Genomic DNA, 57,671 nt, shown 5'->3' with positions numbered 1-57,671 from the left:
AATATTTATTTAACAATTCTAACTGTTCAATAAATATCCTTAAAAAAGGATCTATATCGGTTAATTTATAGTAATGCTTTAATGTAAATAATGTATTTTGTTTCTTATTTTTTAATTGATTAAGTTGCTTTATTTGTGAAAGACAGAGCGCAGTGAGTTGATGGCGAGTTTCAACAACTTTAGTGTATGAAAAGCCATGATTTAATGTGGAAAATAACTTATTAAGTATTTCTATTAATGAAGATAAAATACTTTTTTCTTGATTTTCAATGTTAAGTGCTTCAATTTCTGATTTTAAAGGAATAGAACCCTTAAAAAGATCGAAAAAGCTCTGTTTGTTTAAAATATCTTCACTTTTTCGTATGATATTGAGCTCTTGTTTTGTTTTTTCAGCTTCATACTCTAATGTTGAAATATGAGTAGTTAATGTACTGACAAGATTTTCTTTTTCAATAATAAAAGGCATCACTCTATCATTAACAAACTGTGTTTTGAGTTGATTAATCTCTGATAATAGAAATAAATAATGTTTATCAATGATTTTTTTTGTTTCATCAACTTCATTTAGAAAGATATCTAATATCTCTTTTTTTTCCTCTTCTAATTTTATTTTTAAACCGATATCGAGTGAGTCTTTTTTTATTTCATTCTCAATTTCGTTAATTATTTTAAATGTATCATTAAGTAATTTCTGTCTTAGCCTGTTTTTTAAAACAAGTGAGAAATAGATAATGTTCTCTATGTTTTTATTGTTTCTTTCTAAAAATAAAGTTAATTCATTATTAAAGTCGTTATTCATGTAACATTTATTGTTACTTAAGTAAAGAATATTTCGATAAGCATGAAATAATTTTGTATGTTCAAATAGTATTTCAGGTGTTATCTGTTTTTCACTATTATTCATAACAATTTCCTTTTGTTAATTTGATGAATAAAAAGAAGAGAGCGCATTATCAAACGAAGTAAAAATTTCTTTTGAATATCCAATAACCATATACCAAGGTGAAATGATTTTTTCTAAATAAATACTAAATTTAATAAGCTCTAACGCATTGTTTATTTTATTAAAGTTACTTATTGATGCATCTATTTCTGTAATTATGGCTTGCCATACATATTCAATATGTTCAAGTGCTATATTCGTATCTTCTATAAGCTGTTCAATTTCGTCTAATTCAATATAAAGGGAGTTTAAATGAAGGGATAGGTTAGTATAAATATCTATCTCCTTATTAAGACTTTTTACTTTTTCTATTGATTCATTTCTCTTTTTACGTATTTTTTCAGCTTTAGCACCAAAAATCCCCCCTGTAATAATAACGCCAATAATACCGGCCGCAAGCCCTGTAAAAGCAAGGCCAACATAATTTCTATATTCCTCTTTTAATATCTTAATATCTTCAATCAATAAGTCTCTCTCATCAGTAAGAGAGATATTATTACTATTGTAGAATTCATTAATAAGTCTCTTTTTATTAAGTACTTCATGATATATAGAGTGATGTTGTATATTACTACTGTCTTTCCCTCCCATTATTTTACTTCTAAAAGTAGATAAACTATTTTTTATCTTAAGCGTTTTATCTCGTTCAATTTCGATATCTTCTTTCATGCTTTCTAATATATGAATAAGCTGAGTCGAAATCTTTTTATCTTGATCAGTATATTTAATTCCTGCTAATTCTTGATCAGAAAGATCATTTATAATAGTCGAAATTTTAACTAATAATGGCATTTGACTAATGAATGAAATGATATTTTCGCCAGTGAACGTTATTTCTCTACCGATAATTTCTAAATCAATAGCTTGTTGTTTTATTGCATATTCAATTTTATTCCATTCAAAGGCATGTTCTCGTATTCGAACAAAAAGAGACAGAATATTATCAGAGGAGAGTTGTTGTATGCTTATTTCATTGTAACCAATAAAATTGACAACATCTTCTAATTTGTAAGGAAGTGAAAGTGCTTTGTTAATATAAGATTTTATCTTAATCAAATCATGAGAAGTAACAATCCCAGGTAATCGACCATTTTCGATATCTATTCCTAGTATTAAACCGAGTGCAACTTTAGGAATATCGGGCGCTTCGATAATTTTATCTACATGTTCATAGGTGGTTGTATCCATATAACCTCTCTTATGTATAATGATTTTTTATCTATACAGCATTATCTTAGAATGAATTGTTTACTATTTAGGATTTACAGATTAACGCTTCTACTTTGTAACATGAAAAATACAAAACTTTGATAAATGACAAAGGTTATAATTAATCAGCCCTTTGATAATTCGTATAGAGACGTATAATCTCCCTTTTAATTAGTTGTGGGTATTTGGAGTGGAAAAGGTTAATCCTGTGTTTTCGACACTGTACGAAAAAGTTAAAAAAATAGATCTGACAGCACAAGGTAATCTTTTACATTTGAAAGTCACCTTGCCATCAGAGGTTTCGTTTTCATTGCTCTCATGGCTTGCCGCTCAGGTATATTATCCGCAATTTTATTGGCAACACCGTGATGAGCATGAAGAAGTGGCGGCGTGTGGACAATTATGTTGTTTCAATCATATTCAAGACGCTCGCCAATTTTTAGTTACCCATCAGTCGGATATAAATATTGATGATGTGCGTATTTGGGGCTTAAATGCGTGGGATACCATTATTCCTGGTCGCATAGATGAAATAAACGGGGATGATGCTTACCTTTTTTTACCTCGAATTGAAATTAGGCGCCACCAGCAACAACTTTCTATTCATTTAAATCTACTCGGTGAGACAGATAAAAAAGACTCCTTAGATTTTTTGCAAACATTAAATCAATCACAAGATATTGAACCTCTCTCTGTTTCTGTGACGCAAGTTAATCACTCTTTAACGCAAGAGCAGTGGACTCATTATCTTAATATTGCATTGGATGAAATTAGCCAAGGTTTATTTGAAAAAGTGGTGCCAGCAAGGGCGACATGCTTAACATTAGATAACCCGCTTAAAGCCATTCAATTTATGAAAGCAAGTCGTGATGTCAATCATCATTGTTATCACTATATGCTGGCGTTTTCACCTTCAGATGCCTTTATGGGCTCAACCCCCGAAAGATTATATAAGCGTGATGAGTTGATGTTGTATACCGAAGCGTTGGCTGGAACGGTAGCCAGTTCGGATAATGAGCAACAAGCAACGGAGTTTGCTGAGTGGTTGATGAATGACAAAAAAAATCAGCATGAAAATCTGGTTGTGGTTGATGATATTTGTCAACGCTTACAAGGTGGTGTTGAGGGTATTGATGTCTCGCCAGCAGATGTTATTCGCTTACGTAAAGTACAACATCTTCGTCGTTATATTCATGGCAAATTAATCTATTCAGATGATATTGATTGTTTAAAACGATTACAGCCAACCGCTGCGGTATGTGGGTTACCTCGTAGTGTGGCTCGTGCTTTTATTCGTCAACATGAGCCCTTTGAGCGCCGTTGGTATGCGGGTTCTGCGGGGTATTTATCGCTTCCTCATGCAGAATTTGCAGTAAGCTTACGTTGCGGTGAATTGCATGATGATACCTTGACTTTGTATGCTGGTGCGGGAGTTGTGGCAGGCTCTGATCCACAACAAGAGTGGACGGAAATTGAAAATAAAGCTGCAGGTTTACGAACATTGTTAGAAAAAGAAAGTTAATTTTTTACAGAAAATCTCAGTTTGAATAAATAGCATCAGTAATTATCATCATCTTTGATGAGTCGTTTTTTAAAGCCAGTTATTTAGTGCTACTCTGCAAATAACTTCTGCTAGTTGTTAACTAATTGATGCTATTCTTTAACTCTGTAGCGTTATTTATTCTTATTCTTAACGATAAAAAAGAGCGCTTTGATAATAAGGCGGATAATTCGCCTAAATAATGCACTTTTTGAGTGTTTTTTTAACGATTTATTTAACGAAAACTTCTGTTCATTGAACTAGGCTAAGGAAAAGTATTTAGGAACAGATATTATAATAGTCATTGCAGGTTTTCGTTGTTGGGATGATCAATGTCTAATAGTTCGTTTAATCGCCAATGGGCTAAAGTTATACTCGAAGCTTTGACTCGTCATGGTTTACGCCATATCTGTATTGCACCCGGATCACGTTCGACTCCTTTAACACTCGCCGCTGCAGCTAATCAAAAATTAATATGTCATACGCATTTTGATGAACGTGGGCTTGGGCATTTAGCCTTGGGGCTAGCAAAAGCAACGAAAGATCCGGTTGCTGTGATTGTGACATCGGGTACTGCTGTCGCTAATTTATATCCAGCCTTAATTGAAGCAGGATTAACGGGGGAGCGTGTTATCTTTTTAACCGCAGACCGACCACCTGAATTAATTGATTGCGGTGCAAATCAAGCTATCCGTCAGCAAGGGATTTTTGCAACGCACCCTTCACAAACGCTCTCTTTGCCTCGACCGACAACAGATATTTCTGCAAGCTGGTTAGTGTCTACACTTGATAATGCGATGAATATATTGGTTCATGGCGCATTACACGTCAATTGTCCTTTTGCTGAACCTTTATATGGTGATGATATTGAGACATCAACGCCATGGACTGAGGCTTTAGGGGTTTGGTGGCAAACTGATAAACCGTGGTTACAAGAAACGCGGTTTAACGTGGCTTCAACACATCCTCAATGGAATGAGTTACGTCAGAAAAAAGGTGTTGTGATCGCAGGACGTATTAGCCCTGAAGAAGGAGTTGAAGTCGCAAAATGGGCATCACAATTAGGCTGGCCTTTATTAGGTGATGTATTATCACAAACAGGACAACCGTTACCTTGTGTCGATTTATGGTTGAATAATCCACAAGCAAAATCAGAACTGAATAACGCTGAAATCGTAATTCAATTTGGTTCAAGTTTAACCGGTAAACGTTTATTACAATGGCAAGTGGGATGTTCTCCCAACGCTTATTGGATTGTTGACCCTATTCCAGGGCGATTAGATCCCGGCCATCATACAGGGGAAAAATTTACGTTATCACCCATGCAATGGTTAGTCGCACATCCGGCTGTTGACAATTCACCTTGGGCTAACGCATTAATGCATATCGCTACACAAACCTATCAAAAGGTAAGTAAAATAACGAATTATTTTGGTGAAGCACAGGTCGCTCATCAATTAGATAAATTACTTCCTAGTGATGGGCAGTTATTTGTTGGCAATAGTCTGATAGTCAGATTAATTGATGCATTTGCTCGATTACCGCAAGGCTATCCTGTGATGAGTAATCGAGGTGCCAGTGGCATTGATGGTTTGATTTCAACGTCTGCTGGCGTTCACCGCGCAACAAAAAAGCCAACATTAACCATTTTAGGTGATTTATCGGCACTGTATGATCTGAATAGCTTAGCGTTGCATCAACAAGTTTATGCCCCTAATGTGGTTATTGTAGTGAATAATAATGGCGGACAAATATTTTCAATGTTGCCCACGCCAGAGGCAGAGCGAGAACGCTTTTACTGTATGCCTCACTCATTAAATTTCAAACATGCAGCTGCAATGTTTGGCTTGCATTATGTATCACCAACAAGTTGGGAGGCACTGTTAACCACTGTTCAAGAATGTTGGGCAGGGGCACCAACAACCACATTAATTGAATTAATTGTTGATGATACTGATGGCGCAAAAACATTAAATCAGCTTGTAAAACAGGTAACATCTCATGACTTTAGCATGTCAGCGATATAATACCCATAATGAAGGGCCTTGGTTAGTTTGGCTACATGGACTATTAGGTGAAGGTTGTGAATGGGAACCTGTAATTCAGGCTTGCCATGAATATCCATCATTAGTAATAGATTTACCTCGCCATGGTGATTCTGCCTCTATTGGTGCGAGAAACTTTGTTGACGCCAGTGAATTATTGACAGAAACACTTAAAGCACAAGGTATTAATCACTATTGGTTAATTGGTTATTCTTTAGGCGGTAGGATTGCAATGTATCACGCCTGTTTTGGTGATACTTCAGGGCTTATGGGGCTGATTGTTGAAGGGGGTAATCCAGGTTTATATGATGCAACAGAAAGACAAAATCGGATTGCTCATGATAAACGTTGGGCCGAGCGTTTTCGTGATGAACCTATTAGTGATGTATTAACACAATGGTACCAACAACCTGTATTTGCTGATTTAAGTGATGAAAGACGACAATTATTAGTGGAAAAACGTCGCCATAATGCGGGTTTTTGTATTGCGGAAAGTTTAGAGACGCTCTCTTTAGGTCACCAGCCTTGGTTAGTCTCTGAATTACAGCAACTCACCTTGCCGTTTATTTGGCTTTGTGGCGAGAAAGATAAAAAATTTCAAGCGATAGCGCAACAATATTCGCTACCATTAACGACTATCCCGCAAGCTGGTCATAATGCTCATCAGGCTCAGCCTGTAGCTTATGCTGCGGTGATAAATCATGTTTTATCCCTCTTTGGTTAAAGGAACCTAATTATGCTTTACCCGAGCGAAGAAAAGTTATATGCACCGATTGAATGGCTGGATTGTTCTGAAGGTTTTGAAGATATTCTCTACCACAAATCAGTCGATGGTATTGCAAAAATTACGATAAACCGCCCGCAAGTGCGTAATGCTTTCCGTCCTTTGACAGTGAAAGAGATGATCCAAGCATTAGCTGATGCACGTTACGACGATACAATTGGGACTATCATTTTAACGGGGGCCGGTGAAAAAGCATTTTGTGCAGGCGGTGACCAAAAAATTCGTGGGGACTACGGCGGATACCGTGATGATAGCGGTACGCATCACCTGAACGTATTGGATTTCCAACGTCAAATCCGTACTTGCCCGAAACCTGTTGTGGCAATGGTCGCAGGTTATTCTATTGGTGGTGGTCATGTACTTCATATGATGTGTGACTTAACTATCGCGGCAGAAAACGCTATTTTTGGTCAAACTGGCCCTAAAGTAGGTTCTTTTGATGGTGGTTGGGGGGCTTCTTATATGGCCCGTATTGTTGGTCAAAAGAAAGCACGTGAAATTTGGTTCTTATGCCGCCAATATGATGCAAAAGAAGCATTAGAGATGGGTTTGGTTAATACCGTAGTTCCTTATGCCTCTCTTGAAAAAGAAACCGTTCGTTGGTGTCGTGAAATGCTGGAAAACAGCCCAATGGCATTACGTTGCTTGAAAGCAGCATTAAATGCGGATTGTGATGGTCAAGCAGGTCTGCAAGAATTAGCAGGTAATGCAACTATGCTGTTCTATATGACGGATGAAGGTCAAGAAGGTCGCAACGCCTTTAACGAAAAACGTCAACCTGATTTCTCTCGATTTAAACGTAACCCATAATGAGAAACGCCAAACTCTATTCATTCAGCCTACCTGTAGATGCAGGCGTTGTTCTGCGCTATCAAAGGCTAAAAACGCGTGATGGTTTTCTTGTCTGTTTAGAGCAAAATGGCAAACAAGGATGGGGTGAAATTTCACCTCTTCCTGAGTTTAGCCGTGAAACTTTAGAACAAGCACAAGAAGCTACACAATCTTGGTTAACAGCGTGGTGTACGGGGGAAAATCCAGAGCACAGTGAATTGCCAAGCGTGGCTTTTGGTCTAAGTTGCGCATTAGCCGAGCTTGAAGGCACATTGCCACTAGAGGCAAACTATCGCGCGGCACCTTTATGTAATGGCGATCCTGATGATTTGATTTTAAGCCTTAATGATATGGAAGGTGAAAAAGTCGCTAAAATCAAGGTGGGATTATATGAAGCGGTACGTGATGGAATAGTTGTTAACCTGCTATTAGAAGCCATTCCAGACTTAAAATTAAGATTAGATGCGAACAGAAGCTGGACACCAGTCAAAGCAGAAGGATTTGCGAAGTATGTCAACCCTACATGGCGTGATCGCATTGCATTCTTAGAAGAGCCTTGCAAAACACCAGAAGAGTCGCTGGCTTTTTCTCAAGCAACAGGCATTAATATTGCTTGGGATGAAACAGTACGAGATGACGGGTTTGAAATAAAACCACAACCAGGTGTCACTACCATTGTGATAAAACCCACACTGGTGGGAAGCCTTGAACGTTGTCGCTCTTTAGTTGAGCAAGCACATGCTTTAGGGCTTGATGCTATTATTAGTTCAAGCATTGAAAGTAGTTTTGGGCTTACTCAATTAGCAAGAATTGCACAATGGCTAACACCTAATAGTATTCCAGGACTTGATACCGTTGATTTAATTAAGCAACAGCTTATTCGTCCTTGGCCAGATGTGGATATTCCGCTTATCTCTCTTGAACAGCTAGAGACTGTATGGCAACAGTAGTTCAATTTAAACAATGGCCGTGGCATTACTGGGCGAAATGTAGCCCAAATGAGACGGCCATCATTTCAGGTAATTCGCCTATTACATGGCAACAATTAAGTTGTCATATTAATCAGTTAGCGAACCATTTTGCAAAGCAGGGTGTTAATACCCAAAGCACCGTGTTGTTACGTGGAAAAAATCATATCAATCTTGTTTTTATATTACTCGCTATTTTTCAATGTGGTGCGAAAGTTTTACCTCTAAATCCACAACTCCCTAAATCTTTATTGGATGATTTATTGCCCCATTTAAACATTGATTTTTATGCTGATTTGAGTGAATCAATACAGGATCTACAGGCTACCTTGCTTGATATTAATGGTGTTAAGTTTGATAGCAGATCACGCCAGCATAAAAATGAAATTGAGGGGGTATCATGGGTGCCTTCTCGTATGGCGACACTGATCTTGACCTCTGGCTCATCTGGTTTACCTAAAGCAGCAGTACATACGTTTGATGCACATCTTTGCAGTGCTGAAGGTGTTCTATCATTAATGCCTTTTGAAAAAAATGATAGCTGGTTGCTCTCTTTACCTCTATTTCATGTATCTGGGCAAGGTATTTTTTGGCGTTGGTTGTTACGTGGGGCAATGTTAGTGGTACGTGATATGCATCCTTTTGATAAAGCGTTACAAGGTTGCACTCATGCTTCTTTAGTCCCTACACAACTTTGGCGTTTCTTACAAAATAGCGCTCAACAAGATAATCAACAGTCTACTACCTTAAAGTCTGTTTTATTAGGAGGAGCGATGATCCCCATTGAGTTAGCACAAGAAGCAGAGCATCGTGGAATACAGTGTTGGTGTGGTTATGGTATGACAGAAATGGCCTCTACTGTTTGTGCAAAACGCGCTGATGGTAAAGCTGGTGTAGGGCTTCCACTAAAAGGAAAAGACGTTAGGTTAGTTGATGATGAGCTCCAAATATTATCTGACAGCATTGCTTTAGGTTATTGGTTTGATGGTAAATTAAAACCGTTATCACTGACAGTAGATGGTTGGTATTCAACACGAGATAAAGGCGGTTTTATCGCCGATGAATGGTGTGTTTTAGGGCGTTTAGACAATCTTTTTTTCAGTGCTGGTGAAGGTATTCAACCAGAAGATATAGAAAAAATTCTTAATACACATCCCAATGTTAGCCAGTCTTTTGTTGTCCCTATTGATGATGCTGAATTTGGGCAACGCCCTGTTGCTGTTGTCGATGCTAGTATTGAAATAATCAACCAATTACCACAGTGGTATCACTCTCGATTAGCGGGATTTCAACGACCCGTTGCTTGTTTACAACTCCCTGAAAGCCTTAAAAATGGCGGAATTAAAATTTCCCGTAAGCAAGTGCAAGTGTGGGTACAAACACAATTAGGGTAAGAAATTACCCTAACTTACTATAGTTCGCAGTTAATATTATTTATTTTGCTAATAAATCCATCTTCTTATATTTGTATTTTTTTTAAAATATTATTTTATTTTAATTTGTAAAATAAGACTTTCAGTTAATTATTAAAGAAGGTTATTATATTATGAATATAAATGATAAAAAAAAGACCGTAGGATTTGATACTGTTGTTAATATAATGAAAAACGCTATGCCTATGTTCAAAGATAATAATATAGGTGATAGTAATGTCATTACTAAACTCACATTTAGTTTCCCTAACTGGAGTCAATTAAGAGGTGATGAGTATAAAACGTTAACAACCATGAATAAGTCACAAGAAGATGCAATAAGAAAAACATTGCAGCAATATAGTGATATTACAAATATTCAATTTATAGAAAAAGATAATCAGCATGACACACACATTAAACTTGGTGTTTATAATAATATAAATGAAATTGCAGAATGTTATGACTATGCTACACGAGGCGTGGCTTTATATTTAAATGAAGATTTAAAGCTAAATAAAAAAATAACTAAACTTAAAGATTACAGTCAAGAAGGACAGGTGTGGATTAATATTTCTGAAACGAAAATTATAGATGCTATAAATAAAATACCACATACAGAGGAAGAGAAAAATAAGCTAGAATTATTTAAGAAAAATGCTGATGGTATTAAAACTTATTTTGAAGAAATGGACGATTGGTTTTTATTATATGAAAATAATAACGGTAATGCACATATAAATAATCAAGAGAAAACGTTGAGTATTGGCTCTGGAATAAGAAAGACGATTATACATGAAATAGGACATTCTCTGGGCCTGCCTCATACTTTCATTAGTAATTCAGAGTCACCTGATATTGAAGAAAATAGCCTAAAACATTCTGTTATGGCATATAGAAAACCGAAAAAAGAAGATGCCGATTTTGGCAGTTATTACCCGATGAATCCATTAATATTGGATACCTTTGTTATCCAGCAATTGTATGGGAAAAATATGACCACTCGTGTTGGTGATACAATTTATGGATTTAATTCTAATACAGAAAGAGAGCATTATAGTTTACATACGGCTGATGATGTTTTAGTTAGCTGTATTTGGGATGCTGGTGGTAATGATACTTTAGATTTTTCACAATATAATGTAAATCAAAAAATTAATTTAAATGAAGGTGCTTTTTCTGATGTTGGTGGATTACAGTGTAATATTTCTATTGCATATGATGCTATTATTGAAAATGCTAAAGGTGGACTAAAAGATGATCATATTACAGGGAATAGTGCCGATAATTGTTTATGGGGTAAAAAAGGAAACGATACATTATTAGGTCGTGAAGGCAATGATATTTTATATGGTGGTTCTGGTCATGATTTCCTTTATGGTGATGATGGTGATGATATTCTTTTCGGAGATGGTGGTAATGATACGCTTTTTAGCGGTAGTGGCAATGATTTATTATATGCAGGCTCAGGTGATGATACATTAATCGTGGATGAAGGAAATAATGTTCTCTATGGTGGTTATGGTACTGATACTTTTATTATAAATAATGGAAATAATATTATCTCTGGTAGCCAAGGAAAAGATAACTTTATTTTTAATTTATCTGAAAATATGAATAGTAATAATATTATTTTTGATTTTAATAAAGAAGAAGATACTTTATCATTTAAATCAGAAAAAGATGAGCAAAATATCCAAACAAAACAAGTACAATCCTTTACTGGTAATAAAAATGAATTAATGCTGGATTATGATAATAATAAAACAATTATAAAAGTCATGACTACAGAAAATCTACACACACCTAATTTAGTCATTAATATTACAGGGCAATTTAGTTATGATGAACTTTTTAGCTAATAATATTGTTATTATTTAATCATAAAGAAAACCTCCCCACGACTAATGTATTAATGATGGGAAGGTTTATTTTTGCCGAGTTGCTCACAAGGCTTCTTATTATACGGTTACTTAGCGTCTTTTTTTGCTAACGCTTTCATTGCTTTTTCAACGCCTGCGCCATATTCAGGATGGACTTTCTTAAATAAGGCAATCTGACGTTTTTGTGTATCTTTACTTGCTTGAATTAACTCACCAGCAATGCGAGCAAACATACGTTGATGCTCTTCATCACTCAGTAATTCATATAGCGCACGAGGTTGGCTGAAATAATCCTCATCTTCACGATGGTTCCAATGATCTGCTGCACCTTCGATAGATAATGGGGGTTCTTTGAAATTAGGCTGCTCTTGGAACATACCGCCATTATTTGGCTCATATGTAATGCCACTGCCACTATTGCCATCAACACGCATTGCACCATCGCGATGGTAATTATGGAACGGGCATTTGGGTGCATTAACTGGGATCTGATGATGGTTCACACCTAAACGATAGCGATGAGCATCACCGTAAGAGAATAGGCGACCTTGTAGCATCTTATCTGGAGAGAAGCCAATGCCAGGAACAATGTTAGCAGGGCTAAATGCAGCTTGTTCTACATCAGAAAAATAGTTCTCAGGATTACGGTTTAATTCAAAGTAACCCACATCAATTAATGGATAATCCGCATGAGGCCAAACTTTGGTTAAATCAAAAGGATTATAAGGTACAGTTGATGCTTCTTTTTCTGGCATCACTTGAATTTGTAAATTCCAACGAGGGAAATCACCGCGCTCAATTGCATCAAATAAATCACGTTGTGAACTTTCTCGATCTTGACCTACCAGCGCTTGCGCTTCATCATCCATTAGATTTTTAATGCCTTGTTGGCAACGGAAGTGAAATTTAACCCAAAAACGTTCGTTATCTTTGTTAATAAAACTATAGGTATGGCTACCAAAACCGTGAATAAAACGGTAGCTTTGTGGTAACCCACGGTCACTCATATCAATAGTTAATTGATGTAATGATTCTGGCAAATGAGAGAAGAAATCCCATTTGTATGCCATATTGCGTAAGTTAGTTTTTGGATCACGTTTTACAACGTGGTTTAAGTCAGGGAATTTAAGCGCATCACGAAGATAGAAAACAGGGGTGTTATTACCCACCATATCCCAGTTGCCTTCTTCAGTATAAAATTTTAACGCAAAGCCACGAATATCACGTTCAGCGTCTGCGGCACCTCTTTCACCAGCAACGGTTGAAAAGCGAGCAAACATCTCTGTTTTTTTACCCACTTTAGAGAAAATTTTAGCGCGAGTATATTTTGTAATATCGTGAGTGACTTTAAATGTACCAAAAGCACCCGAGCCTTTTGCGTGCATACGTCTTTCAGGAATAACTTCACGATCAAAGTGGGCCAGTTTTTCTAAAAACCAGACATCTTGAAGCAACATTGGCCCGCGAGGACCTGCTGTCATTGAGTTATTATTGTCTACAACAGGTGCGCCAGACGCTGTTGTTAGCTTTTTCTTTTCCATCACATATCTCCAGTTTATGAAATAGTAAACGTTCTAAAAATAGCATGTGTGAATAAAACGAAGCGAACAGCCTTATATTTATTATGGTTAATATTGACCGTAATTCCACTTTAGCAATATTGGACTCATTAATAAAACCAATTAGACCAATAATATTGATAGACGTAACTTATTTACATAGATTGAAAATTCTACAGATTAGATTTCAATTTTGACTCAAGTTGTTTAATTAGTTTGTTGTATAATTATAAGTTAGGACAACTATTTGCTGGAGTAATAATGATGAAAAAATATTTATTGGTCGGTGCAATAAGTGCACTGTTTGTGGCTGGAAATGCCAATGCAGTATCAATGAATATTCAAGCAGGGAAACATTATACTGATGTTCGTGCAGGATTAGGGAATCCTAATGCGGGTCTTTCTTTTAATGGCAACTGGGCTCGTAGTGATCATGATGGTCAAGTAGGTAGCTTAGGCACAAAATTTGCTCTGCCTTTAGGGCCTTTTTCCGCTAGTGTTGGGGGTAAAGCACTCTATTTATCACCCAAAGATGGTGATGATGGTGCCGCTTTAGCTGGAGGTGTCGGACTTAACTGGGATATCCTACCTTCTTTAAGTGTTTATGGTGAAGCTTATGGCTCTCCTGAAGGATTAACTTCTGGTAGTAAATCTTATTATGAAGCTGATGTGGGAGCGCAATTAACGGTATTTAAGCCATTGCATGTTAATGCAGGTTATCGTGTGATTGAAATCGAAAACTCACATAATAGAAGTAATAATAAATTAGCTGATGGTTTCTATGTTGGTGCAGGTTTAAGTTTCTAAGTGAAAAACGTACTATTACATTAAATAAAAAGCAGGTATTGAAAAACCAATACCTGTTTTTTTTATTGTTTGTATAAATATAAAAGGGGGATTAACCGACTTGAGGTAATAAACCAAAAGTGATGGCGATTTGAATACCAATCACAACTAAACCACAAGTAAATACAACTGCTAATGCACCTTTCCCACCTTTGACTTGGTATTTATCAGTGTCGTGTTGCGCTTGTCTTACTTTCCAAACTAATAAAGTAGGTAGCAGTAGCGCTAAAATAGACAGTGCAATGGCGGCATAAGCTAATGCTTGTACAAAGTTAGGGAAATAAAGAGCACAAAGTAAAGGTGGAATAAATGTTAACAAGCTTGATTGCATACGGCCTGTTGCGCGATTACTGCGTTTAAATAGATCTGCAAGATAATCAAATAAGCCTAATGCAACACCGAGGAACGAAGTTGCCAATGCTAATGCGGCAAATAGGTTTACTGCAATATTGACACGAGGTGTAGCAACGACATCTCGGATAGCCGTAAGTAAGCCATTAAGTCCAGATTGTTGCGCCATAATCCCCATAAAGGTATTTGTTGGAATTGCGCCTAATGTGGCAATTTGCCATAAAACATAGGCAATAAGAGGGATAGCACTACCTGCAATAAAGATAATCCGCAATTTCTTAATATCGCCATTCATATAACTTACGATACTTGGCACACTGCCGTGAAAACCAAAAGAAGTAAAAATAACAGGAATAGCGGAAAGAATAAGTCCTTGAGCAACGGGCATTGATGTTAAATTGACACTTTCAACATGAGGTAACATCACTATCAGCATAAAAATTAAGAAAAAGACTTTTGCTGTAAATAGCAGACGGTTAATGATATCAACTGATGTAGTACCAATACCAACGACAGCACCGCCAATCACTGTAAAGATAATAATACCTTGCGTGACAGAGAGTTCATGACCTATCCAAGAGGATAGTGTTGATGAAAGCAACTCACCTGCACCACTAATGTAAGCAGTTGTTAATGCGTACATTAATAAGAGGAGAGCAAGTCCAGTGACCACTTGACCACCGACACCAAGATAACGTTTAGCAATTGAACCAAGACCTGTATGAGGATCGTTGTATTGATAAACTTCCACTAGCAAGAGTGCGGTATAACTCATTAATAACCACAATCCCACAAGTAATAGCATAATAGTGCTAAAACCAATACCCACCGCAGCCAGTGGCATAGCCAACATACCTGCCCCAATTGTTGTTCCTGCAACAATAAAAACACTACCTATAGTGCGATTTTTCACTAAATCCTCTGCTCGCGAGCCTATTTTATTTATATAAAATGCAGAGTATAAGAATGATAAATATCTGTCAAATTTTAATTACGTATAATGTAACGATTAGTTTACAAAAAGAATTTTATAAATAAAAAACGCCAATCATAAATATGAATTGGCGCTTAATAGAAAGAGGAATAAGAGCGTTAATCGTCGAGTTCTACCATTCGTCTTATTTGATCACGATTAATTTGTTTAATCTGTCCTGTTTCTGAATCTTTATAGGTAATTAATCCAGTTGCTTCATCTTCTTGAGGTTTATCTGTCGTTAAAATGGTTTCCCCATTTACTGTTTCTATTTTTTGTGGGCTTGAACAGCCTGCAACGAGCAGAATTGATGTAGAAATAGCAATGACGGAGAAAATGGATTTTAATTTCATAATGCTTTTCCTTTTTTATTGTCTTGACCTAACTTTAGTCAAAAATAAACAAGAATGTTAGGGAAAAGCCCAAATTAAGATAATTCAAATTATTCAGAGCAAATTTCTATTTCAATGTCACAAATAGGATGACAGCTACAAGGTAAGATTTCATCGGGTTGGATAAATGCTAAAGGTTCATTGCGGTAGCAAACCTTGCCTTTCACTAAACGTAGACGACAAGAGCCACAATAGCCTTCACGGCATTGGTATTCAATTTGGACTTTCCCATGCTCTAAAGCATCAAGCAGTGAAGGATGGGTGTCAGCATGGAATTCTAGCGGTGTTGAAAGACCCTGCTGATGCAGGGTCACTTTATGAGATGCCATAACGTATCAGTGTTATTTCTCAGTATCACAGTTCAAAGTTACTCAAGTCATCAGTATCAACTTGTGAGTCAATTTGACCCACGAGGTAAGAACTGACTTCAACTTCTTGAGGTGCTACTTGAACGTTATCAGACACTAACCACGCATTGATCCATGGAATAGGGTTAGAGCGTGCTTTAAAAGGTAATTTAAGACCTACCGCTTGCATACGAATATTAGTGATATATTCAACATATTGGCAGAGAATATCTTTATTTAAACCAATCATGGAGCCTTCTGAGAACAGGTATTCAGCCCATTCTTTTTCTTGCTCTGCAGCTTCAACAAATAGGTCATAACATTCTTGTTCGCATTCTGCGGCTATTTCCGCCATTTCAGGGTCGTCTTGACCTGAACGCAGTAAATTCAGCATGTGCTGTGTGCCTGTTAAGTGTAACGCTTCGTCACGAGCAATCAATTTAATGATTTTAGCGTTACCTTCCATTAACTCCCGTTCAGCAAAGGCAAATGAACACGCAAAGCTAACATAGAAACGAATCGCTTCTAAAGCATTAACACTCATTAAGCATAGGTAAAGCTGTTTTTTGAGCTTACGTAAAGTCACTTCAACGGTTTTACCTTTTATTTGATGCGTACCTTCACCAAACATATGGTAAAGGTTAGTTAAATTGATTAACTCATCATAATAAGAGGAAATATCACGAGCACGTTTTAAAATCTCTTCATTTTCAACAATATCATCAAAAACAACCGAAGGATCGTTAACAATATTACGGATAATATGAGTATAAGAACGCGAGTGAATGGTTTCAGAGAATGACCATGTCTCAACCCATGTTTCTAACTCTGGGATCGAAATTAAAGGTAAAAATGCCACGTTAGGGCTTCTGCCTTGGATCGAATCCAATAAGGTTTGATATTTTAAATTACTAATAAAAATATGTTTTTCGTGGTCAGGTAATGCATTGTAGTCAATGCGATCACGAGAAACGTCTACTTCTTCTGGACGCCAGAAGAAAGAGAGTTGTTTTTCTATTAGCTTTTCAAAAATTGGGTATTTTTGCTGATCATAACGCGCTACGTTAACAGGTTGCCCAAAAAACATGGGCTCCTGAAGTTGATCATTTTTAACTTGTGAAAAAGTAGTATAGGACATAGCTTCCTCAATTAAATTTTACACGCGCCGCCTTCACAATCTGAATCTTCCGTCTCAACGACTTCTTCCAGATCACCCTGTACATCGTCTGCACCATCACGGGTGTTGTGATAATAAAGTGTTTTCACACCATATTTGTAAGCGAGCAGCAAATCTTTCAGCAGTTGGTTCATTGGAACTTTACCGCTAGGGAAACGAGTAGGATCGTAGTTAGTGTTCGCTGAAATCGCTTGGTCAACGAATTTTTGCATAATACCCACTAACTGCAAATAACCTTCAATACTTGGCATTTGCCACAGTAATTCATAAGCGCCTTTCAAACGCTCATACTCAGGAACCACTTGACGTAAAATACCGTCTTTAGAGGCTTTAATGCTGATATAACCACGTGGTGGCTCGATACCATTTGTTGCATTTGAAATCTGCGAGGAGGTTTCTGATGGCATGAGTGCAGACAATGTTGAGTTACGTAAACCGTGCTCTTTAATGTCTTTACGTAAACCTTCCCAGTCGTAATGTAGTGGTTCTTTTGTTAGTACATCTAATGATTTTTTATAGGTATCAATAGGTAAAATACCTTCAGCGTAAGTGGTTTCATTAAACCATGGGCATGCGCCTTGTTCTTTCGCTAATTCATTAGATGCTTTTAATAAATAGTATTGAATTGCTTCAAATGCTCGATGAGTTAAGTTATTTGCACTACCGTCAGAGTAGCGGACACCGTGTTTTGCTAAGTAATAAGCAAAGTTAATGACCCCAATACCTAAGGTACGACGCCCCATTGCACCTTGTTTAGCGGCTAAGATTGGATAATCTTGATAATCTAATAGCGCATCAAGTGAACGAACTGCTAAACGAGCAAGTTCTTCTAAATCATCGAGATCTTCAATTGCACCTAAGTTAAAGGCTGATAAGGTACAAAGTGCAATTTCACCATTAGGATCTTTAATGTCATTTAATGGTTTAGTCGGTAGTGCAATTTCTAAACACAAGTTTGATTGGCGGATAGGTGCAATGGCCGGATCAAACGGGCTGTGTGTATTACAGTGGTCAACATTTTGAATATAAATACGACCTGTTGATGCGCGTTCTTGCATCATTAATGAGAATAACTCAACCGCTTTAACTTGTTTTTGGCGGATGTTTTTATCTTTCTCATATTGTACATATAGACGTTCAAACTCATCTTGATCAGCAAAGAATGCATCGTATAATCCCGGAACATCAGAAGGACTGAATAAAGTAATATCCTGACCTTTGATTAAACGTTCATACATTAATTTGTTTAATTGTACGCCGTAATCTAAATGACGAACACGGTTATCATCAACACCACGGTTATTTTTCAATACCAGTAAGCTTTCAACTTCTAAATGCCATAATGGATAGAACAGTGTTGCAGCACCACCACGAACCCCCCCTTGCGAGCAAGATTTCACCGCAGTTTGGAAGTGTTTGTAGAAAGGGATACAACCTGTATGGAATGCTTCACCATTACGAATAGCACTGCCTAACGCACGGATACGACCCGCATTTATCCCAATTCCCGCACGTTGAGAAACGTATTTTACAATAGCACTTGATGTTGCATTGATAGAATCAAGGCTATCGTCACACTCAATTAATACACAAGAACTAAATTGACGAGTTGGTGTTCTGACGCCAGCCATAATTGGCGTTGGTAATGAGATTTTAAAAGTAGAAATCGCATTATAAAAGCGTTCGATATAGTCCATACGTGTTGCTTGTGGATAACGGGAGAACAAGCAAGCAGCGACTAAAACATATAAAAATTGTGCACTTTCGTAAATTTCGCCAGTAATACGGTTTTGAACGAAATATTTACCTTCTAGCTGTTTAACAGCGGCATAAGAGAAGTTCATATCACGTTGATGAACAATAAAATTATTCATCTGTTCAAATTCTTCTTGGGTGTAATCTTCAAGAAGATGACGGTCGTATTTACCTAAATTGACTAATTTTTTAACGTGTTCATAGAGTGTTGGTGGCTCAAATTGACCATAAGCTTTTTTACGTAAGTTAAATACGGCAAGACGGGCAGCAAGATATTGATAATCAGGGGTTTCACCTGAAATTAAGTCTGCAGCAGCTTTTACCAGTGTTTCATGTATATCAGCAGTTTTGATACCATCATAAAACTGAATCTGAGAACGTAATTCAACTTGTGATACAGAGACATTTTCTAGGCCTTCAGCGGCCCAGGCGATTACACGGTGAATTTTGTCTAAGTCAATGCGTTCTTTATGACCATCACGTTTTGTGACGAGCAGGCTGTGATTCATGAGCGATGCACCTTTCTTGCATTAGTGCTACCTAAAATTTTATACCGCAAAAAAAACGCTCCCGGTGACAATATGTGTCAAGGAGTCTTGTGGTGTGAAATTTAAGGAAACACAATATATAGGGGTTAGTTCAAATGGTGATAACAAGATAAAGGTAATTGCGAGATTGATCAAGTGTACAAATCTGATTGTTTCTGTGGATAAATAGGGGATAAATTTTTTAATAACTGCCCGTACCCTGCATAAATACAGGCAGTAAGAAACTCAAATTCAAGTGATAATGACGTAAAGTCAATTTTAAAAAATGTGATCGTTTGATGTTTTATTAAACCAAATCAAACTTCCAGTTTCACGAATTCGAGTTATGGGTCGATTGTGTGTGCACCATATAATTCACATCGACATTTGGCGCTAATCGGAATTTGTCAGTGATTGGATTATAATGTAGGCCAATCATATTTTTGCTACGCAAATCGGTTTCATCAACCCAACTGAGTAGTTCTGATGGGCGAATAAACTTATTCGCATCATGTGTGCCTTTCGGTACCATATTTAGAATATACTCCGCACCTACCACCAGCATAAACCACGCTTTTTTATTGCGGTTGATGGTTGAGAAGAAAACATGTCCACCAGGTTTCACCAGTTTTGCACAGGCTCTGACAACAGAAGATGGATCAGGAACGTGTTCTAACATCTCCATACAGGTGACAACATCGTAGGTTTGTGGGTTTTCATTTGCATGGTTTTCAACGGTATCTTGAATATAAGTTACAGGAATACCTGACTCTAGTGAGTGTAAGCGTGCAACTTGTAATGGCTCTGTGCCCATATCAAGCCCAGTAACTTCAGCGCCGACACACGCCATACTTTCAGATAAAATACCGCCACCACAGCCAACATCGAGGACTTTTTTTCCAAATAAGCCGTCAGCGCGTTCTTGGATATAGTTAAGTCTTAGTGGGTTTATACGGTGCAATGGTTTAAATTCGCCCTCAAGATCCCACCAGCGTGATGCGACGCTTTCAAACTTGTCGATTTCATGCTGATCAACGTTAGCATGTAAAGAGGTTGTTTTATCATTCATCAGAAAGTATTACTCCTATTTTCATATTGTCATGATTCTACCAACGTTAGACGGCGAAATCGAAGAGAATAGCGAAAGGAACATTAATTTAGTCGTTTCCGTTTTCCCAAAATTGACGATTTGTGGTATAGTTCTAAACCTTTGAATCCGTAGTATGAGGGACAGTGGCTCCATGAGCGACATTGCCAGAGAAATCACACCAGTTAATATCGAAGAAGAGCTGAAAAGCTCATATTTGGATTATGCGATGTCTGTTATTGTAGGACGCGCATTACCCGATGTTCGAGACGGACTGAAGCCAGTACACCGCCGAGTTCTTTTCGCGATGAATGTACTAGGAAACGATTGGAATAAACCTTATAAAAAATCAGCCCGTGTTGTTGGGGATGTTATCGGTAAATATCACCCGCACGGTGACAGTGCTGTTTATGAAACGATTGTTCGTTTAGCACAGCCTTTTTCTATGCGTTACATGTTGGTTGACGGGCAGGGTAATTTCGGGTCAGTTGATGGTGACTCGGCGGCTGCAATGCGTTATACCGAAGTTCGTATGGCGAAAATCGCCCATGAACTGCTGGCGGATTTGGAAAAAGAAACGGTTGATTTTGTTCCTAACTATGACGGAACAGAACATATTCCGGCAGTTATGCCAACCCGTGTTCCAAACTTGCTAGTCAATGGTTCATCAGGGATTGCGGTCGGAATGGCAACAAATATTCCGCCACATAATCTAGGCGAAGTTATCGACGGTTGCCTTGCTTATGTTGATAACGAAGACATCACAATTGAAGAGTTGATGGAACATATTACGGGGCCTGATTTCCCAACAGCGGCTATTATTAATGGTCGTAGAGGAATTTTAGATGCTTACCGTACTGGTCGCGGAAAAATCTATATCCGTGCTCAGGCTGATATCGAAACTGATGAGAAAACCGGTCGCGAAACAATTATCGTAACGGAAATTCCTTATCAGGTGAATAAAGCGCGTTTAATTGAAAAAATTGCAGAACTTGTAAAAGATAAACGTATTGAAGGTATCAGTGGATTACGCGATGAGTCTGATAAAGACGGTATGCGTATTGTTGTTGAAATCAAACGTGATGCTGTGGGTGAAGTGGTATTAAATCATCTATTCTCACAAACACAAATGCAAGTTTCTTTTGGTATTAATATGGTTGCGCTTCACCAAGGGCAGCCAAAATTATTAAATCTAAAAGAAATTATTACTGCTTTTATTCGTCACCGTCGCGAAGTCGTTACTCGTCGTACTATTTACGAATTACGCAAAGCGCGTGACCGTGCTCATATCTTAGAAGCGCTAGCTGTTGCATTGGCAAATATTGACCCAGTTATTGAACTGATCCGCCAAGCACCAACACCAGCAGAAGCAAAAGCCGCGTTAATTGCACAACCTTGGGATTTAGGTAGCGTTTCTACTATGTTAGAGCGCGCTGGTGACAGCAATGTTGCTCGTCCTGAATGGTTAGAACCACAATATGGTGTGCATGACGGTAAATACTATCTTACAGAGCAACAAGCTCAGGCTATTTTGGATCTGCGTTTGCAGAAATTAACAGGCCTTGAACATGAAAAACTGTTGGATGAATACCGTGACTTATTGCTCCAAATTGCTGAATTATTACATATCTTAAGAAGCCCTGAGCGTTTGATGGAAGTCATTCGTGAAGAGCTAAATGCGATTAAAGATCAATATAACGATCCACGTCGTACTGAGATCACCGAAAATACAGCAGATATTAATATCGAAGACCTGATCAATGAAGAAAATGTGGTTGTCACGCTTTCTCACCAAGGCTACGTTAAATATCAGCCTCTTACCGATTACGAAGCACAACGTCGTGGCGGTAAAGGTAAGTCAGCTGCAAGAATTAAAGAAGAAGACTTTATTGATCGTCTGCTGGTAGCTAACACTCATGACACGATTTTGTGCTTTTCAAGCCGTGGTCGCCTCTATTGGATGAAAGTTTACCAGTTACCAGAAGCAAGTCGTGGTGCTCGTGGCCGTCCGATTATCAACTTATTACCTCTTGAGCAAAATGAACGTATTACGGCTATTTTGCCAGTGAGAGAGTATGAAGAAGGTAAGTTTGTCTTCATGGCAACGGCAAGTGGTACAGTGAAGAAAACACCTCTGCAAGATTTCAGTCGCCCTCGTAGTGCGGGTATTATTGCCGTCAATTTAAATGAAGGCGATGAGTTAATCGGTGTTGACTTAACTGACAGCACTAACGAAGTTATGCTGTTCTCTGCTGATGGTAAAGTTGTTCGCTTTGCAGAAGATTGTGTTCGTCCAATGGGTCGTACTGCGACAGGTGTTCGTGGTATGAAACTGAGTGGTGACGATAAAGTCGTTTCACTGATTATCCCTCGAGGTGAAGGTGATATTTTAACTGTAACTGAAAATGGTTATGGTAAACGAACTGCTCAAAGCGAGTATCCAACGAAGAATCGTGCTACACAAGGCGTTATCTCCATTAAAGTGAGTGAACGTAATGGCAAAGTAGTCGGTGCAATTCAAGTTGAAGAGACTGACCAAATTATGATGATCACCAATGCAGGTACTTTAGTTCGTACTCGTGTTTCAGAGGTCAGCATTGTTGGACGTAATACACAAGGTGTTACCTTAATTCGTACAACAGAAGGTGAGTTAGTTGTTGGCTTGCAACGTGTTGAAGATGAAGATGATGCATTAGATGATGATGAAGTTAATGAGGTTATTGCCGATGTGTCATCAGAAGAAGCTGATTCAGATTTAGCAGATGATGCAGACGAAGAATAATATTTATCATTATTGTGATGTATAAATAAAAGAAAGCAGGCATAATTGCCTGCTTTTTTTATGTGGTAAGATCAGTTTATTATGAGAAAGAATAATCCTGATGATAAAGATCATATCATTCAGACATACAGCAACTTCTGCTAGAATAGAATAAGTTTCTTATGCGGTAAGAATATTGATTAGGGTGGTTGTTTGAGATATCTCTCGTCCTTTAAGACATCGTTAAAAATTTCCCGCTACCTTTTTCGCATATTAGGTATTATGTTGTGGGCAATGGGTGCATTGCTAACCATGTTTTACCTTATCAATATTTTCAATGATACTAAGTCTGATATTCGTCAGGAGTATAGTAATAACTATACAAATCTTCTTAGTTTCTTTAGGCAAACCTCAAGCACTATCCGTGATTTACAATATCTCGCTGAACGTCACCAAGAGCAAATCAATTTAAATCCAGGCATGAAGAATTCATTATTTTATGAAGGACCGTTTTCACTTCATAAGCTTAATGAAACTGCAGATTGTGAATTATTTAAAGGGCAAACGAACAACTATTTCCGCTCGTTTAATAGTATTTTATATTACTGGAAAGATAATACGCCGGCATTACAAGGGATAAACCAAGTTTTTATGGTGGGTTCTCACAGTATGTGTATGATTAATTTTCCTTTACGTGCATCACCTGTCGATACTGAAATGTTGAAAAAGATGGTTTACGAAAATACGCGTAACTACATTAATCAACGAGCACAAGGCAAAGAAGTTAACCAATACTGGATAGTGCCTGACGCAAAAGGAGATAGTGGCATTTTATATGTTATGTCACCAGTTTATGCTTCAGGTAAATTTATTGGTTTAATTGGTATTGAAAGAGCAATTCGTCTTGAATATTTCTCTCCAGCCAAAGATAGAGTGATTTCTATCCATCTTCTGAATAGCAGAAATACTGCGGTATTAAGCTATCCTGCAGAAAATAATTATCGTTTTGTTAAGCAAGTTGCTGATGTGAGTGCGCCTTATTTTGGTTTTGACGAAGATTTCAGCGAATTAGTTGCAAAACGAAAACTGTTACCATCCTCTTTTAGTGTCGTGTATTCATTACCACTGAAACAAATTCTAAATGAATTTAAATTTACTATTTTTAATGCGCTGATATTAAATATTATTTCAGCCATTTTCATTTTTATTTTTGTATGGATTTTTGAGAGAAAAATATTTTCACCGGCAGAAAACAACGCTTCTCGATTAGAAGAACATGAACAGTTTAACCATAAAATAGTGGCATCAGCACCTGTCGGAATTAGCATTCTGAGAATACGGGATGGCATGATCATTTTAAGTAACGAATTAGCACATAATTATTTTCGGTTGCTAAGTCACAGTGATAAGCAAAATATTTTATCTATTATTGCTGAGAAAAGTAGCAATATGGTTGATGTAGTGACGAATAACCGTAATCATTTACAAATTAGTTTTGTTAATTCACGTTATCAAAATGAAGATGTGGCTATCTGTGTTTTAGTGGATATTAGTGCTCGCGTTAAAATGGAGCGTTCATTACAAAATATGGCAACAGCAGCAGAACAGGCTAACCAAGCAAAATCAATGTTCTTAGCTACAGTGAGTCATGAATTACGTACACCGCTTTATGGTATTATTGGTAACTTAGAGTTATTACAATCTTTTGCGCAAAATGATGATACAAGTCGATTATTAAAAACGATGGATAACTCCTCATCACTGTTGCTAAAAATTATTAGTGATATTCTCGACTTCTCAAAAATTGAATCTAAACAGTTAAAAATTGAGATAAAACCGTTTAATTGCCGCCAAGTACTTTCTTTTGTTATTTCTAACTATTTACCTCTGATCGCGAAAAAAGGTTTATCCATTTACTGTTTTATCGAGCCTGATGTTCCTAAAATTGTTAATAGTGACCCTGTTCGTGTACAACAAGTTATTTCTAATCTATTGAATAACAGTATTAAATTTACTACGACAGGGTGTATTACCTTGCATCTTTATAAAGATGAATATTACTTGTATTTTGATATTCATGATACAGGACGAGGGATAGGTAAAAAGGCATTACATGAGCTTTTTGAACCATTCTTCCAAGTTTCACAAAATACAGAAAGTGCATCCGAAGGTACAGGGTTAGGTTTGGCTATTTGTGAAAAACTGATTAACTTAATGGACGGCGATATTAGTGTTGTTTCACAAGAAAATATTGGTAGTCGCTTTACCGTTCGAATACCACTTTATGGTGCATTAGATGAGAGTGGGCTGTCTTCCAAAAAAGACATTTATAAAGAAAGTACAATTCGTTGCTTTATTGATATAAAAAATCTTTATTTAGAAAGATTTATTAGCCGATACCTCAATTACTTTGGATTGAGCTGTGAATTATTAACAGAAGAAACAATTCTATCTTCAACCGATTTTATCATTACAGACTATGATGATTCGAGAAGTCATAATTGCCAATTTATTAGGATTGATGAGCATTATTTCGAGCCATCTAAAAAAATAGCTGAAAATATCTGGGTATGCAGTACTTATAAATTGAATGAATTAACAAAGATAATACTGCAATTACCACAAAATAAAATAGACCTAAACTGTGTTGATATGATTGAACTCAATACAGATTGTGGCTTACCAGTATTGACTATTTTGATTGTAGATGACCATCCCATAAATCGCTTATTGCTGACCGATCAACTGAAAAAAATAGGTTTTAATACAGCAACTGCTGAAGACGGCTGTGATGCATTAACCTATTTAGCAAAAAATCATGTCGACATTATTCTGACCGATGTCAATATGCCAAATATGAATGGTTACCAGCTTGCAACACATATACGAGAAATGGGGAGTGATATGCCAGTGATTGGGGTAACGGCGAATGCAATAGCAGAAGAGAAGCAACGTTGTATTGACGCAGGAATGAATGATTGTGTGTCTAAACCAGTATCACTTTCTATTTTAAGAGAAGTACTGGTAGGACATATTCCTAAAGAATAATTCACGTAGCTGCCATTTAAATGTGTAAATAAAAAGAGACTAATTTATTAGTCTCTTTTTATTTTTTAAGCAACAATAAAGTTAAAGACATGGATAAAATTGAATGTAGGGAGCACCAATAAGATATCTTACAGGTTCTAGAGCAGGAGCAAATAAACGGTGGGTTATAGTGTATACTACACCTGTTTGGTGCTTAGTTAGCGGAGGAATAAAGACAAAAAAGCAGAGAAGCTCCACAGTGGGTTGAGCTTCCTGATTTTATCGGTACTGTAAACGGTAGCTTGAAAAGGTTAATCTGGTCCGTTAATTTCCTTATCAATAGTGACTGATGATAAGTAATTAAGTAGTGCGATATCGTTATCAACACCCAGTTTCATCATAGCTGATTTTTTCTGGCTACTGATCGTTTTAATACTACGATTAAGTTTTTTCGCAATCTCCGTGACGAGAAAGCCTTCAGCAAATAATCTCAGTACTTCACTTTCTTTCGGTGATAAACGTTTATCGCCATAGCCATTCGCATTTACTTTTTCAAGTAGCTTTGCGACGCTTTCAGGCATAAACTTCTTGCCTTTTTGCAGTGCTGCCAATGCTTTAGGAAGGTCTGTCGGAGCGCCTTGCTTAAGCACAATACCTTCAATTTCAAGATCAAGAACTGCACTTAAAATAGCAGGGTTATTATTCATAGTAAGTACAATAATCGACAAATTCGGGTAATGTCTTTTGATGTACTTAATTAGTGTAATACCATCACCATACTTATCGCCTGGCATAGATAAGTCAGTAATTAATGCATCTGCATTTAGCTTAGGTAAGTTATTGATAAGTGATGTAGAATCTTCAAACTCACCAACCACATTAACCCATTCAATTTGTTCTAAAGATTTACGAATACCGAATAAAACGATTGGGTGATCATCGGCAATAATAATATTAAGGTTATTCATGTTTAATTGTTACCTTGCTGCAGCAACTGTTGAATCCATTTATCCAGTTGAGTGATACGTTCTTCGATCTCTAATTCATTATGATTTTTTATGTCATGCTCTAAATATTCACAGCTTTCTCTGAGATATTCTAAATCTAACATGGCAAAAACCCCTTTTAGACGATGAGCTGTCTGGGCTAGAGAATGAAAGTCTTTATTTGTTGCTTCTAAGTGTAGTTTCTCAACATCAATAGGAACAGTACTGATAAATAGTTCCTTATAATCACTACCATTCAACTTCTTCCTATAATTATTAAGAATTACTTCGTAATTATCAAGGTTATTATTTTCATCCAAAATACTCTCTTCATTTGTATCTAGAGAAAATGACGCATTTTCTTCAATTAAATAAGTAATAGCTTCTATTAAAGGATCACCGAAGTTATAGTTACACTTTATTAAATTTTTTGATATTTTTTCAAATCCAACAATAGCGCTCATTAATAATATTGTTGGGGACTCTGGGCTATCATCCAAAGTATCTTTAAGTATGATATCGTATTCGGGATAAAGATTCTCTCTATTTTTATCAAAGTATGTCGCGCCATATTTATCAAGCTGTTGACAGATGATTTTTTCTATTTCAGGGTTTTTTATGGCGATTTTTGCGTTTATTCCTTCTAATAATACGTTAAAAGTCCGTTCTTCCGTATCTATATGCTGGTATGGAAGTACAATTCGGAAATGAGAACCAATACTTTCTTGGCTTTTAATTGTTAACTCACCTTGAATTTTATTACATAACAAATGACATAAATAAAAAATAATCCCAGAATTGGAATAATATTTATCTCCGATTGCTTGCCCTAGGAATGGGTATTTTATATTAGCAATATCTTGTGGGGTTAGCCCACTTCCACTATCAATAATATCAATAACTATTTCTTTTTTATCTTGATCTTTATTTTTAACTAAATTTAGATTAACAGTTATTTTTCCATAGTTAGTCGTACTAATGGCATAATTAATCAATGATAAAATAATCTTACTTAATGCAGGGCCATCATTAATTAAAAGTAAACCCGGTCTTATATTATTATGGAAATAAAGGGTTAAACCTTTTCTTATCATAAACGGTGATGCCGTTATCAAAATGGATTCAACTAATGTTGAAAGCTCAAACTCATCCTTGTGAATTTTCCATTCCTGGTTTTCTAACTTATTAATTAACGTAATATTTTCTATCCATTCGGAAATGTAATTTGTCTTTTCTAATAATAAGCTAAGTAATTGCTGATGGGTGCTTTCGGGCAAGAGTTCTTTGAATTGATAAACCATCTCATTTATATCTTTGATTGGACGCATTAATTCTAATGACATATTAGATAAGATTTTACGTCGTGCGATGGTGTTTTTTTCATATTCTTGCTGTGCTAGTTGTAATTTTTTATTGATGAGTGCTTCATTGTCTTTATTCAGAAATATGAATAATGACGTATTGTCAATATTGCTATTATTGCTGGTTCTAATCTCATAAATTTCATTATTGATCGCGGTTTGGATTAAGCCATTATGCTCAATCGCCATTTGACGGATCTTTGACAAGTCGATATGAGGCAATAGTTTCTCAGCATGGCTGTTGCTAATAATTTTATGGTTGGAGGAGAAATTGTAGACTAATAATCCGATTGGAAGATTAGAAATGATATCGTTAGTCATCTCTTCTTTAATTCGCAGATTACGAGTCATTGAGATATAAGGGAAAACATACTTGTTACGTATATAGATGTGTCCGAACACAGAAATTGAAATAAAAGCAAGTAGGCTAATTAATAACCAGATATTTTTATAAGCGATCTCTTTAATCATCAATTTCAACGGATATTCATAAGAGAGTGAGTAGGGAATACCCGCAATAGGTTGAGAAAAAATTAAAGAAGAGCCATCAGTTGAGATCTCAATATTGTTTTTATCATAGACAGACTGCTGGCCTGTCGGTAGTAATCTTAAGTAGTGTGGTGATAACTCTGAAGGTAAAAAATTATTAATAGGTAAATCAAAGGCCACCACGCTAGTAAGTTGCCCTGGTACATTAAACATAATACGGTAGGTATAGTAATAGATATTTTCTGTAGACATCTTTCTAATAGGAGAAAGACTCTCTTTTTCATCTAATGCGGTTGATTGCATCAACAGTTCAGAGCGTTTGTTTTCAGCAGTTAACGTTAAGTAGCTTTCTTTGTAACGAATTTCTGGTTTTAGTACAGAGTGAGTGGTAATTAAAATAAGATCATTTCCTTTACCATTTAGATAATAAAGTGAACTGTAATCATTACGCACACCCCAGATAATTTCGAGTGAATTTGCAAACCGCTGTGCTAGTTGGAAAGTTTGTTCATTGGGTTTACCAAATATAATGGCATCAATTGTTTGATCTCGACCTTCAAGCCAAAAGACATCAGAACGTAGTTTTATTGGGTTAAGTGGTAAGGGGGGAAAGGCAGAGGTGTCTGATACTTTATTTGATAACTGAAAAAGCTGATTAGAGTGATAACGGTAATCTTCAACCTGTAAAGCAAATTTATGAGTCGTGTTGTTGATAGCATTTTTCTTACTATCTAGCCAAGTATCAAAATAACTGTAAGCGTATAGAAAAAGAGATATGACCATGAAAAGAAGAAACAGGGCATATAAACGAGTTAGTGTATTTGGCTTGAGTTGGTTCAATGTACGCATTCAGTTTGCGAGCCTTTAAGAAACAATGTAATTAAAAAAGAAAAGTTGAATAAACAATCACCATTATTCAGCCATTATATTAACAGGTTATCGCTTTAAAAGGGATATTCGGATGAACTTTGAGCAAACAAACAAAAAAAGCATATTTTTTTACAATAGAAGCTAGACAGCAGGGTCAGAGATAGGCATAATTCCGCGCTATGGAAGGATGGCCGAGTGGCTGAAGGCAGCGGTCTTGAAAACCGCCGATGGGAAACCATCCTAGAGTTCGAATCTCTATCCTTCCGCCAGAATTAGCCGGCTTAGCTCAGTTGGTAGAGCAACTGACTTGTAATCAGTAGGTCACCAGTTCGACTCCGGTAGCCGGCACCATATAAGAACCCGTTATCTCGTAAGAGGTAGCGGGTTTTTTCTTACCTATGTTTTATTTACCATCATCTTTTTAAGTTTTTTTCCTTCTCTGTTGTTCCATCTATCTCACAATACCTTCTTGTTTATTATTTTAAATTATCAAGAATTAACTACTATATTAGTGGGTTAGCATTTTTTAAACAAAATCAGACTGAAGATTGAGCAAACAGATAAAAAAGTCATTTTTTTTACAATCAGGACTAGACAGCGAGGTCAGAGATAGGCATAATTCCGCGCTATGGAAGGATGGCCGAGTGGCTGAAGGCAGCGGTCTTGAAAACCGCCGATGGGAAACCATCCTAGAGTTCGAATCTCTATCCTTCCGCCAGAATTAGCCGGCTTAGCTCAGTTGGTAGAGCAACTGACTTGTAATCAGTAGGTCACCAGTTCGACTCCGGTAGCCGGCACCATATAAGAACCCGTTGTCTTGAAAGAGATAGCGGGTTTTTTCTTTGGTTAAATCTTAATGATAAAGCATGCATGTACTGAAAAAACACCACATTAATAAAAAGATGGTGGTGTTTTTAAGCATTACAATGATTACCATCCCATAACTGACCAGTTAAATACACGCCCCAAGATTTTTACTTCTTCTAATGTTGAACGCTCATCAGGGTAATCAATAGTGTTATAGCTACGGATGATAATGGTGTTATTGGGAAGTCGATGTAAAATTTTGACTCTCAAAAGATCACCTTGTTGAATAGCATAAATACCGCCATCAATAATTTTTGTATGTCCTGTACTGATAGTGACGATTGATCCATCAGGAATAACTGGGGACATACTGTCGCCATGCACTTTAAAGGCAACGGCATCGCTAGGTTGTACACCATAGCGATTAAATGTAGAACGAGAAAATCTCAACAATTCCACCTTTTGATTATCAGTGGTACAACTTCCGAAACCGGCAGCTAATTCAATAGTCGTATAGAAGGGGATTTCAACTTCATCTCGTTCTATCGGGGTATTATTGTCCCAATCATTAACCGGTGTCATTTCATTGACTGAAATGCCATCATTTCTTTTCGCTCCTCGTCCATACTCTAACCATTCTGGTCGAATATCTAACCACTGACTTAGGGCTAAAATGTTGGTTGAGTCAGGAATTGATTCACAATTTAGCCATTTCCATACAGCTGGCGCGCTCACTTTTATGCCTTGTTCAGCGAGTGCATCTGTAATTCTTTTACCTAATCCACGACCAGCGATCCCTGAATCTAAACACGCTTCTTGAAGTCTTTTTGTAAACTCCATTTTATTGTCATTTTTAACCATTGGTTAATTTCCTTTGCTACTTGACGTCACTTTGGTTAAAATATAACATTAACTACCAGTTAATAAAAGTAGAAAAAATACAAAAAAAGTAACTAAATAAACCAATACAAGAGTGGTAAGTAAAAAATCACGTTGAGATAACGCCGTAAAATGCGGGTGATTTAGATGCATAAATGCCATGCCTTGTCGTGGTACATGGATGACCAAATTAGTAATGATAGGAAATCAAAAGGAGCATTAAATGAGACTAGCAGACTTACCTAAATATTTTTCACCAAAAAGCATTGTATTAAGTGATGTAAGAACCGTTAAAGCGGTAGATTCGCTTTCTGTGACGGATGTGATGACATCAATTAGTTTAGTTACGCGAAAAGGGCGTATGGGCATAGAGTTGTTTTTAGCTAAACATAATATTAATCATCCAGATGAAGCGATAGAAAGTCTTTATCAATACGCGTTAACTCAGGCATACCAATATAAAGCGATTGATAAACTAACTGAAAATAATAAAGCCAAGGTTTTACATATTATTGCCAATTATGCCTTTCAAGATTATTCAAGAAGTGCAGCAAGCAAAAAAGTTTGCCCTGATTGCAGTAATGGATTTATTGAAGTTGACGTTTTTACTACCAAAAGCTATACATCAAAACCAGTTAAAAGGTTTGAGCGAAATCTTAAAAATGCACTTAAAGTAAAACCAACAAATAACATTTCTTATCGAGAAGTCAGAGAGATAACTCGTGTCGTTTGCCCAACGTGTAAAGGGAAAGCTGAAATTCGCTTAGCTTGCCGTTGTCATGGCCGTGGCCAAGTTTTGGATAAAAAAGAGAGTGAAAAACAGGGCTTGTCAGTTTTTAAGCCTTGTAGCAAATGCGCAGGACGCGGATATCCTCGTTTAAAATTCAGTGAAGTATTAGCGCAAGTACAAACGGTGGTGAGTGTTTCTAAAACAGTAGCATACAGTAACTATAAGGCATTATTTGAACATTTAGTGGAAGAATGCTTTAAAGAAGAGTCTTTATCAGAAAAAATTCTTCAAGAAGTAACTATTAAGTAATAATTTTCTCTATTTATTTATTTTTTAGAAAATAGTTATTGACTTTCAGGAAAAATAAACATACCATACCTCCACAGTGAGAGATTTGTATCTAAAGACCTCACGACAGAATATAAAAAGCCCCTACTTAAAGTGGGGCTTTTTCTGTATCTGTATTTTCTTAACGAATACAAAGTAACAATATTTGTTAAAGTTTATTTTCAATTGAAGGCCACAATGTGGTCTTTTTTTATATCCGCCATTTATCTAATTAGATAAATAAAACATAAACATACTCATGTTAAAACCGCGCTTAAATTTAAGTGCGGTAGATGAGTATCTTATTTATTACATTTCCTCCTATTGGAGGTAAGCCGTGAGAAACAATGAAAGAAAATCCAGATCTATGGGAACAGATATTTATTGTTCTTTCTTCAATGAAAGAACAAGGGATATCAGCCTCTCTAGCTGGAGGAATGGCTATTCTTCGAGGTTTATATAACGGCGGAGGATGGAAAAAAACCTCTATAGATGGGTTGATGTGTGCAATGTTTGCTTGGTTTATTAAAGATATTCTCATTTTATTTAATATTAATCATGAGTTTGCTTACTTAGCCAGTGTTTTTATTGGCTATATTGGCGTGGATTCCGTGAGTAAACTTCTCAAAGGAAGAGCTGGAGTTAAAAATGGCTAAAATAGCACGGGGTGAGCGTAATAATAATCCTGGTAATATTCGGCATGGTTCACAATGGCAAGGGTTATCTGTAGAACAAACAGATAAAGATTTTTGCCAATTTATTTCGCCCGAATATGGAATACGAGCTATCTACAAATTATTACAAACCTATCAAAAAAAATATGGCTTAAATACGATTAAAACGATTATTCATCGTTATGCTCCGCCTAACGAAAATAATACAATAGGCTATATTAATCGTGCCTCAAAAGAAATAGGTATTGAAATTGATACTCCTATTAATACCCGATTAAAAAATGTCACTATTCCTTTAGCAATAGCGATTGTTAATATTGAACTTGGCTATCAACCTTATTCCAAAAAAGTCTTTGATGATGCTTGGTTGCTATTATGAATTATTTATCAAAAATAATGCTAATAACAATTTTATGTCTAGGTATAGGATTGTTTTGGTTAATTGATAAAAATATATCTTTGAAAAATGAATACGATGATATTTATCAATCTCTTATTCAAAAAATTGCAGAGAATAAAGATTATCAATTAAGAATTAATCGACTTAATCAACTTGATAATCAACATCCACAGGAACTTGTTCATGCGAAAAATGAAATTGGTCGGTTGCGTGATATTAGTGAGCGTACACCTGAGCGGGTGTACATCAACGCAGAGTGTCCCAAAGCGCCAATTACTTCCTCCTCCAGCTTGGATGATGCAAACGCCGCCAGACCTACTGGCACCGCTATCCGAAATTATTGGTTACTCAGAGAACGAATTGCGCAGTCAGAACAGATCATTTTAGGTTTACAGGATTATATTCGCCAAGAGTGTATTAATTGAAAATATTTTTATACGACTGATGAAATAAAAATAACTAATTAATTTTTAAATAAAAGGAGAGTTATATTAAGGAGGTAAAATGAAAGATAATGATATTAATATTGCCACTCGTGAACAACTATTAAAACAATTTAACTCAGCAAATATTAGTGTTGAGGTTATTGCTGGTTTTCATCCGGAAAAAAATAAAAGATAGTAACCTTTTTATATTTTTCCCAATAAAGGAAGTTGGCCAAGGTTGGCAAAAAATAAATTATAATATTCAAGGTAATAATGCAAATCATAAAGAACAAAAACTGTTTGAATTAACATTCCAGGTTCAAGGTTTTATTAAACAACATTCAAATTTAACAGCAGGTGATTTAGTTAGAATGACTCGAATGATTATTAACTCGCTGTCTTTTGTTGAATCAATGAGAAAAATGGGAATTGGTATACAGCGAGCGACCGATATTATAAGCCATTAAGTGGAGATGTTACGGTAACATCGCAAGATATTTTTAATGGTCAGCTATTTTAATTGGCGTGAATCAAAATTTAAATAGCTATAAAACAGCAGGTATCTATTTTTAATATAGATTGAATAATAGAAGTGAAAAGTAATAGAAAATTATTTTTAACGAAATTGTTTTATCTTACTTTATTATCACTATCAATTCCCATGGGAATATAGTCATTCACCTCTTTCATTAAATTCTCTTTAATCTAATAGATAATATCAGCAATGACATTATCACTAAACATATTTTAGCGATAATTATAAAAACAGTTCTCTATTTTATAAAATAAATATGATTCACAATATACTAATATTACTTAATGAAATTATAATTTAAATTTAAAACAGTAAATAGTCATTATTCTAATTTAATAGAATATAACTATGTTTATTAAATATAATGTTAAGAACTAGCTGAAAATAGAAAAAATAAGCGCCATAGGGAAGCTAAGTGGCCAAGTGAGTGCGATTAATAATGCACTGAGAAGGCGCATAGCAAGACTGGGATCTTTCGTTAAAAAGAAAGTAATAATAAACGAGATCACAGCTCCAATAAGGTAGCTTATTCCAATAATAGCGATAGCAGACATAACGAATCATTCAGTAAATAGACTGTGGCGATTGTACTCCAAAATTGTTAAATAAACAGAGGAATAGGGCAAATTTTTCGATAAATGTCATAAGGAATGTGTGATTTTTAAACATTCATCTCACTTTTGATCGCTAGTTTTCTTGGGTTTTAATGACACAAGGTAGTAACAAATTTAAAATTATAAAAGTAAAAAATAGTTGTAGTGGATTGATTTTAATGGTTATTATTTACAATTTTTATTGTCATTAGACCTTTATCTTAAAAGCTTAAATAAGAGGCCTTGGATTTTTTTTAGTAGTTTTAGTATAAAAATTAAAATTTTCGAATGCTGATTTTTAAGGCAAGATAAGAATGATTGCGGGGGAAATATGTTGTTCAAAAAGCAAACGCAATAATGATATTAAAAATTGGTATCGACAAATGAAAAAATAAATGGAATACAGTTTTATACATATTGTAGATCAATTGGCTTATGGATGGCGCGACTTAATGGAGTTAAGCGTTAGCTAGGAAGCAATTTAAATCCTCTTTAAAGACAAAAGGGGATTTATTTTTTTATGTCTATTTAAGATAGGGGTTTATAGCGATGGTTATAGTAACATGTTAACTTATTGAATGTGACAACCCGTCAATGATATTTATTTTAATAAAAATAAATATTGTTTTGATAAATAGATAAAGAATGTGGTGGTTTTATGATCCCTTATCAATCAACTTTGACGTTTTGGTTTGAAGAATGCACTCCAGAGCAATGGTTTAAAAAAGATCTGCAGTTTGATAAAGAAATAAATCGTAGATTTGGTGAGCTATGTTTAAGCGCAAGTCGTGGTGAACTTGCATCATGGCGTGAAACGATAGAAGGGCGCTTAGCGGAAATTATTATTCTTGACCAATTTTCTCGTAATATTTGGCGTGATACACCAAAAGCCTTTGCACAAGATAATATGGCGCTAATTTTAGCACAAGAAGCCATTCGTTTACCTGAATATCTGACGTTAACACCCGTTAAACGTAAATTTATGATAATGCCATTTATGCATTCAGAATCACGTAAAATACACCAAGATGCGGTTGTATTATTTTCTCAGCTTAATGATGAAAATACGTATCAATATGAACTAAGACACAAAGAAATTATTGATAAATATGGTCGTTATCCTCATCGTAATGAAATCTTAGGCCGGACATCTACGCCAGAAGAATTAGCCTTTTTACAACAACCGGGCTCTTCATTCTAAAAAAAATGCATACCTAAAAAGGTATGCATTTTATTTTGTTACTTATAGATTAATATGTAAGTAAATCAAGATTACATCGTAATATGCCATAAGTTATAGAAGGCGATACGGCCTGATAACTCGGCAATAATGACCGCTGCAGCACAAGTTACCAGCGTCATTTTTGATGCTTGAGCTTTTACAGCAGTAAATCCAACGATCACCACGCCTAATGCTAATACTGCTAATTGGAATCCCCAAAATAGTGATTGATCCGCGCTAAGCTCGGGGCCGGTAAAGCCTAAGAAGCTAACATAGCCGGAGCGTGTAGCAAAAGTAATAATGGCACCGATAATAAAGGACAATGCGCCTAAACGTCTTGCGCCTGTTGCCATTGCCAGTACGCCACCACCCACTAAGAGGGTCATCCAAAATTGCAGTGTAGTGTAATCAGTATTCCAGTTAGCAATTGTTGGAATATGATAAACTTGCGGAATTGACCAAACGAATGCTAGACCAAAAACAACAGTAAACAGATTACAAATTTCACGTAATCCTTTCCATTTTTTCATTATAGTGAATGCAACAGTGACAAAAGCAAAACCTGTAAACACACCACTTAGGAACGCTTCGTTACTCATTGGAGAACGGCCAACGCCTAATAGCATATTGAAAAAACGCAGTGGCTGACCCACGTGTAATCCACCAATGCCTAAACCCACCAGCATTAGTATCAGCGCGAGGATATTGGCATTACGTAGTTGGTTCTCATCAATTTGACCTAATTTTTTACTGATATAAGCAATAAGAAACAGGCCTGCTGCTGAAGAACCTAAAACAGTAAAAAAGACTAGAGGAAGTTCATGCATGGTTTATACCTCCGCCGCATTTTGAACTGAGCCAGTTTTATCACCAGAAGGTTTTGCTTCTTTGTGAGCTTTGATAACGATATTGGGATTGGTCAGGCTAGGATCAGGCATAGGTGCGATACCACACTCAGTGCCGTGTTTTGCTCTGATCACTTCAATATCATCAAAATCCAATGCACGTTGAGGACATGATTCAACACAGACCGGTTTCATGCCTTGTGCTACACGTTCGTAGCAACCATCACATTTAGACATGAGTTTTTTCTTCTCATCGAATTGTGGTGCACCATAAGGACAACGCAATTCACAATAACGGCAACCAACACAAACATCTTGGTTAACAACCACTAAACCATCTTCTTCACGTTTGTGCATGGCCCCTGTTGGGCAACCTGCTACACAAGTTGGATTAGAACAATGGTTACAAGAAATGGATAAATAGTAACTATAGATATTTTGTGTCCAGATCCCGTCTTGTTTCGCCCAGCTACCACCGCCATATTCATAAACACGACGGAATTTAGGGCCTAAATCTAAATCTTTTTCATCCTTGCAACTGACTTGACATGTTTTACAGCCAGTGCATTTCGTGGAGTCAAAATAAAAACCATATTGCTTCATGAGTTAACTCCTTATGCACGTTTCACTTCAACAAGGTTTGTATGTTGTGGATTTCCTTTAGCAAACGGCGATGGGTGCCAGCTTGTTAATGTATTAATACATCCACCGGTATCTACACCTGTTGTATCAAGTGAACGCCATGCACCTTGCGGTACTGCAATCACACCAGGTAATACACGATCAGTCACTTTGACAAGAATATTTAGGCGACCACGTTCGTTATAAATTTCAGCGATATCGCCTGATTTTAACCCACGTTCTTGTGCATCAATTGGATTTAACCAGAATTGATGAGGGATAGCTTCACGTAGCATAGCAACGTTATAATAGCTTGAGTGAACGTGACCTTTATCGTGGAAACCTGTCATTTGCAGAGGGAATTTGGTTTTAAGCTTAAGGTTTTCAACGCCTTCTTCATTCTTACAATATTCTGGGATCGCAGGAATACGGTCACCTTCAGGTAAAATCCAGCCTTCGGTATCTTGCATTAATTTTTCAGAATAAATTTCAATCTTGCCTGACGCTGTTTTTAATGGATTAGCGATAGGATCTTGACGGAATGCTTCAAGTGCAACGTATTGATTACGATTTGGTAATTTACGATCGATAATCCCCATATCATTGGTTTCTGCAAAGGTAGGTAATGCAGGGTTTTTCTCTCGCATTTGGTTATAACAATACTCAATCCACTCTTCGTAAGTCCGACCTTCTGTAAATTGCGCTTTGGTACCCATTTTTTCTGCGATATCGGTTAAGACATCATAGCAAGGGCGGTTTTCCCAAAGTGGTTTAATCGCATTTTGTAAGCGGACAACATAGTGGTAAGCGCCACTGGCGTAAGAGTTATTGATAAGGTCGTTGGTTTCAACTGTTGTAACATCTGGCAGTAAAATATCCGCATATTTTGCAGAAGGTGTCATGTGGTTATCCCACACTAAAATAAACTCACATTTTGATTCATCTTGCAGTAAATCATGGGTTTTATTCAGGTCAGCGTGTTGGTTACCAATCACGTTACTGGAATAACACCACATAAATTTAATGCCAGTATCGAGTTTATCTTTATTTCTGACACCTGCATTTTTGCTGGTTAATTCTTCACCACGCGCAATGGCTTCAGACCACATGAAAGTGGGGATCAGTGTTTTTACAGGATTAGGTAGAGCGAAGCTTGCAACAGGATAAGCCACGTTCCCACCCCAACAGCCGGTATTTGTACCAGGACGACCGATATGACCTGACATTAATGGTAACATCATAATCGCACGGCAGGCTTGCTCACCATTTGAAGTACGTTGGATCCCCCAGCCTTGAGATATCCACGCAGCTCTTGCGCCTCCAATTTCACGTGCTAATTGGATAATACGTGCAACAGAAATACCCGTTAATTTACTTGCCCATTCTGGGGTTTTTGCAATGCCATCAGGACCATTACCCAAAATGTAATCTTTATAAGAGCCATTTTCAGGTGCTGATGCAGGGAGTGTTTGTTTATCCCAACCAACGCAATATTCACGTAAGAAGTCTTCATCGGTGATACCTTCTTGGATCATCACATAGCCTAATGCAGCGACTAATGCCGCATCAGTACCAGGATAAATAGGGATCCATTCGGCACCCAGTGTTGTCACACTGTCAGTGCGACGAGGGTCGATGATGATAACTTTACTTTTGCTCTTATCTAACGCATTTAGCGTTTCATAGAACTGGCCACCACCGGACATACGTGTTTCAGCAAGGTTATGACCAAACATCACAACGAGATCTGAATTCTCAATTTCTGTTAACAGCGATTCCAGCATATCGCCATAAACGTAAGGGACGATACCTGTTAATTGAGAGTAAGAATAAGTACCGTAGTCACTTAAAAAACCACCTACAGTGCTTAATAAACGTTTACATGCGGTTCTGCCGTGTAAGTTTGCACCAGTAGAGCCTGTACCGTACTGGTAATAAATTGCTTCATTACCATACTTTTCAATGGTGTATTTTAATTTTTCGGCGATGATTGATGTTGCTTCATCCCAAGAAATACGTTCAAATTTACCTTCACCTCGTTTACCCACACGCTTCATTGGGTATTTTAAACGGTCTGGGTTATACGTTTTCCAACGTACAGAACGACCACGTAGACATGGGCGAATTTGGTGAAGACCAAATGTTGAATCGTCATACATAGTTTCATTAGAAATTCGACGAATAACGCCATCTTTCACATGAACTTTTAATGGGCAACGGCTACCACAGTTCACTAAGCATGCACTGTATTTGATAGTTTCTGAAGTCTCATCAGGACGAATACCCTGGGGGGTTTGAGCATGAGCAGCGAATGGTAATGAAACCGTTCCTGCAACGGCTGCAGCACCAGAAAGAACGGCTGCAGACTGAATGAATCCACGCCGACTCATTTCAGTAATAGAAGTGTTATTTTTAATTTTTGACATTGACATTACCCTAACATTTTTCACAACAAGTAAAGTTGTATATCTATGTTAAGTTATAACCCTTCTACCTATAATGATTTATATCAATATAAAAAATGTTAATAACGTTATCTAAAAAAATAATTATTAAACAAATGGTTACATTTTTTGATAAATACCACTTTAGTGGTAAATAAAATATCAAACAAATAGGATTTAGCAATTAATCGGAATATAAAAAATAACATATCGTTTTAAGGTGATTACCAATAAAACAAGATTGTTAATATGATAACAAAATAAAAAGTTGAAAATATTTGTTAATACAAAAAGCCAAAAGGAGAATGTATCTCCTTTATGACTTTAGATAAAAATAATTTATTGCAGGTTATTTTCTACAGGTAATCTGAGTGCTCTTACATCATTTCCTGTTGGCGATTGATGCACTCTTAAACCAAATTGAGGCAAAATAGCAAAAATATGATCAAAAATATCTGATTGGATTGCTTCGTATTGTACCCAAACCGTTGTGTTGGTAAACGCATAAATCTCAATGGGAAGGCCATCAGACGTTGGTGCTAACTGTCTTACCATAATTGTCATTTGTTTATGTACATTGGGATGATTTTTTAAATAAGCTTCAACATAAGCACGAAAAGTACCAATATTAGTCATGGCGCGCTGGTTCAATGGGACTTGACTTTCATTGCCTAACGTCGCGTTAAAGTCATTAATTTCACTTTCTTTATTTTTGATATAAGGTGCCAGCAGATGTGCTTTTTCTAAATCATCGATTTGCTTTTTATCTAAAAAATGAATGCTATTGATATCAAGTGAGAGGCTCCGTTTAATACGGCGCCCTCCTGATTTTGTCATTGCTTGCCAGTTTTTAAACGAATCTGAAATAAGTGAATAAGTTGGGATGGTGGTAACGGTGTTATCCCAATTACGAACTTTAACAGTAGTTAAACTAATATCAATAACTGCACCATCAGCGCCATATTTAGGCATCTCTAACCAATCACCTAGGCTTATCATGTTGTTTGCGGATAACTGAATACCAGCCACCAATCCCATAATGGGATCTTTAAACACCAACATTAATACGGCTGTCATTGCCCCTAAACCACTGAGTAAAATTAGGGGGGATTTGCCTATTAGCAGGGAAATAATCATTATCCCAATTAGGACAGAAGCAGCAAGTTTTAAACTTTGAAAAATACCTTTTAATGGTAATCGGCCAAAAGAGGACGAATTTCTCATAATCTGCATGCAAAGATCCATAATAGAGAAAAGCATCAATAAGCCGAAAATTAAACACCAAACTTGAGCACTGGTGGTAAGAATTTCTTGTGTTTTACCTGCGCCCATCCAAACAAGTGCTTGAATATTAACAACGATACCTTGGATTAAAAAAGCAAAACGACTAAATAATTTGTTTATTTCTAACGAAAGTTGCCATTTTTGATCATATTGACTGACGGCTTTTGAAATTCTAGGTAAGACTAATTTGTGCAAAATAAAATGAAGAACAAGGGCGACAAGGAAAATAATAGCCAAAACAAGTAATAGAGAAGCGATTTGAGCGTATTCCTCATTGAATTGACGTATCCATGTAAGCAGTTGCTGCTGCATAAAATATCCTCATAATTAATATGTGTTGTGCATTAAGAGTACAGAAAAGAGATCTTAGTTCAAGGAGGTGAATTTTTTGTTACGAAAGATGCGCGGAAGAGTGAGGTCAGAAAAAAGAAGTGTATTGAATAAAAGCCAGAAATAGTCTTTTTGCGATGAGGGTGCTACTTCTGGCTTTTCTATTTTTATTTTAAATTAAATGCTTAAAGCAAGCGAGTTGATGATAATTGTACAACAACTTGGTGCAAGTGAGTAATAAAAGAAGTCATTGATTTCATATTAAGTATCCTATTAATAAAATGTGATTTGCGTCACAAATATTTTCTAAGATTGATTTTAATCACATTCTCATAACAGTCAATAGCTTCATGCAAAAATATTTTAAATTTTAAATTATTTTTTATATCAAACGCATTTTTTGTCTATCTAATCGTTGCTATCTTACTCGTAAATTTCTTTATCTTATTGTTTATTAATTGTTTTTATTTTCGTTTGTTAATAATGCTCAGTTGACTTTTTTCTATTGTGATTTTCACTGAAATTTTTTGCTTTAAGCTCAAAATGGAATCGGAAAAAGAAAGGAAATCACTCAATGAATATCGAAACGAAAGAAGAGCGTTTGCAGAAAATATTACAAGGCGAGAAAGAAATTTTAGAGTTTCAACCTCCTGCCTATAGTACTCAGGCTCAAGCCGTTATTGACGCAGATGTGAAGATTGAATTTAATCAGGTCAAAGAATCCCCTGATGAAGTTGATAATGAAGTAAAAATGAATCGAGTCATCAAATATGAAGTTATTGTAACGGGGATCAATTTACGTTTGGCAGAATGGCGTACCAGCCCTAAAGGAATTTTAATTTTGCCTAATAATAAAGATGTCTACATTACGATTGTTGATAACAATAAAACAGAGATCTCTTTAACAGGAAATCGTAATGGGGTGGCGTCATTACAATTGATACTAAAAGATGAAGATGACGAAAGTATCGTGTATTACGCAACGCCAATACAAATTCGTGTTACGCCTCCAAAGCCTAATCCTAGTACTGATTGTACTGCGACTAACTGTGAGCAATTTGATGATTTATTGACGATACGCTCGGAGTCTATGCAGTGGCCAAGTAAATGGGAAAGCGTGTCTAAAAGCTTTGTTGTTCATTTACAAGATCATGAGGGGGAAGATGTATCAAATAAAGAAGTTAAATTAGTCTACGATGTTGATAATAGTACACTTGGCGTTGAACCCGAAATTTATAATGCTGATGGCGAGAAGATAAATATAGGGAAAACAAATAAATATGGTATCGCGAATTTTAAAGTTAAATTTAAAAAGAGTGAGCCAAAACAAATTGCTATTTTTCATGCTGAATCTGAAAATAGTGAAGATCCCACTAAGCCAGTGAAATCAAGAGATTATTATGTTGAAATCACAACGGAGAAGCTCCCCTCTCCGAAAGTACCAGCAACATTAAATGGGATTTTAAGTTATCACAGTGAAAATTATTGTGTGAATGCCAATCTTATTTTAGGACGAGATATTAGTGAAAGTACTCAAGTTGGTTTTTATTTTAATGACCAATTAAAAATGTTGCCTTGTACTGATAAATCCGCGGTTTCTGTTAGATTGGAAAATCAAGCATTAACAAATGGTATTCATTACATCTCTTTCTTTACCGTTGATATATTCGATAATATCTGTTTTTCTCGCCGAGAGCGTATTATTGTTGATAATTCTTTGACAGGAGAGTGTAGTAAGCAAATTAAAAATATTGCGCCTAAACCTTGCATTAGTGTCACTATTCCACAAATTTGCGATCGTTATTTTAACTCTGTCAATATTAGGCTTGTACCTTCTTTATGCTTACAAATTAAAAATCGTGTTGCAAAAATGCATATCCAAAAAATGGTTATCATTTTTAATGGTTATTCTAAAGTGAATGGCAGTGAAAGAACGTTAGTGTATCGTTCTACACTTGAAATCTATGCAGATGATCCTCGTTTAGGTAACTTCTTACATGATACAACACCAAATAATGAACCTATAAATATGGTTGAAATATTAGAGCCTGCATTAGAAAGTATTTTGGCTGATGCACTACCGAATATTGAAGTCGGACAATTAGGTATCCAAGTGATGATATTTGAAAATACAGGGAATTGTTATCTTTGTGGGGAAAATATGTATACGGTATCTCTGCGCTTACCTTGTGCTTAAGACCTCTGTTTAACAGAAAGAATAGTCTTCCTGCTCAAGAGCCACATGATGTGGCTCTTCATTTCGATAAAACAAATAAGAATATTATTACCGTATAGTTAAATTAGCGTGTCATTCTTTTTATTGCACTCGTTATCGATAATATGGTGATAGAGCTTAAAATCAGTTGTATACCAATCAATGCCATAACTAATGCTATTGAGGTTTCAGGACCGAAAGCAAATAAGAAATAAGCAATCACTAAATCCAAAAATCCCGCCAAGATATTAAACCAGCCATAAAAGTTATCTTTGATTTGTTTGAAACCAATATTTAGACGTAATATCCCTGCAAAAATAAAGAGAAAGCCGATAAAAAAAGCGAGGCTAAGCATACCGTTTAGTGGGTCAGTAATAAAAATATAGCCAAGTAAAAGATAAATAAAACCAGCTAATAACGTAATGAGCATTGACCAACCTGAAGAAACTTGGGAATTGAACCCGCCAATAATACTGGATATTGCACAGGCAAAGAAAACGACACCCAGTAATATACTGATAACAACACCAGAAGAGAGAGGGTTAATAATACAGATAAAACCTGCAATGAAGCCTAATGTGGCAATAATATTCATTAAGGTACATTGCTTTTTAACCAGTTTCTCTGTTAGCTGAGATAAATTATTCTTATTAATATCTAACATAGTAACCTCTTTATCCTTAATATATGGAACATAAGTTAAATTATAGCAATTTTTGCTTATATAACATGACTTCTTTAAATAAAACTATAATTAAAAAGGAGTAGAGAAGGTGAGTAATCACCTTTGAAATGTAAAGTTGAAGGAGTAAGGTAGTGAGCTAAGATTAAATGTTAATAAAAGTTATAACGGAGGTAAAATGTCTGATATTGTGTATTTAAATAATCAGTTTGTACCTAAAGAACAGGCTAAAATATCTGTTTTTGACCGTGGTTTTTTATTTGCAGACGCGGTTTATGAAGTTACCGCAGTGATTGATAGTCACCTCATTGACTTCGAAGGGCATTTTCAACGTTTACAGCGTTCGTGCAAAGAATTAGGATTATCCCTTCCTATAACGAAAGCGCAGTTAATTAATGTTCATCAGCGACTTATTAAAAATAACCATCTTCATGAAGGGCTTATTTATTTACAAATAACCCGAGGTACTGATTCATCTCGCTTTTTTGATTTTCCTGCTTCATCAATTCCTTCCACAATAGTTGCTTTTGTTCAGCACTCCACCATAATTAATCACCCTAATGCAAAAAAAGGTATTTCGGTGATCAGTGTTGATGATATTCGTTGGCAGCGTTGTGATATTAAAACAGTGTCATTATTAGCTGCGTGTTTAGCAAAACACCATGCTCATCAACAAGGCGCTGACGATGCTATTTTAATAAAAGACGGTTATATCACTGAAGGAAGCTCAAGTAATTTCTTTATTATCAATTATGATAATGAAATTATTACTCGTCCATTGAGTCAATGTATTTTGCCTGGTATTACGCGTCAGGCTATTATTCAATTAGCGCAAGAGAAAGGCCTTAAAGTTATTGAGCGTTTATTTACACTTGATGAAGTGAAAAATGCAAATGAAGCTTTTATTAGTTCAGCAACCACATTGATTTGGCCAGTAACCTCAGTAGATAATGAGCTTATCAATCAGGGGAAAGTAGGGCCTTTATCGCAGCGTTTACGTCAAATTTACCTCGATAAAGCGATTCAGAAATAATGAGTTATTGGATAAAAAGGTACTTGTAAAAGTTATCGCACTGTTTTCTGATTTTTATTGCAATATAACAGTGCGATAAATTTATTATTTCGTGAGGTTAATTATGATGTTCAATAATCATTACTGCAGTTGTATCTGGCTCTAATGCCCGCAATACATGAGTAACATCTCCGGGATAGCAAATATAATCTCCGGGTTGCAATTCTTGTTGATTATCTAGCGTTCCTACTATTGCACTACCACTGATTATAATAATATGTTCAGTCACATTTTTACTGTGGGGATCTGACACTCTGTCTTTTCCTGGTTGAGCAATCACTGTGTATATATCGCGTTTTGCCCCCACAGGACAGGAAGACAGTAAAAAAGCATGATAATACGCTTTCTCTGCACTAATTTTAAAACCATCACCTTTGCGAATAACTTTAACTTCAGATTGTGGTGCTGAAATAAGTTGAGAAAAGGGAATATTTAATGCAACACAAATCGCCCAGAGTGTTTCAATACTTGGGTTTCCTTGGCCCGCTTCTAATTGAGATAATGTGGATTTTGCAATACCTGCTCGTCTTGCAATTTCAGCAAGCGAAAGGCCCGCTTTTTTTCTCTCTCGAGCTAGAGCCTGAGAAATAATTTCAATAGGCGCACAAGGCGATGACATCATAGCTTCCTTTAAAATCATCTTGCAAAAAAATATATCGTTCAACATAATGAACGATATGTTCAATAAAAAATACGATATTCTATGCAAATTAACAGTCGCCTTGATAATAACGTACTTAGAGACATTCTGCTTGTTTCATTAGCCGATGGCATTGTAGGTATTTCTTATGGTGCTTTAGCTCATACTCAAGGGTTTGATTTTTGGGTGCCATTGGTGCTATCCATTTTTGTTTTAGCTGGCGCTTCTGAGTTTCTTTTTATTGGTGTTGTGGCGATGGGAGGAAGTGCAATTTATGCAGCACTTGCTGGGTTAATGGTCAATGCGCGACATATTCCATTTAGTATGGCGGTAAAAGATTTACCCGGAAAAGGGCTTAAGTCATTACTAGGTTTTCATATATTAAATGATGAAAGTGTTGTATTTGGTTTATCTCAACGAACGGCAGAGCAAAATAAACGCGCATTTTGGGCGTGTGGATTGAGTATTTTTCTGGTTTGGCCTTTAGGAACCATGCTTGGTGTTTACTTAGGGTCATTTATTGTAGATATAAAGATGTTAGGGCTAGATGCGATGTTTCCAGCCATCATTCTCGCATTAAGTCTACCAGCATTAAAAAATAAACTAACACGCCATGCAGCAATAATAGGAAGCATTATTGCACTCGCAACCACATTATTCCTCCCTGTTGGGATCCCCGTTTTATTATCGCTATTAGGCGTGTTATTTGTGTTAAGGAGAATATAATGTCCACAGCATCTATTATTACAGGAGTTATTATTCTCGCGGTTGGCACATATGCTATGCGTCTTTCTGGAATATTACTTAACAGTAAATCGGGAGTTTCTCCTCGCGTAAAAGAGATACTTTCATTATCGGCCATTGTTATTTTATTCTCAGTTGCAATGACTTCGACATTTTTTGATGGTAATCAACTCGCTGATATATCAAAAATTATTGGTGTCGGTGTGGCAGGTGTTCTCACTTGGAAAAAAAAGCCATTTATTATGATTGTACTAAGCGCTGCAATAGTGACAGCAGGGTTACGTTGGTTAATACGTCTTTGGGGATAAATTTATTATTAACGTTATGGTAATCAAAAAAGGAGGTATTTATACCTCCTTTTTAATAGATTTTATTCGTTAATGGATGATTAATCATTTTCTGATGATTGGGGTTCTCGTGGTAGCGCAATAATAAAACCGATCCCCTTATTATTAATCCCTTCAGTTACGATTAATGATGCTTGAATTTTATTTGCGAGATTAAGAGCAATAGATAAACCTAAGCCACTACCTGTTTCATTAGATCCAGGTACACGATAAAAACGAGAAAAGAGGGCATTAATATGTTCTTTTGCCACCCCAGGTCCATTATCACGCACAATAACGTTAACCCCTTCAGCATATTTATTTTCAATAGTGATCTCTACTTGGCTACCTTTAGGGCAATATTTAATAGCATTATCAAGTAGATTATTAAAAATAGAGAGTAACGCCTGTTTATCTGTTTTAAGCGTTAAAGACTGCCCCTCATTTAGTGATAATTCGATATTTTTAGTAATTGCGTATGGGACACGTTGCGCTATTGCATTACCAATGACATTATAGATATCAAGTGTTTCTATTTTAAGAGGAAAATCATCACATTCTAATCGCGCTAAATCAATTAATTGATGAGAAAGGGCTGCTGCTCTATCAAGCGATTGTTTCATATCATCAATAATTTCTTCACGCTCTTGTTGATCATCAACTAAAGAGAGTAAATGTAGTTGGGCAATAACGGCTGCGATAGGTGTTCTTAATTCATGAGCCGCATCAGCCATAAATTGTTTTTCACGAATATTAGCTGTATCAATTCTTGCCATTAATTGGTTTAATTCTTTAAAGATTGGACGTATTTCTTTAAATTGCTGACTGACATTAATAGGGGTTAAGTTACGAGGTCTGCGATTAGAAATAAGTTCTGCGGCTTGTCTTAATGGACGTAAACTAAAATAAGCGGTAATTAAAATGGCCAAAATAACCGTTGCAAGTATAAATAAAAAAGGTACAAATGTTCCTTCAACCGGATTACCAATAACATGACCTCTATCTTCAACGGATTCACCGATAAACACTTTTATTTTATGTTTGTCTCCCCAGCTAAAAGAGAGTATCCATTTTTCTCCTGCGACAGAAACTTTTTCTGATGCTAATGAAAGGACTCTTGTAGGGATGGGTAATTCAGGGCGATTAGTATAAATTAGGGTATTATTTTCATCTAAGGCGATAAACCAAGGTAAATATTGTAATTCATCATCTTCACCATTAAGCATAGCGTCGATATACATACCTTGTAAGTTATGTGCGATTTCTTTGAGCACTTCAGGTTGGTCAGCAACAATTTCTAGGGTATTAGCAAAACCTTTAGCGATAATTTCTTGCTGTTTATTATAAATATTTTCGAATTCAGCAAGATAATCAAATTGTATCCACGCTAACCATACCCCCCAGAGCATAACAATAGAGATAATCTGAAGAACAATAGTGTAAATAAAGAAAGAACGGATCTTCATTTAGTTAGCTTCTTTTTTTAATAAATAACCCACACCACGTACGGTGATAATACGTTCTTTTCCTATTTTTCTGCGTAAATTATGCATGTGGACTTCGAGGGAATTACTTTCAATTTTATCGTCTAAACCAAATAAGCGTTGCTCTAACTCTGATTTACGCACCACATTGTCAGTATTACGCATTAATTCATATAACAATTGATATTCTTTACCTGATAATAAAAGAAGCTCGTCATTTAAGGTTACTTGGTGGTTTGCTGGATTAAGCTGTAAATCACCAATAGACCATATTTGTGATGAAAAACCCGCCATTCTACGGCTAACTGCTTTTACGCGAGAAATAAGTTCTGGCATAGCAAAAGGCTTCGGTAAAAAATCATCAGCTCCAGAATCTAATGTTTGTACTAAATTGTCGATTTGAGTACGGGCCGTTAAAATGATAATTGGGATTTTTTCACCATTTTTTCTAAGTGAAATAAGTTCATCTTGTCCGTCACCATCAGGTAGACCCAAATCTAATAACATTAAATCAAAAGGGCGCTGGCTCAGTTGAACACGGGCATCAGCAAGTAATCTAACCCAGCATGGATGAAAACCAGCAATTTCAAGCCCACGACAAAGTGCTTTACCGAGTTGTAAATCGTCTTCAACCAACAAAATATTCATAATAATACCTATCTAAAATCGTCTTAAGAAAGTATAAGAGCCAAACAAAAATTGAGCAATATAATAAAATGTAAAGTCAAGTTTGATTAATGAACTCTTAATGTAAGATAAAATTTTATTTAATATGTTTTTTTACTAAAAATAAATGATTTTAAAAAGAAAGTATTATTATGAATCACTTTATTAAGGTAACTATTGTTCTACTTTGTTATTCCAAGGAATTTAATGTTAAATTTAAAAGATGAGCTAAGATAGAATTGTTTTTATTAATTCATTTTAACTAATATATTTTTCACGCTATTATGCTACGCTAACGTAAATGATTCATCTAAGACACTTGCTATTTTAAAATAGAATATAATTCTACTTAAGAGTAAGTAAATATAGTTGTGTATTTAGCATAAAGTAAATATAAAAAATTAATTTCATTGATTAATATGTCTATTAAAATGATACTTTATTCTTTTATTGAAATAAAAAAATAGATTTAATATACCCATGTTGTGCAACAATTTATTAGATTTAAATTACTTACTCTATTCATCTATACTCTTGCAATAGAAGTTTCGTGTTTTAAAAGGAATTTAATTTTTATTAAAAGGATTTTATATGAAATTAGATGGTGTTATTTAGTATACATTAAATCATTCTGTGTCAGAAATGCTCCCATCCCTCTGGGAGCATTTCCCATAGGAATTATTACTCACAAAATGAGTTATTCCATAAGTTTAAATCAAATGACAAGTTTAACGGCTTTGTTAAATCATTTGCTATATTCTGAAATTCTATTTTTGCTTGTTCTAGACGTTGTTTATCATTCTCAGGAATGAAGTTATCTTTTATAGGTAAGTCATCTAATTTATATTCTTCCAATAATATTCCATTTCCCCAACGCTGAAATAGCCAATAACTACTTGGCATCAATGTATAATTAGTGCCTGTAATTAATGTTGTTCTATCAGATTGATAATGTACAGGGATTAACTGATTAGCGATATTATCCCAAATCCAACCTTTATAAGTTCCATCAGCTAAACGAGCTATCGACCAGTGCATATCATCAGGCCGATAAAAATTAAGTTCTGCTAAAGGCATATAAATTGGACTATTTGTAGATAATGAGGCTTGAATAAGGCCATTTTTAAAATAAGAGATAGCCAATATTTTGTTATTGTTAGTTAATTTTAAATGACAACTATTCCATTGTGTTATTCTCAATCCATTTTTTTCTGAAATTTCTGGAATTGAAATTACGGAATCTGTTGTACTGTTTTTTTCGGGTAGATAGTAATGGCCTGTAATATATTCACCATTATTGCCATAAAACTGCCATGTTGCTAAAGGTGAGGATTTAAAAGAAGAATTAAAAATAAAGAGAGAAAGCAGAGCAATAGTCAAAAAAAGAAATATTATTTGTGTTTTTTTAGTCATTTTACTTTATTGCCTATTTACTAGTAAAGTTGTATAAGTTTAGTGTAACAGAAACTCATTATTTAATTAAAAAACGTAATCTGTTTTGCCAGAAAGAGGGCGTGTATAGCTTCATGTCTTTAAGGTAAATACTTAAATAGGATTGTATAATGATTAAAAATTCGATTTTAGCCTCACACGCTTTTTTAAATGAGATGGAAAATGATGGATATTATCCAGCCCATCTTGTAAAAAAAGGACAAGCTTTACTTAAAGCACTGTGTTTAAAAATTGAAGCAACATCGCCTAAAAGTTTAGCAGAACTTTATATTCTAACTCAAAAGACGACAGAGCAATTTAATGATCTTGCAGAAGAGTTTTGTGAAGAAGGGAGTGATATTGAGACTGTTGCAAGAGAGTGTATTGCGGAAGATTTCGGTATTATTGCTGATGAATATGGTTTTGAAGATGCTGATATAGAAGAATTAATAGCAACAAGAGATTGGTAAAAATGATGAGAAAACAAGATAATGTTTTCTCATTTTCATTAAATTTAATTATTTTCTTAAATAAATAAAATTTATACAAATTCAAAGTGACGTGTATTTATATCACATCATTTACTATCTAGATGATAATGAGAATAATTTAATTAACGAAGAAATGTTTATTAATGCATTCGCCTACAGTCTTATTTTTATTTCTTTCAATAAGACCTTAATTGTGCTGTAGAAAATTAAAATAATGTGATAATTTATTGAATAGCTTCACATATTTTAATAACTATTAAATTTAGCTAAGAATAAATAATAACTTATAAGTGGGTTATTTATCATCACAATGTGAAGTTGGGCATCGCCTTGATGGGTAAGATCCGATAGCCTTAAACTTGTATATTTAATTCTTTTATTTATAAGCAAAGTGATTTTCTTTGCATAAATTCTTATTGATAGCAGGAGACTTTATATGAGTTTGTTGTTTTCCCCTAAAAAATTAGGCCCCCACCAGTTAGATAATCGTATTATTGTTGCGCCTATGTGCCAATATTCGGCACAAGATGGTTATCCGACAACATGGCACACAATGCATTATGGACAGCTTGCATTATCTGGCGCTTCACTTGTGATTGTGGAAGCGACCGCAGTAGAACCGAGAGGCCGTATTAGCTATAAAGATTTAGGAATTTGGTCTGATCAGCATGGTTGTGAATTAAAAAAACTGGTCGATAATATTAAACAATATTCCTCTGCTAAAATTGGTATACAAATTGCTCATGCGGGGCGTAAAGCGTCAACTGATTTACCTTGGAATGGTGGCGCGTCGCTTGCGCCAGATTCTCCTCATGGTTGGCAAAAAGTTGCACCTTCAGAAATTCCATTTGGAAAAAACCATCAGCCTTATGCTTTGACTATTGACGAAATTGAAGAGATAAAGCAATCCTTTATTGATGCCGCTAAACGAGCGGAATTAGCTGGTTTTGATGTTATTGAAATTCATGGCGCTCACGGATATTTGTTGCATGAGTTCCTATCTCCGTTATCAAACGATAGAACAGATCAGTATGGCGGTGATTTTAATCATCGTTGTCGATTATTAGCGGATGTTTTTGTTGGTGTAAAAAATGCGGTTTCTGATAATGTTTGTGTTGGTGTAAGAATTTCTGCAACAGATTGGGTTGAAGGCGGTTGGGACCTTGAAAGCGCTGTTGCTTTAACACAACATCTTGAAGAATTAGGTTGCCATTACATTCATGTTTCCTCCGGTGGATTATCAGATAAGCAAGATATTAAGCTAGGTCCTAATTATCAAGTACCATTTGCTCAGGCTATTTATAACGAAACACAACTGCCGGTTATCGCTGTCGGACTTATTACAGAGCCAGAACAAGCTGAGGCTATTTTATTAACAGAGCAAGCTGACTTTATCGCATTAGGGCGAGGGATTTTATATGATCCTCGTTGGCCTTGGCATGCTGCGGAAAAACTTAAGCAGACTATAAAAGTTGCACCTCAATATTTACGTTGTGCGCCTCATGGTAGTAAAGACTTTTTTAAATAGTTATTTTTAAGCCATGGATAATTATAAAGTGTTATGTTAATTATCCATGGTTTTTTTGAGCATATTTATGATAATACAAATAATAGTGAGTATAAATTTATTGAATGGGGAACGTGGATTGTAGAATGAAATGAAAATAAATCCTTTATTGTTTCAACCTAGGATTGCTTAAGGTGATGTGTTTTGAATGCGCACACATCATCAGAGAATTAAGCATTCTTTGATGACTCATTTATTTATAGCGAGTCATATTATGAAAAATAAACATTGGTCGCGTGTAGAATATCTGCATGAAACAGTAAAAAATAAAAATATTATCATCAAAGGACAACACAGTTATTACAGTGATTGTTGGGATGAGGGGTTTGAAGCTTCAGTTGTGCGCTATCTTCATGGTGATGAAATTAGCCTGCAATGGGAGCCACTATGGGAAATTGATAAATTATATATTGGTGATTATGTCTGTATCGGTGCACAAGCCATCATATTAATGGGGGGAAATCATACTCATCGTATGGATTGGTTCTCTCTTTATCCTTTTATGGATAAAATTGAAGAGGCTTATATAGGTAAGGGAGATACCCATATTCAAGATGGCGTATGGATAGGAATGCGTGCAATGATAATGCCTGGGGTCACTATTGGTGAAGGAGCTATTGTTGCTGCTAATAGTGTTGTTTCTAAAGATGTGGAACCTTATAGTATTATCGGTGGAACACCAGCGAAACACCTTAAGTACCGTTTTGAGCCCAATGTGATTGAGCAACTTTTATCGTTAAAAATTTATCAATGGTCAGAGAAAAAATTTGAAGCTCTCAGGCCTTATTTATGTCAATCATCAATTGATAAATTATTAATCGCGGAAGAAAAATTTATTGAATAAACTGATCCCCTAAACATAAATATGTTTAGGGGCTTTTACTTAGATATTGTTGTAATATAAATTTATAATATTATCAAAGCATAAAAATAATGTTGTTTTTTTATATGATCCTTATCTCAAATTTAAAAAGTTTTAATTTTATAAAAAAATTACTTTTTTAAAAATTAATGTTTGTTCTTGTTTTTTGTTATTTCTGTTTTTTTTCTTTAGTGATTGATTTTATTTTGAAAATAAAATGCTGTGATTTGTTTTTTTATTGACTTTATAATTATAAAATAATGTTATTATTTATTTTTAATAGAGTTTTTGAAGGGTATTAAATTATTTTATAAAATATATAATGTGTAAAAAATAAAATACATATTACTCTATATATGAGTTTATTAATTATGGAGTAATATAGGTATGATTCGAAATATAAATTTCAAGATAAAACTATTGGTTATTATATTATTTTCATCTACGTTTTCTTATGCCAATAATACCACGTTGTTAGGTGGAAATAGTAAAGCAGATGGTAATGAATCGACAGCTGTTGGATATAATACATGGGCACATTCTGATCAATCAACAGCGATTGGCGCTAATGCAGGTGCTGAAGGTGAAAATGCAACTGCAATAGGCCATAAAAGTACAGCAATAGGAGACAATGCGTTGTCATTGGGAAGTGGTGCAATGGCCATTGGTGAAGGTTCACTTTCTATTGGTTCTCAAGCTTATAGTGAAAGTAAGGATGCAATTAGTATTGGTAAAGGTGCAATAAATAATGCTGAAAATGGAGTTATATTAGGTAGCGGAAGCAATCTCGCTGATAGCGCTGATAATTCGGTTATTATTGGTAGTAAGTCATCTGGAACAGCAAGTAATGCTATTATATTAGGTGATAAAAGTAGTAATAATCGTGATAATACTTTATCAATAGGTAGTGACAAAAACCAGCGACAAATTATTAATGTTGCAGCAGGAACTGAAGATACAGATGCGGTTAATGTTTCTCAATTGAAAGAAGAAAAAAATAATATTCTTACTGAAACGGATAAGCATATTAGTGATAATAATGTCGTTATTTACGATAAGATTGAGCAGGAAAAAAGTACTCTTATTAAAGAAACAACAACTCAAATAAATGAAAATAATAAGTTAATACAAGAAGATATCTCAAAAGCAAATGAAGCTGTATTAAAACAGAGTGAATCTAAGGCGAAAGCATTAGCTGAAGATTCAAATAAAAAATCAAATCACTATACCGACAGTAAACTAAACGAACATCAAGATAATATTGTTAATTATATCAATGAAGAAAAAAAAGAATTTTATCTTTATACCGAAGATAAGTTTTTAGAAATGAAAGAAGGTATTGAATCTTATACTGATAATAAAGTTAATGATATAAAGGAAGGAATAGAAGAACATACTAATAATAAAATCCTTGAATCTGAAAGTAATATTAAAGATTATACAAGTAATAAATTTATTGAAATTGAAAATAGTGGCAAAGAATATACTGATTTAAAAGTTAATGAACATGATAAAAAAATAGTTGAACATGTTAGTAATATAAGAGATGAAATTACAAATTCAACAGAAGGAAAAGTAAAAGCGTCAGAAAAAAAAGCGAATAGTTATACTGATATAGAAATTAGTAAAATTACTTCTGGGGTGAATGGGCTTATTGGTAAAAATAATGAAAAAATAATAAAAGAACGTGAGAAGTATATTACTCAAAAGGGAAGCGAGTATATTAATATCACTAATAATATTATTAATGATAGAGATGAATCATTGAAGGAATATATAGAGAATGCGAAACATGATTCTATTTCTATTGCTAACGAATATACCAATAATAAAATTAAGAATATTTTTATTGATAACGATATCGCACTTAAAAATATGGATAATAAAATCGATAAAGTAGATAAAAGAGCAAGCGCGGGTATAGCCTCTGTCGCAGCAATGGCAAATATTCCCTATGTGACTAACCATACTTTTAGTTTAGGTGTGGGGGTTGGTAATTATCGTGATGCTAATGCGTTTGCAACAGGTGCTCAATATCAAATCACAGAGAGTGCAATTATTCGTGTTTCAGCTTCATGGAATACAGAAGATCGTGGTGTTGTGGGAGGTGGTGTCTCTTATGGTTGGTAAATATTTATTGTATTACGTTGTTTAGAATAAAATGAGAAATAGGGTCGTTGTCTTTTTTATATAATTGAGTGGCTTTTATGCCACCAATTTGAATAATAAGGGTAACGACCTTTGTTCTTTATGATGAGTAAATTATGATCTATCTCTATTCAGGTGGTGGGTGTTTTGAAAAGCAAGTAAGAGTAAATCAAGCGACAATAGATAAAGCGACAGAAATTGCCAAAAATAAAATGAAGAAAATCATTCAAATAAGATCGCTTGCTGATATTTCTGTTGATATTGAGGATATTGGTGCAATATTGCTAATTGAACCTACTATTGAATTAGCCCTTGAAGTGGGGCGACGATATTCACACTCTGTTGATATTGTTATTGCCGAAAGTGCAAAAATAGGAATGAAATTAACGGTTTGTCAGATTGAATTTTCAGCTAGCAAGATCTGTGTTCTCTGATCCTCTATTGTATACAGTTATCCACATTAACTGTGGATAACTCTTGTCTTACGTGTTAGTAATCTTATTACCATTTGATTTTATTGAATATTTATCGTTGATTGAAAAATACCCATTTAAATTAATTATTTTAATGTCTTGTTATTACTCAGAATAATTTACCACGTAATAAAAACTATGTGTTTTTTAATTAAGGCGGGCCAAAAGAGAGATTGTACACGTTATAAGAGATTATTTATCAAATAATGGAGTCGGTTTACCGGCATTATCGACGGCCACAAAATTAAATTGACCATGGATCACTTCTTCACGTCCTTCAGCGTACATGTCTTCAAGGAAAATAGAGACATTGACGGTTAAACTGGTGCGCCCAACCCGAATAACTTCACCGACTAGTTCAATAATTGTGCCTGATGGAATAGGGTGATTAAAATTAATTTTTTCAGTTGAAACGGTGACGAGACGTTTACGGCTAAAGCGTGTTGCGGTGATAAATGAGACTTCGTCCATCCAAGCTAATGCAGTGCCACCAAAGAGTGTTGAGTGATGATTTGTTGTGGTTGGAAAGATAACTTTAGAAACACGAGTAACTGAATTTTTAATTTTATCTTGTAGTTCAGGAGATAACTCAGAGATAGACATAACAATTAAGCCTTCTTCTTTTTGATAC

Annotated in this window: 48 protein-coding genes and 4 tRNA genes (1 of these 52 running past the window's edge); 29 read left to right on the top strand and 23 right to left on the bottom strand. The window is 35.5% G+C overall.

Annotation, left to right across the window (positions count from 1 at the left end):
- Both GWI97_RS15220 and GWI97_RS15215 read right to left on the bottom strand, forming a co-directional pair.
- Nucleotides 1-904: the 5' portion of an alpha-xenorhabdolysin family binary toxin subunit B gene (locus tag GWI97_RS15220; protein ID WP_036935587.1), read on the bottom strand. Its footprint begins 143 nt before the window's first position; 904 of the gene's 1,047 nt are visible here — the first part of the coding sequence; it begins with the start codon at nucleotides 902-904; its stop codon lies off the left edge, out of view.
- A 15-nt stretch (nucleotides 905-919) separates the two neighbouring features.
- Complete coding sequence (locus tag GWI97_RS15215; protein WP_036935589.1) at nucleotides 920-2,131, bottom strand: alpha-xenorhabdolysin family binary toxin subunit A; 1,212 nt, start codon at nucleotides 2,129-2,131, stop codon at nucleotides 920-922.
- Nucleotides 2,132-2,342: 211 nt separating this feature from the next.
- On the opposite strand from GWI97_RS15215, the gene menF reads away from it, so the two are divergent.
- The 7 genes from menF to GWI97_RS15180 all read left to right on the top strand — a co-directional run bounded on the left by menF (nucleotide 2,343) and on the right by GWI97_RS15180 (nucleotide 11,594).
- Complete coding sequence (menF, locus tag GWI97_RS15210; RefSeq protein WP_036935591.1) at nucleotides 2,343-3,674, top strand: isochorismate synthase MenF; 1,332 nt, start codon at nucleotides 2,343-2,345, stop codon at nucleotides 3,672-3,674.
- Nucleotides 3,675-4,024: 350 nt separating this feature from the next.
- Entirely contained in the window at nucleotides 4,025-5,719 is a 1,695-nt protein-coding gene (menD, locus tag GWI97_RS15205) for a 2-succinyl-5-enolpyruvyl-6-hydroxy-3-cyclohexene-1-carboxylic-acid synthase (RefSeq protein WP_036935593.1), read from the top strand.
- Nucleotides 5,694-6,461 (top strand): 2-succinyl-6-hydroxy-2,4-cyclohexadiene-1-carboxylate synthase, encoded by a 768-nt coding sequence (menH, locus tag GWI97_RS15200; protein ID WP_036935595.1) that lies wholly within the window; start codon nucleotides 5,694-5,696, stop codon nucleotides 6,459-6,461. The genes menD and menH overlap by 26 nt, the downstream gene beginning before the upstream one ends.
- A gap of 12 nt (nucleotides 6,462-6,473) precedes the next feature.
- Nucleotides 6,474-7,331, top strand: coding sequence for a 1,4-dihydroxy-2-naphthoyl-CoA synthase (menB, locus tag GWI97_RS15195; protein WP_036935597.1), 858 nt, complete (start codon nucleotides 6,474-6,476; stop codon nucleotides 7,329-7,331).
- Complete coding sequence (gene menC / locus GWI97_RS15190; RefSeq protein ID WP_087802117.1) at nucleotides 7,331-8,302, top strand: o-succinylbenzoate synthase; 972 nt, start codon at nucleotides 7,331-7,333, stop codon at nucleotides 8,300-8,302. The genes menB and menC overlap by 1 nt, the downstream gene beginning before the upstream one ends.
- Nucleotides 8,290-9,714 carry an o-succinylbenzoate--CoA ligase gene (gene menE, locus GWI97_RS15185; RefSeq protein ID WP_036935600.1) on the top strand — a complete coding sequence of 475 codons (1,425 nt, stop codon included), beginning with the start codon at nucleotides 8,290-8,292 and terminating at the stop codon, nucleotides 9,712-9,714. The genes menC and menE overlap by 13 nt, the downstream gene beginning before the upstream one ends.
- 152 nt (nucleotides 9,715-9,866) lie before the next feature.
- Nucleotides 9,867-11,594 carry a M10 family metallopeptidase C-terminal domain-containing protein gene (locus tag GWI97_RS15180; protein ID WP_052038471.1) on the top strand — a complete coding sequence of 576 codons (1,728 nt, stop codon included), beginning with the start codon at nucleotides 9,867-9,869 and terminating at the stop codon, nucleotides 11,592-11,594.
- 107 nt (nucleotides 11,595-11,701) lie between these two features.
- Here the strand turns inward: GWI97_RS15180 and GWI97_RS15175 are convergent, their stop codons facing one another.
- Complete coding sequence (locus GWI97_RS15175; RefSeq protein ID WP_036935602.1) at nucleotides 11,702-13,156, bottom strand: catalase; 1,455 nt, start codon at nucleotides 13,154-13,156, stop codon at nucleotides 11,702-11,704.
- A gap of 282 nt (nucleotides 13,157-13,438) precedes the next feature.
- On the opposite strand from GWI97_RS15175, the gene GWI97_RS15170 reads away from it, so the two are divergent.
- Nucleotides 13,439-13,981 (top strand): YfaZ family outer membrane protein, encoded by a 543-nt coding sequence (locus tag GWI97_RS15170; RefSeq protein ID WP_036938937.1) that lies wholly within the window; start codon nucleotides 13,439-13,441, stop codon nucleotides 13,979-13,981.
- Between the two features lie 91 nt (nucleotides 13,982-14,072).
- Here GWI97_RS15170 and tyrP read toward each other — a convergent pair whose 3' ends face one another.
- The 6 genes from tyrP to ubiG form a co-directional block, all read right to left on the bottom strand.
- Nucleotides 14,073-15,224 carry a tyrosine transporter TyrP gene (gene tyrP / locus GWI97_RS15165; protein ID WP_231135591.1) on the bottom strand — a complete coding sequence of 384 codons (1,152 nt, stop codon included), beginning with the start codon at nucleotides 15,222-15,224 and terminating at the stop codon, nucleotides 14,073-14,075.
- A gap of 239 nt (nucleotides 15,225-15,463) precedes the next feature.
- Entirely contained in the window at nucleotides 15,464-15,697 is a 234-nt protein-coding gene (locus GWI97_RS15160; RefSeq protein ID WP_036935606.1) for a YgdI/YgdR family lipoprotein, read from the bottom strand.
- A gap of 89 nt (nucleotides 15,698-15,786) precedes the next feature.
- The gene (yfaE, locus tag GWI97_RS15155; RefSeq protein ID WP_036935608.1) at nucleotides 15,787-16,065 is read right to left on the bottom strand and encodes a class I ribonucleotide reductase maintenance protein YfaE; all 279 of its coding nucleotides are present in this window, start codon (nucleotides 16,063-16,065) and stop codon (nucleotides 15,787-15,789) included.
- 25 nt (nucleotides 16,066-16,090) lie between these two features.
- Nucleotides 16,091-17,221, bottom strand: coding sequence for a class Ia ribonucleoside-diphosphate reductase subunit beta (nrdB, locus tag GWI97_RS15150; protein ID WP_036935610.1), 1,131 nt, complete (start codon nucleotides 17,219-17,221; stop codon nucleotides 16,091-16,093).
- 11 nt (nucleotides 17,222-17,232) lie between these two features.
- On the bottom strand, nucleotides 17,233-19,524 hold the full coding sequence (nrdA, locus tag GWI97_RS15145) for a class 1a ribonucleoside-diphosphate reductase subunit alpha (protein WP_036935612.1): 2,292 nt from the start codon (nucleotides 19,522-19,524) through the stop codon (nucleotides 17,233-17,235).
- A gap of 349 nt (nucleotides 19,525-19,873) precedes the next feature.
- Nucleotides 19,874-20,611: a bifunctional 2-polyprenyl-6-hydroxyphenol methylase/3-demethylubiquinol 3-O-methyltransferase UbiG gene (ubiG, locus tag GWI97_RS15140; protein WP_036935614.1), complete on the bottom strand. Its 738-nt coding sequence runs from the start codon at nucleotides 20,609-20,611 to the stop codon at nucleotides 19,874-19,876.
- Between the two features lie 172 nt (nucleotides 20,612-20,783).
- Here ubiG and gyrA point away from each other — a divergent pair, with 172 nt between their 5' ends.
- The gene (gene gyrA, locus GWI97_RS15135; RefSeq protein ID WP_087802121.1) at nucleotides 20,784-23,411 is read left to right on the top strand and encodes a DNA topoisomerase (ATP-hydrolyzing) subunit A; all 2,628 of its coding nucleotides are present in this window, start codon (nucleotides 20,784-20,786) and stop codon (nucleotides 23,409-23,411) included.
- Between the two features lie 192 nt (nucleotides 23,412-23,603).
- On the top strand, nucleotides 23,604-26,438 hold the full coding sequence (gene rcsC / locus GWI97_RS15130) for a two-component system sensor histidine kinase RcsC (RefSeq protein ID WP_115370758.1): 2,835 nt from the start codon (nucleotides 23,604-23,606) through the stop codon (nucleotides 26,436-26,438).
- A 290-nt stretch (nucleotides 26,439-26,728) separates the two neighbouring features.
- Here the strand turns inward: rcsC and rcsB are convergent, their stop codons facing one another.
- Together rcsB and rcsD are read right to left on the bottom strand one after the other, a co-directional pair.
- Nucleotides 26,729-27,385, bottom strand: coding sequence for a response regulator transcription factor RcsB (rcsB, locus tag GWI97_RS15125; protein ID WP_036935620.1), 657 nt, complete (start codon nucleotides 27,383-27,385; stop codon nucleotides 26,729-26,731).
- 2 nt (nucleotides 27,386-27,387) lie between these two features.
- A complete protein-coding gene (gene rcsD / locus GWI97_RS15120; protein ID WP_087802123.1) occupies nucleotides 27,388-30,102 on the bottom strand; it encodes a phosphotransferase RcsD in 2,715 nt (904 codons plus the stop codon).
- 202 nt (nucleotides 30,103-30,304) lie between these two features.
- Between rcsD and GWI97_RS15115 the strand changes: the two genes are divergently transcribed.
- From GWI97_RS15115 to GWI97_RS15100, 4 genes are all read left to right on the top strand, one after another.
- A tRNA-Ser gene (locus tag GWI97_RS15115) sits at nucleotides 30,305-30,392 on the top strand.
- A 6-nt stretch (nucleotides 30,393-30,398) separates the two neighbouring features.
- Nucleotides 30,399-30,474: transfer RNA gene (locus GWI97_RS15110), tRNA-Thr, on the top strand.
- Nucleotides 30,475-30,753: 279 nt separating this feature from the next.
- Nucleotides 30,754-30,841: transfer RNA gene (locus GWI97_RS15105), tRNA-Ser, on the top strand.
- A gap of 6 nt (nucleotides 30,842-30,847) precedes the next feature.
- A tRNA-Thr gene (locus GWI97_RS15100) sits at nucleotides 30,848-30,923 on the top strand.
- A gap of 130 nt (nucleotides 30,924-31,053) precedes the next feature.
- Here GWI97_RS15100 and GWI97_RS15095 read toward each other — a convergent pair.
- Nucleotides 31,054-31,791, bottom strand: a complete 738-nt coding sequence (locus tag GWI97_RS15095; RefSeq protein ID WP_036935624.1) for a S24 family peptidase — start codon at nucleotides 31,789-31,791, stop codon at nucleotides 31,054-31,056.
- A gap of 241 nt (nucleotides 31,792-32,032) precedes the next feature.
- Here GWI97_RS15095 and GWI97_RS15090 point away from each other — a divergent pair, with 241 nt between their 5' ends.
- The 5 genes from GWI97_RS15090 to GWI97_RS18645 all read left to right on the top strand — a co-directional run bounded on the left by GWI97_RS15090 (nucleotide 32,033) and on the right by GWI97_RS18645 (nucleotide 34,832).
- Nucleotides 32,033-32,848 carry an antitermination protein Q gene (locus GWI97_RS15090; RefSeq protein WP_036935626.1) on the top strand — a complete coding sequence of 272 codons (816 nt, stop codon included), beginning with the start codon at nucleotides 32,033-32,035 and terminating at the stop codon, nucleotides 32,846-32,848.
- A 365-nt stretch (nucleotides 32,849-33,213) separates the two neighbouring features.
- The gene (locus GWI97_RS15085; RefSeq protein WP_036935628.1) at nucleotides 33,214-33,522 is read left to right on the top strand and encodes a phage holin, lambda family; all 309 of its coding nucleotides are present in this window, start codon (nucleotides 33,214-33,216) and stop codon (nucleotides 33,520-33,522) included.
- Nucleotides 33,515-33,919 carry a structural protein gene (locus GWI97_RS15080; protein WP_087802125.1) on the top strand — a complete coding sequence of 135 codons (405 nt, stop codon included), beginning with the start codon at nucleotides 33,515-33,517 and terminating at the stop codon, nucleotides 33,917-33,919. The genes GWI97_RS15085 and GWI97_RS15080 overlap by 8 nt, the downstream gene beginning before the upstream one ends.
- On the top strand, nucleotides 33,916-34,365 hold the full coding sequence (locus GWI97_RS15075; protein ID WP_036935632.1) for a lysis protein: 450 nt from the start codon (nucleotides 33,916-33,918) through the stop codon (nucleotides 34,363-34,365). The genes GWI97_RS15080 and GWI97_RS15075 overlap by 4 nt, the downstream gene beginning before the upstream one ends.
- Before the next feature lie 149 nt (nucleotides 34,366-34,514).
- Nucleotides 34,515-34,832, top strand: coding sequence for a phage gateway protein (locus tag GWI97_RS18645; RefSeq protein ID WP_373364682.1), 318 nt, complete (start codon nucleotides 34,515-34,517; stop codon nucleotides 34,830-34,832).
- Nucleotides 34,833-35,274: 442 nt separating this feature from the next.
- Here the strand turns inward: GWI97_RS18645 and GWI97_RS15070 are convergent, their stop codons facing one another.
- A complete protein-coding gene (locus tag GWI97_RS15070) occupies nucleotides 35,275-35,454 on the bottom strand; it encodes a GhoT/OrtT family toxin (protein WP_036935633.1) in 180 nt (59 codons plus the stop codon).
- Nucleotides 35,455-36,151: 697 nt separating this feature from the next.
- Between GWI97_RS15070 and GWI97_RS15065 the strand changes: the two genes are divergently transcribed.
- Nucleotides 36,152-36,694: a DUF924 family protein gene (locus tag GWI97_RS15065; RefSeq protein ID WP_036935636.1), complete on the top strand. Its 543-nt coding sequence runs from the start codon at nucleotides 36,152-36,154 to the stop codon at nucleotides 36,692-36,694.
- A gap of 71 nt (nucleotides 36,695-36,765) precedes the next feature.
- On the opposite strand, the gene GWI97_RS15060 is transcribed toward GWI97_RS15065, so the two are convergent.
- The 4 genes from GWI97_RS15060 to GWI97_RS15045 all read right to left on the bottom strand — a co-directional run bounded on the left by GWI97_RS15060 (nucleotide 36,766) and on the right by GWI97_RS15045 (nucleotide 42,221).
- Nucleotides 36,766-37,542, bottom strand: coding sequence for a dimethyl sulfoxide reductase anchor subunit family protein (locus GWI97_RS15060; protein ID WP_161752129.1), 777 nt, complete (start codon nucleotides 37,540-37,542; stop codon nucleotides 36,766-36,768).
- Nucleotides 37,543-37,545: 3 nt separating this feature from the next.
- A complete protein-coding gene (locus tag GWI97_RS15055) occupies nucleotides 37,546-38,163 on the bottom strand; it encodes a DMSO/selenate family reductase complex B subunit (protein WP_036935639.1) in 618 nt (205 codons plus the stop codon).
- A gap of 11 nt (nucleotides 38,164-38,174) precedes the next feature.
- Nucleotides 38,175-40,607: a DMSO/selenate family reductase complex A subunit gene (locus tag GWI97_RS15050; protein WP_087802128.1), complete on the bottom strand. Its 2,433-nt coding sequence runs from the start codon at nucleotides 40,605-40,607 to the stop codon at nucleotides 38,175-38,177.
- A gap of 357 nt (nucleotides 40,608-40,964) precedes the next feature.
- Entirely contained in the window at nucleotides 40,965-42,221 is a 1,257-nt protein-coding gene (locus GWI97_RS15045) for a mechanosensitive ion channel family protein (RefSeq protein ID WP_036935644.1), read from the bottom strand.
- Between the two features lie 592 nt (nucleotides 42,222-42,813).
- Here GWI97_RS15045 and GWI97_RS15040 point away from each other — a divergent pair.
- Nucleotides 42,814-44,436: a hypothetical protein gene (locus GWI97_RS15040; RefSeq protein ID WP_087802129.1), complete on the top strand. Its 1,623-nt coding sequence runs from the start codon at nucleotides 42,814-42,816 to the stop codon at nucleotides 44,434-44,436.
- Nucleotides 44,437-44,539: 103 nt separating this feature from the next.
- On the opposite strand, the gene GWI97_RS15035 is transcribed toward GWI97_RS15040, so the two are convergent.
- Entirely contained in the window at nucleotides 44,540-45,118 is a 579-nt protein-coding gene (locus GWI97_RS15035) for an HdeD family acid-resistance protein (protein WP_036935648.1), read from the bottom strand.
- A gap of 196 nt (nucleotides 45,119-45,314) precedes the next feature.
- Here GWI97_RS15035 and GWI97_RS15030 point away from each other — a divergent pair, with 196 nt between their 5' ends.
- A complete protein-coding gene (locus GWI97_RS15030; protein WP_036935650.1) occupies nucleotides 45,315-46,169 on the top strand; it encodes a D-amino-acid transaminase in 855 nt (284 codons plus the stop codon).
- Nucleotides 46,170-46,266: 97 nt separating this feature from the next.
- Here GWI97_RS15030 and GWI97_RS15025 read toward each other — a convergent pair whose 3' ends face one another.
- Nucleotides 46,267-46,827: a helix-turn-helix domain-containing protein gene (locus GWI97_RS15025; protein ID WP_036935652.1), complete on the bottom strand. Its 561-nt coding sequence runs from the start codon at nucleotides 46,825-46,827 to the stop codon at nucleotides 46,267-46,269.
- Between the two features lie 84 nt (nucleotides 46,828-46,911).
- Between GWI97_RS15025 and GWI97_RS15020 the strand changes: the two genes are divergently transcribed.
- Complete coding sequence (locus tag GWI97_RS15020) at nucleotides 46,912-47,574, top strand: AzlC family ABC transporter permease (RefSeq protein WP_123822299.1); 663 nt, start codon at nucleotides 46,912-46,914, stop codon at nucleotides 47,572-47,574.
- Nucleotides 47,571-47,900: an AzlD domain-containing protein gene (locus GWI97_RS15015; RefSeq protein ID WP_082239453.1), complete on the top strand. Its 330-nt coding sequence runs from the start codon at nucleotides 47,571-47,573 to the stop codon at nucleotides 47,898-47,900. Before GWI97_RS15020 ends, GWI97_RS15015 begins: the two co-directional genes overlap by 4 nt.
- A gap of 80 nt (nucleotides 47,901-47,980) precedes the next feature.
- On the opposite strand, the gene GWI97_RS15010 is transcribed toward GWI97_RS15015, so the two are convergent.
- The 3 genes from GWI97_RS15010 to GWI97_RS15000 form a co-directional block, all read right to left on the bottom strand.
- Nucleotides 47,981-49,384 carry an ATP-binding protein gene (locus tag GWI97_RS15010; protein WP_036935658.1) on the bottom strand — a complete coding sequence of 468 codons (1,404 nt, stop codon included), beginning with the start codon at nucleotides 49,382-49,384 and terminating at the stop codon, nucleotides 47,981-47,983.
- A complete protein-coding gene (locus GWI97_RS15005) occupies nucleotides 49,385-50,050 on the bottom strand; it encodes a response regulator (RefSeq protein ID WP_036935660.1) in 666 nt (221 codons plus the stop codon).
- A gap of 699 nt (nucleotides 50,051-50,749) precedes the next feature.
- On the bottom strand, nucleotides 50,750-51,481 hold the full coding sequence (locus tag GWI97_RS15000; protein WP_036935662.1) for a hypothetical protein: 732 nt from the start codon (nucleotides 51,479-51,481) through the stop codon (nucleotides 50,750-50,752).
- 149 nt (nucleotides 51,482-51,630) lie between these two features.
- Here GWI97_RS15000 and GWI97_RS14995 point away from each other — a divergent pair, with 149 nt between their 5' ends.
- The 5 genes from GWI97_RS14995 (at nucleotide 51,631) to GWI97_RS14975 (ending at nucleotide 57,001) form a co-directional block, all read left to right on the top strand.
- The gene (locus GWI97_RS14995) at nucleotides 51,631-51,969 is read left to right on the top strand and encodes a DUF5713 family protein (RefSeq protein WP_196725702.1); all 339 of its coding nucleotides are present in this window, start codon (nucleotides 51,631-51,633) and stop codon (nucleotides 51,967-51,969) included.
- A gap of 457 nt (nucleotides 51,970-52,426) precedes the next feature.
- The gene (locus tag GWI97_RS14990) at nucleotides 52,427-53,518 is read left to right on the top strand and encodes an NADH:flavin oxidoreductase/NADH oxidase (RefSeq protein ID WP_036935666.1); all 1,092 of its coding nucleotides are present in this window, start codon (nucleotides 52,427-52,429) and stop codon (nucleotides 53,516-53,518) included.
- Between the two features lie 253 nt (nucleotides 53,519-53,771).
- On the top strand, nucleotides 53,772-54,401 hold the full coding sequence (locus GWI97_RS14985; RefSeq protein ID WP_036938939.1) for a CatB-related O-acetyltransferase: 630 nt from the start codon (nucleotides 53,772-53,774) through the stop codon (nucleotides 54,399-54,401).
- A gap of 405 nt (nucleotides 54,402-54,806) precedes the next feature.
- Nucleotides 54,807-56,549 carry a YadA-like family protein gene (locus tag GWI97_RS14980; protein ID WP_036935668.1) on the top strand — a complete coding sequence of 581 codons (1,743 nt, stop codon included), beginning with the start codon at nucleotides 54,807-54,809 and terminating at the stop codon, nucleotides 56,547-56,549.
- A gap of 134 nt (nucleotides 56,550-56,683) precedes the next feature.
- Complete coding sequence (locus GWI97_RS14975; protein ID WP_036935670.1) at nucleotides 56,684-57,001, top strand: hypothetical protein; 318 nt, start codon at nucleotides 56,684-56,686, stop codon at nucleotides 56,999-57,001.
- A gap of 231 nt (nucleotides 57,002-57,232) precedes the next feature.
- On the opposite strand, the gene GWI97_RS14970 is transcribed toward GWI97_RS14975, so the two are convergent.
- A complete protein-coding gene (locus tag GWI97_RS14970; RefSeq protein ID WP_036935672.1) occupies nucleotides 57,233-57,643 on the bottom strand; it encodes an acyl-CoA thioesterase in 411 nt (136 codons plus the stop codon).
- Nucleotides 57,644-57,671: the final 28 nt, after the last annotated feature.

It is taken from the genome of Proteus sp. G2300, from assembly GCF_009915965.1.
GTDB lineage: Bacteria > Pseudomonadota > Gammaproteobacteria > Enterobacterales > Enterobacteriaceae > Proteus > Proteus vulgaris.
This window is presented reverse-complemented; position numbering and strand designations above follow the sequence as displayed.

Excerpts from the sequence above, each read along its gene's own strand:
- GWI97_RS15030 (WP_036935650.1), top strand. The coding sequence starts at position 45,315 with ATGTCTGATATTGTGTATTTAAATAATCAGTTTGTACCTAAAGAACAG.
- GWI97_RS14970 (WP_036935672.1), bottom strand. The coding sequence starts at position 57,643 with ATGTCTATCTCTGAGTTATCTCCTGAACTACAAGATAAAATTAAAAAT.
- GWI97_RS15060 (WP_161752129.1), bottom strand. The coding sequence starts at position 37,542 with ATGCATGAACTTCCTCTAGTCTTTTTTACTGTTTTAGGTTCTTCAGCA.
- GWI97_RS15180 (WP_052038471.1), top strand. The coding sequence starts at position 9,867 with ATGAATATAAATGATAAAAAAAAGACCGTAGGATTTGATACTGTTGTT.
- yfaE (WP_036935608.1), bottom strand. The coding sequence starts at position 16,065 with ATGGCATCTCATAAAGTGACCCTGCATCAGCAGGGTCTTTCAACACCG.
- rcsB (WP_036935620.1), bottom strand. The coding sequence starts at position 27,385 with ATGAATAACCTTAATATTATTATTGCCGATGATCACCCAATCGTTTTA.
- ubiG (WP_036935614.1), bottom strand. The coding sequence starts at position 20,611 with ATGAATGATAAAACAACCTCTTTACATGCTAACGTTGATCAGCATGAA.
- GWI97_RS14990 (WP_036935666.1), top strand. The coding sequence starts at position 52,427 with ATGAGTTTGTTGTTTTCCCCTAAAAAATTAGGCCCCCACCAGTTAGAT.
- gyrA (WP_087802121.1), top strand. The coding sequence starts at position 20,784 with ATGAGCGACATTGCCAGAGAAATCACACCAGTTAATATCGAAGAAGAG.
- GWI97_RS15035 (WP_036935648.1), bottom strand. The coding sequence starts at position 45,118 with ATGTTAGATATTAATAAGAATAATTTATCTCAGCTAACAGAGAAACTG.
- nrdB (WP_036935610.1), bottom strand. The coding sequence starts at position 17,221 with ATGTCCTATACTACTTTTTCACAAGTTAAAAATGATCAACTTCAGGAG.
- GWI97_RS14975 (WP_036935670.1), top strand. The coding sequence starts at position 56,684 with ATGATCTATCTCTATTCAGGTGGTGGGTGTTTTGAAAAGCAAGTAAGA.
- GWI97_RS14985 (WP_036938939.1), top strand. The coding sequence starts at position 53,772 with ATGAAAAATAAACATTGGTCGCGTGTAGAATATCTGCATGAAACAGTA.
- nrdA (WP_036935612.1), bottom strand. The coding sequence starts at position 19,524 with ATGAATCACAGCCTGCTCGTCACAAAACGTGATGGTCATAAAGAACGC.
- GWI97_RS15005 (WP_036935660.1), bottom strand. The coding sequence starts at position 50,050 with ATGAATATTTTGTTGGTTGAAGACGATTTACAACTCGGTAAAGCACTT.
- menE (WP_036935600.1), top strand. The coding sequence starts at position 8,290 with ATGGCAACAGTAGTTCAATTTAAACAATGGCCGTGGCATTACTGGGCG.
- menD (WP_036935593.1), top strand. The coding sequence starts at position 4,025 with ATGTCTAATAGTTCGTTTAATCGCCAATGGGCTAAAGTTATACTCGAA.
- menB (WP_036935597.1), top strand. The coding sequence starts at position 6,474 with ATGCTTTACCCGAGCGAAGAAAAGTTATATGCACCGATTGAATGGCTG.
- GWI97_RS14995 (WP_196725702.1), top strand. The coding sequence starts at position 51,631 with ATGATTAAAAATTCGATTTTAGCCTCACACGCTTTTTTAAATGAGATG.
- GWI97_RS15055 (WP_036935639.1), bottom strand. The coding sequence starts at position 38,163 with ATGAAGCAATATGGTTTTTATTTTGACTCCACGAAATGCACTGGCTGT.
- GWI97_RS14980 (WP_036935668.1), top strand. The coding sequence starts at position 54,807 with ATGATTCGAAATATAAATTTCAAGATAAAACTATTGGTTATTATATTA.
- GWI97_RS15070 (WP_036935633.1), bottom strand. The coding sequence starts at position 35,454 with ATGTCTGCTATCGCTATTATTGGAATAAGCTACCTTATTGGAGCTGTG.
- GWI97_RS15090 (WP_036935626.1), top strand. The coding sequence starts at position 32,033 with ATGAGACTAGCAGACTTACCTAAATATTTTTCACCAAAAAGCATTGTA.
- GWI97_RS15075 (WP_036935632.1), top strand. The coding sequence starts at position 33,916 with ATGAATTATTTATCAAAAATAATGCTAATAACAATTTTATGTCTAGGT.
- GWI97_RS15160 (WP_036935606.1), bottom strand. The coding sequence starts at position 15,697 with ATGAAATTAAAATCCATTTTCTCCGTCATTGCTATTTCTACATCAATT.
- GWI97_RS15050 (WP_087802128.1), bottom strand. The coding sequence starts at position 40,607 with ATGTCAAAAATTAAAAATAACACTTCTATTACTGAAATGAGTCGGCGT.
- menC (WP_087802117.1), top strand. The coding sequence starts at position 7,331 with ATGAGAAACGCCAAACTCTATTCATTCAGCCTACCTGTAGATGCAGGC.
- GWI97_RS15000 (WP_036935662.1), bottom strand. The coding sequence starts at position 51,481 with ATGACTAAAAAAACACAAATAATATTTCTTTTTTTGACTATTGCTCTG.
- GWI97_RS15095 (WP_036935624.1), bottom strand. The coding sequence starts at position 31,791 with ATGGTTAAAAATGACAATAAAATGGAGTTTACAAAAAGACTTCAAGAA.
- GWI97_RS15045 (WP_036935644.1), bottom strand. The coding sequence starts at position 42,221 with ATGCAGCAGCAACTGCTTACATGGATACGTCAATTCAATGAGGAATAC.
- tyrP (WP_231135591.1), bottom strand. The coding sequence starts at position 15,224 with ATGTTGGCTATGCCACTGGCTGCGGTGGGTATTGGTTTTAGCACTATT.
- GWI97_RS15175 (WP_036935602.1), bottom strand. The coding sequence starts at position 13,156 with ATGGAAAAGAAAAAGCTAACAACAGCGTCTGGCGCACCTGTTGTAGAC.
- rcsD (WP_087802123.1), bottom strand. The coding sequence starts at position 30,102 with ATGCGTACATTGAACCAACTCAAGCCAAATACACTAACTCGTTTATAT.
- GWI97_RS15080 (WP_087802125.1), top strand. The coding sequence starts at position 33,515 with ATGGCTAAAATAGCACGGGGTGAGCGTAATAATAATCCTGGTAATATT.
- GWI97_RS15040 (WP_087802129.1), top strand. The coding sequence starts at position 42,814 with ATGAATATCGAAACGAAAGAAGAGCGTTTGCAGAAAATATTACAAGGC.
- GWI97_RS15065 (WP_036935636.1), top strand. The coding sequence starts at position 36,152 with ATGATCCCTTATCAATCAACTTTGACGTTTTGGTTTGAAGAATGCACT.
- GWI97_RS15170 (WP_036938937.1), top strand. The coding sequence starts at position 13,439 with ATGAAAAAATATTTATTGGTCGGTGCAATAAGTGCACTGTTTGTGGCT.
- GWI97_RS15020 (WP_123822299.1), top strand. The coding sequence starts at position 46,912 with ATGCAAATTAACAGTCGCCTTGATAATAACGTACTTAGAGACATTCTG.
- GWI97_RS15010 (WP_036935658.1), bottom strand. The coding sequence starts at position 49,384 with ATGAAGATCCGTTCTTTCTTTATTTACACTATTGTTCTTCAGATTATC.
- GWI97_RS15085 (WP_036935628.1), top strand. The coding sequence starts at position 33,214 with ATGAAAGAAAATCCAGATCTATGGGAACAGATATTTATTGTTCTTTCT.
- GWI97_RS15025 (WP_036935652.1), bottom strand. The coding sequence starts at position 46,827 with ATGTCATCGCCTTGTGCGCCTATTGAAATTATTTCTCAGGCTCTAGCT.
- menH (WP_036935595.1), top strand. The coding sequence starts at position 5,694 with ATGACTTTAGCATGTCAGCGATATAATACCCATAATGAAGGGCCTTGG.
- GWI97_RS15215 (WP_036935589.1), bottom strand. The coding sequence starts at position 2,131 with ATGGATACAACCACCTATGAACATGTAGATAAAATTATCGAAGCGCCC.